This is a genomic window from Enterobacter sp. ENT03 (assembly GCF_019218745.1).
Lineage (GTDB): Bacteria > Pseudomonadota > Gammaproteobacteria > Enterobacterales > Enterobacteriaceae > Enterobacter_D.
Genome location: NZ_JAHUXA010000024.1, coordinates 1 through 51,364, shown reverse-complemented (window position 1 = coordinate 51,364; position 51,364 = coordinate 1). Strand labels below are relative to the sequence as shown.

General features: G+C 52.5%; 49 protein-coding genes and 1 pseudogene. 20 read left to right on the top strand and 30 right to left on the bottom strand.

What is annotated here, in order from left to right; all coding sequences use genetic code 11:
- From KW828_RS20055 to tssH, 23 genes and pseudogenes are all read right to left on the bottom strand, one after another.
- A partial coding sequence (locus tag KW828_RS20055) for a phage late control D family protein (RefSeq protein WP_218338014.1) occupies nucleotides 1-1,285 on the bottom strand: 1,285 nt, incomplete at its 3' end.
- Nucleotides 1,286-1,308: 23 nt separating this feature from the next.
- The gene (locus KW828_RS20050) at nucleotides 1,309-1,695 is read right to left on the bottom strand and encodes a hypothetical protein (RefSeq protein ID WP_218338013.1); all 387 of its coding nucleotides are present in this window, start codon (nucleotides 1,693-1,695) and stop codon (nucleotides 1,309-1,311) included.
- Nucleotides 1,692-2,393, bottom strand: a complete 702-nt coding sequence (locus KW828_RS20045; RefSeq protein WP_218338012.1) for a hypothetical protein — start codon at nucleotides 2,391-2,393, stop codon at nucleotides 1,692-1,694. The genes KW828_RS20050 and KW828_RS20045 overlap by 4 nt, the downstream gene beginning before the upstream one ends.
- Before the next feature lie 438 nt (nucleotides 2,394-2,831).
- The gene (locus tag KW828_RS20040) at nucleotides 2,832-3,680 is read right to left on the bottom strand and encodes a hypothetical protein (protein ID WP_371316140.1); all 849 of its coding nucleotides are present in this window, start codon (nucleotides 3,678-3,680) and stop codon (nucleotides 2,832-2,834) included.
- A gap of 186 nt (nucleotides 3,681-3,866) precedes the next feature.
- Nucleotides 3,867-4,187: a hypothetical protein gene (locus KW828_RS20035; protein WP_218338011.1), complete on the bottom strand. Its 321-nt coding sequence runs from the start codon at nucleotides 4,185-4,187 to the stop codon at nucleotides 3,867-3,869.
- Between the two features lie 366 nt (nucleotides 4,188-4,553).
- Nucleotides 4,554-5,018 carry a hypothetical protein gene (locus tag KW828_RS20030; RefSeq protein WP_371316139.1) on the bottom strand — a complete coding sequence of 155 codons (465 nt, stop codon included), beginning with the start codon at nucleotides 5,016-5,018 and terminating at the stop codon, nucleotides 4,554-4,556.
- A complete protein-coding gene (locus tag KW828_RS20025) occupies nucleotides 5,003-5,473 on the bottom strand; it encodes a glucosaminidase domain-containing protein (RefSeq protein WP_218338010.1) in 471 nt (156 codons plus the stop codon). Before KW828_RS20025 ends, KW828_RS20030 begins: the two co-directional genes overlap by 16 nt.
- 30 nt (nucleotides 5,474-5,503) lie before the next feature.
- Nucleotides 5,504-6,283 carry a TagF domain-containing protein gene (locus KW828_RS20020; protein WP_218338009.1) on the bottom strand — a complete coding sequence of 260 codons (780 nt, stop codon included), beginning with the start codon at nucleotides 6,281-6,283 and terminating at the stop codon, nucleotides 5,504-5,506.
- Nucleotides 6,283-10,158 carry a type VI secretion system membrane subunit TssM gene (gene tssM / locus KW828_RS20015; protein WP_218338008.1) on the bottom strand — a complete coding sequence of 1,292 codons (3,876 nt, stop codon included), beginning with the start codon at nucleotides 10,156-10,158 and terminating at the stop codon, nucleotides 6,283-6,285. The genes KW828_RS20020 and tssM overlap by 1 nt, the downstream gene beginning before the upstream one ends.
- A 168-nt stretch (nucleotides 10,159-10,326) precedes the next feature.
- Entirely contained in the window at nucleotides 10,327-10,821 is a 495-nt protein-coding gene (locus KW828_RS20010) for a T6SS effector amidase Tae4 family protein (protein WP_218338007.1), read from the bottom strand.
- Nucleotides 10,818-11,600 carry a Rap1a/Tai family immunity protein gene (locus KW828_RS20005; RefSeq protein WP_218338006.1) on the bottom strand — a complete coding sequence of 261 codons (783 nt, stop codon included), beginning with the start codon at nucleotides 11,598-11,600 and terminating at the stop codon, nucleotides 10,818-10,820. Before KW828_RS20005 ends, KW828_RS20010 begins: the two co-directional genes overlap by 4 nt.
- A 284-nt stretch (nucleotides 11,601-11,884) precedes the next feature.
- The gene (locus KW828_RS20000) at nucleotides 11,885-12,301 is read right to left on the bottom strand and encodes a hypothetical protein (RefSeq protein WP_256350299.1); all 417 of its coding nucleotides are present in this window, start codon (nucleotides 12,299-12,301) and stop codon (nucleotides 11,885-11,887) included.
- A 42-nt stretch (nucleotides 12,302-12,343) separates the two neighbouring features.
- The gene (locus KW828_RS19995) at nucleotides 12,344-12,802 is read right to left on the bottom strand and encodes a hypothetical protein (protein WP_218338016.1); all 459 of its coding nucleotides are present in this window, start codon (nucleotides 12,800-12,802) and stop codon (nucleotides 12,344-12,346) included.
- A gap of 206 nt (nucleotides 12,803-13,008) precedes the next feature.
- Nucleotides 13,009-14,316, bottom strand: coding sequence for a type VI secretion system protein TssL, long form (gene tssL, locus KW828_RS19990; RefSeq protein WP_218338004.1), 1,308 nt, complete (start codon nucleotides 14,314-14,316; stop codon nucleotides 13,009-13,011).
- Nucleotides 14,313-15,656, bottom strand: a complete 1,344-nt coding sequence (gene tssK / locus KW828_RS19985; protein ID WP_218338003.1) for a type VI secretion system baseplate subunit TssK — start codon at nucleotides 15,654-15,656, stop codon at nucleotides 14,313-14,315. Before tssK ends, tssL begins: the two co-directional genes overlap by 4 nt.
- 3 nt (nucleotides 15,657-15,659) lie before the next feature.
- Nucleotides 15,660-16,192, bottom strand: a pseudogene (gene tssJ / locus KW828_RS19980) (type VI secretion system lipoprotein TssJ).
- A 66-nt stretch (nucleotides 16,193-16,258) separates the two neighbouring features.
- Nucleotides 16,259-16,744, bottom strand: a complete 486-nt coding sequence (locus KW828_RS19975; protein ID WP_218338002.1) for an Hcp family type VI secretion system effector — start codon at nucleotides 16,742-16,744, stop codon at nucleotides 16,259-16,261.
- 461 nt (nucleotides 16,745-17,205) lie between these two features.
- A complete protein-coding gene (locus KW828_RS22175; RefSeq protein WP_218338001.1) occupies nucleotides 17,206-17,337 on the bottom strand; it encodes a BPSL0067 family protein in 132 nt (43 codons plus the stop codon).
- A complete protein-coding gene (locus KW828_RS19965; protein WP_218338000.1) occupies nucleotides 17,334-17,759 on the bottom strand; it encodes an STY0301 family protein in 426 nt (141 codons plus the stop codon). The genes KW828_RS22175 and KW828_RS19965 overlap by 4 nt, the downstream gene beginning before the upstream one ends.
- Nucleotides 17,731-18,132, bottom strand: coding sequence for a BPSL0067 family protein (locus tag KW828_RS19960; protein WP_218337999.1), 402 nt, complete (start codon nucleotides 18,130-18,132; stop codon nucleotides 17,731-17,733). The genes KW828_RS19965 and KW828_RS19960 overlap by 29 nt, the downstream gene beginning before the upstream one ends.
- Nucleotides 18,133-18,144: 12 nt before the next feature.
- Complete coding sequence (gene tssC, locus KW828_RS19955) at nucleotides 18,145-19,653, bottom strand: type VI secretion system contractile sheath large subunit (RefSeq protein ID WP_218337998.1); 1,509 nt, start codon at nucleotides 19,651-19,653, stop codon at nucleotides 18,145-18,147.
- A gap of 24 nt (nucleotides 19,654-19,677) precedes the next feature.
- Nucleotides 19,678-20,223 (bottom strand): type VI secretion system contractile sheath small subunit, encoded by a 546-nt coding sequence (gene tssB / locus KW828_RS19950; protein WP_218337997.1) that lies wholly within the window; start codon nucleotides 20,221-20,223, stop codon nucleotides 19,678-19,680.
- Between the two features lie 386 nt (nucleotides 20,224-20,609).
- A complete protein-coding gene (gene tssH, locus KW828_RS19945) occupies nucleotides 20,610-23,270 on the bottom strand; it encodes a type VI secretion system ATPase TssH (RefSeq protein WP_218337996.1) in 2,661 nt (886 codons plus the stop codon).
- A gap of 350 nt (nucleotides 23,271-23,620) precedes the next feature.
- Between tssH and tagK the strand changes: the two genes are divergently transcribed.
- The 8 genes from tagK to KW828_RS19905 all read left to right on the top strand — a co-directional run bounded on the left by tagK (nucleotide 23,621) and on the right by KW828_RS19905 (nucleotide 31,748).
- Nucleotides 23,621-24,547 carry a type VI secretion system-associated protein TagK gene (tagK, locus tag KW828_RS19940; protein ID WP_218337995.1) on the top strand — a complete coding sequence of 309 codons (927 nt, stop codon included), beginning with the start codon at nucleotides 23,621-23,623 and terminating at the stop codon, nucleotides 24,545-24,547.
- Nucleotides 24,534-25,364, top strand: a complete 831-nt coding sequence (locus KW828_RS19935; RefSeq protein WP_218337994.1) for a type VI secretion system accessory protein TagJ — start codon at nucleotides 24,534-24,536, stop codon at nucleotides 25,362-25,364. Before tagK ends, KW828_RS19935 begins: the two co-directional genes overlap by 14 nt.
- Nucleotides 25,361-25,855 (top strand): type VI secretion system baseplate subunit TssE, encoded by a 495-nt coding sequence (gene tssE, locus KW828_RS19930; protein ID WP_218337993.1) that lies wholly within the window; start codon nucleotides 25,361-25,363, stop codon nucleotides 25,853-25,855. The genes KW828_RS19935 and tssE overlap by 4 nt, the downstream gene beginning before the upstream one ends.
- A 15-nt stretch (nucleotides 25,856-25,870) precedes the next feature.
- On the top strand, nucleotides 25,871-27,754 hold the full coding sequence (gene tssF / locus KW828_RS19925) for a type VI secretion system baseplate subunit TssF (protein WP_218337992.1): 1,884 nt from the start codon (nucleotides 25,871-25,873) through the stop codon (nucleotides 27,752-27,754).
- A complete protein-coding gene (tssG, locus tag KW828_RS19920; protein WP_218337991.1) occupies nucleotides 27,751-28,758 on the top strand; it encodes a type VI secretion system baseplate subunit TssG in 1,008 nt (335 codons plus the stop codon). The genes tssF and tssG overlap by 4 nt, the downstream gene beginning before the upstream one ends.
- Before the next feature lie 10 nt (nucleotides 28,759-28,768).
- Nucleotides 28,769-29,809, top strand: coding sequence for an ImpA family type VI secretion system protein (locus tag KW828_RS19915; RefSeq protein ID WP_218337990.1), 1,041 nt, complete (start codon nucleotides 28,769-28,771; stop codon nucleotides 29,807-29,809).
- Nucleotides 29,810-30,644: 835 nt separating this feature from the next.
- Nucleotides 30,645-31,184, top strand: a complete 540-nt coding sequence (locus KW828_RS19910; protein WP_218337989.1) for a DUF2058 domain-containing protein — start codon at nucleotides 30,645-30,647, stop codon at nucleotides 31,182-31,184.
- Nucleotides 31,185-31,265: 81 nt separating this feature from the next.
- On the top strand, nucleotides 31,266-31,748 hold the full coding sequence (locus tag KW828_RS19905) for a cold-shock protein (RefSeq protein WP_218337988.1): 483 nt from the start codon (nucleotides 31,266-31,268) through the stop codon (nucleotides 31,746-31,748).
- Between the two features lie 85 nt (nucleotides 31,749-31,833).
- Here the strand turns inward: KW828_RS19905 and KW828_RS19900 are convergent, their stop codons facing one another.
- The gene (locus KW828_RS19900) at nucleotides 31,834-32,742 is read right to left on the bottom strand and encodes a chitinase (RefSeq protein WP_218337987.1); all 909 of its coding nucleotides are present in this window, start codon (nucleotides 32,740-32,742) and stop codon (nucleotides 31,834-31,836) included.
- 566 nt (nucleotides 32,743-33,308) lie between these two features.
- On the opposite strand from KW828_RS19900, the gene KW828_RS19895 reads away from it, so the two are divergent.
- The 5 genes from KW828_RS19895 (at nucleotide 33,309) to fucR (ending at nucleotide 37,026) form a co-directional block, all read left to right on the top strand.
- The gene (locus KW828_RS19895) at nucleotides 33,309-33,557 is read left to right on the top strand and encodes a hypothetical protein (protein ID WP_218337986.1); all 249 of its coding nucleotides are present in this window, start codon (nucleotides 33,309-33,311) and stop codon (nucleotides 33,555-33,557) included.
- Nucleotides 33,558-33,675: 118 nt separating this feature from the next.
- A complete protein-coding gene (locus KW828_RS19890; protein WP_218337985.1) occupies nucleotides 33,676-34,236 on the top strand; it encodes a thioredoxin in 561 nt (186 codons plus the stop codon).
- A gap of 94 nt (nucleotides 34,237-34,330) precedes the next feature.
- Nucleotides 34,331-35,197, top strand: coding sequence for a glutathione-dependent disulfide-bond oxidoreductase (yghU, locus tag KW828_RS19885; RefSeq protein WP_218337984.1), 867 nt, complete (start codon nucleotides 34,331-34,333; stop codon nucleotides 35,195-35,197).
- A 132-nt stretch (nucleotides 35,198-35,329) separates the two neighbouring features.
- Nucleotides 35,330-36,310, top strand: coding sequence for a sensor domain-containing diguanylate cyclase (locus KW828_RS19880; RefSeq protein ID WP_218337983.1), 981 nt, complete (start codon nucleotides 35,330-35,332; stop codon nucleotides 36,308-36,310).
- Between the two features lie 8 nt (nucleotides 36,311-36,318).
- A complete protein-coding gene (gene fucR, locus KW828_RS19875; RefSeq protein WP_218337982.1) occupies nucleotides 36,319-37,026 on the top strand; it encodes an L-fucose operon activator in 708 nt (235 codons plus the stop codon).
- A 66-nt stretch (nucleotides 37,027-37,092) separates the two neighbouring features.
- Here fucR and KW828_RS19870 read toward each other — a convergent pair whose 3' ends face one another.
- Complete coding sequence (locus KW828_RS19870; RefSeq protein WP_218337981.1) at nucleotides 37,093-38,733, bottom strand: methyl-accepting chemotaxis protein; 1,641 nt, start codon at nucleotides 38,731-38,733, stop codon at nucleotides 37,093-37,095.
- 762 nt (nucleotides 38,734-39,495) lie between these two features.
- Between KW828_RS19870 and KW828_RS19865 the strand changes: the two genes are divergently transcribed.
- The gene (locus KW828_RS19865; RefSeq protein WP_218337980.1) at nucleotides 39,496-40,536 is read left to right on the top strand and encodes an aldo/keto reductase; all 1,041 of its coding nucleotides are present in this window, start codon (nucleotides 39,496-39,498) and stop codon (nucleotides 40,534-40,536) included.
- A gap of 30 nt (nucleotides 40,537-40,566) precedes the next feature.
- On the opposite strand, the gene KW828_RS19860 is transcribed toward KW828_RS19865, so the two are convergent.
- Nucleotides 40,567-41,094: an ESA_00282 family adhesion-associated protein gene (locus KW828_RS19860; protein WP_218337979.1), complete on the bottom strand. Its 528-nt coding sequence runs from the start codon at nucleotides 41,092-41,094 to the stop codon at nucleotides 40,567-40,569.
- Between the two features lie 105 nt (nucleotides 41,095-41,199).
- Here KW828_RS19860 and KW828_RS19855 point away from each other — a divergent pair, with 105 nt between their 5' ends.
- Nucleotides 41,200-41,604 carry a hypothetical protein gene (locus tag KW828_RS19855; RefSeq protein ID WP_218337978.1) on the top strand — a complete coding sequence of 135 codons (405 nt, stop codon included), beginning with the start codon at nucleotides 41,200-41,202 and terminating at the stop codon, nucleotides 41,602-41,604.
- 1 nt (nucleotide 41,605) lies between these two features.
- Nucleotides 41,606-42,046 carry a cytoplasmic protein gene (locus KW828_RS19850; RefSeq protein WP_218337977.1) on the top strand — a complete coding sequence of 147 codons (441 nt, stop codon included), beginning with the start codon at nucleotides 41,606-41,608 and terminating at the stop codon, nucleotides 42,044-42,046.
- Nucleotides 42,047-42,238: 192 nt separating this feature from the next.
- On the opposite strand, the gene exbD is transcribed toward KW828_RS19850, so the two are convergent.
- The gene (gene exbD / locus KW828_RS19845; protein ID WP_218337976.1) at nucleotides 42,239-42,664 is read right to left on the bottom strand and encodes a TonB system transport protein ExbD; all 426 of its coding nucleotides are present in this window, start codon (nucleotides 42,662-42,664) and stop codon (nucleotides 42,239-42,241) included.
- Between the two features lie 6 nt (nucleotides 42,665-42,670).
- Complete coding sequence (gene exbB, locus KW828_RS19840) at nucleotides 42,671-43,405, bottom strand: tol-pal system-associated acyl-CoA thioesterase (RefSeq protein ID WP_218337975.1); 735 nt, start codon at nucleotides 43,403-43,405, stop codon at nucleotides 42,671-42,673.
- A gap of 249 nt (nucleotides 43,406-43,654) precedes the next feature.
- On the opposite strand from exbB, the gene metC reads away from it, so the two are divergent.
- A complete protein-coding gene (gene metC / locus KW828_RS19835) occupies nucleotides 43,655-44,842 on the top strand; it encodes a cystathionine beta-lyase (RefSeq protein ID WP_218338015.1) in 1,188 nt (395 codons plus the stop codon).
- A gap of 129 nt (nucleotides 44,843-44,971) precedes the next feature.
- Nucleotides 44,972-45,631 carry a DedA family general envelope maintenance protein YghB gene (yghB, locus tag KW828_RS19830; RefSeq protein WP_218337974.1) on the top strand — a complete coding sequence of 220 codons (660 nt, stop codon included), beginning with the start codon at nucleotides 44,972-44,974 and terminating at the stop codon, nucleotides 45,629-45,631.
- 30 nt (nucleotides 45,632-45,661) lie between these two features.
- Here yghB and KW828_RS19825 read toward each other — a convergent pair whose 3' ends face one another.
- Nucleotides 45,662-46,561 (bottom strand): AraC family transcriptional regulator, encoded by a 900-nt coding sequence (locus tag KW828_RS19825; RefSeq protein ID WP_218337973.1) that lies wholly within the window; start codon nucleotides 46,559-46,561, stop codon nucleotides 45,662-45,664.
- Between the two features lie 192 nt (nucleotides 46,562-46,753).
- Here KW828_RS19825 and yqhD point away from each other — a divergent pair, with 192 nt between their 5' ends.
- Together yqhD and dkgA are read left to right on the top strand one after the other, a co-directional pair.
- Nucleotides 46,754-47,917 (top strand): alcohol dehydrogenase, encoded by a 1,164-nt coding sequence (gene yqhD, locus KW828_RS19820; RefSeq protein WP_218337972.1) that lies wholly within the window; start codon nucleotides 46,754-46,756, stop codon nucleotides 47,915-47,917.
- A gap of 103 nt (nucleotides 47,918-48,020) precedes the next feature.
- A complete protein-coding gene (gene dkgA, locus KW828_RS19815; RefSeq protein ID WP_218337971.1) occupies nucleotides 48,021-48,848 on the top strand; it encodes a 2,5-didehydrogluconate reductase DkgA in 828 nt (275 codons plus the stop codon).
- A gap of 94 nt (nucleotides 48,849-48,942) precedes the next feature.
- On the opposite strand, the gene KW828_RS19810 is transcribed toward dkgA, so the two are convergent.
- Nucleotides 48,943-51,114, bottom strand: a complete 2,172-nt coding sequence (locus KW828_RS19810; protein WP_218337970.1) for a YgiQ family radical SAM protein — start codon at nucleotides 51,112-51,114, stop codon at nucleotides 48,943-48,945.
- Nucleotides 51,115-51,364 lie beyond the last annotated feature (250 nt).

Below are 51,364 nucleotides of genomic sequence, written 5' to 3'. Positions count from 1 at the left end.
CAAACAGCGTGGTCTGCGCCACCAGGTACTCCTGATTCAGTTCTGCCGTGGGATGGTTCATCAGAGTAAAGGTATAACCCGTCATCAGAGTACGAATATGGCCCCCACCGTGGACCCGGCTGCCCGGGCTGCGCTGCGCTTCCATCCGGATGCGCGTCATCATCTCCCCTTCACCTTTGTCGAAGTAGTCGCCCGGCCATTCGTAGTGCTCATAGTTCGCATGGCCCGTTTCGCGCGGGTCGGCCACGGTGTTTGACAGCAGCGAACGCGGCTTCGTGAAGTCAAAATCGTCCAGTACCCACTGCCCGGTACGCAGGCTCTCGTTTGCCGTAAGGGTATGGATAAATTCTTTGTCCAGCTTCAGCCCTTCCTGGTGCCACTCCACTACCGGCGAATCCGGGCACGCTTTGTGAATACTGATGGCGTCCGCCAGCACCAGCGTGTGGCTGTCCTCGCTGTGCTCGAACCACCAGTAAATCCCCCACTCCTGCATCAGCCGCTGGATAAAGTCAAAATCCGTCTCACCGTACTGTACCTGCCAGGTCCGGGTCGGATAGCTCTCCACCAGCCGTTTTTCCACCGGGAAGGGATAATCGGCCAGGACTTCGTCGAGAATGTCCACCACCGTTTTGTTCTGGAACGCTTTGTAATCGCTGGTATGAGTCAGCAACTTAAGCCACGGCTCAATGCGCAATTCATACGTTACCGACCGCCCCTGGTGGCCCAGTACCCGCGCTGCCGTCACCAGTCCGCTGATATGCCGCTTGCCGCCGCCGTCCAGTTCAATGTTGACGCACAGGTCTTTGCCTACCATCGGCTTGAGCGGCAGGTTGGCGGCGGGGGAAACGTAACCCAGATTCAGCATGTCCGGGGTTTTTAGCTGTACGGTATAAGTAAACAAACTCCCGAGCGCTTCCGAACCGCTCAGAGCGGAAAACAGCAGCATCTGCGGCGGCACTGCGCTACCGCTCACCGTCACGTTATGTGACCCCGGCCCGCCGGCTGCGGAGACAACGGACGATACCGTATCCTGTGTCATACCCGTCGCACCCGCTGCCGCTGCGGCGGCCTGTGCGGCTGCCACTGCCGCCTTTACCAGCCCTGATGCTTCCGGCAAATCCCCCATCAGCGATTCCACCGCCTGTCCCGCCGCCGTTTCAACAGCCCCCGTCACACCTGCGGCGGCTGACCCGGCTGCTATTCCACCATTTTCACTCATTATCGGCGGCGTGGTGATGGCTGGCCCTCCGCCAGCAGATTTATTGCCTGGAGATACAAAACTCATGGTAATACTCCTTTAATACCGGATTAAAATACAGCGCCTGGTGGCCAGAAAATATAAGAGATGACTTTCCATTGTCCGTCTTTATAATGAAACCAGCATGTCAGATTCAGGTCATCGCGAAGATGCCAGAACATCTCTTTAATAGGGATATCTTTGAAATCAGGATTTGTTATACGATAGGTCTGATTCAGTCCAACATAATACTCCCCAGTAAATTCATAGCGTGGCTTTATCATCTCATGAGTAGGCTCTCCATATTTTTCAATAAAAAAAATATCGCTCTCACCATTATGTATATCATTTTCCTCATAATAAGTAGTGGATTGAATAATCACAGATGGTTCAAAGATATTCATTATCATCGCGTAAACAATCGAAAGAGAGATTATGACAATAGAGGCCCATTTCATTTAATGACCTTTAAAAGAGTAAAGGTGGTATCAGGCATCATTACATTCAACATTATAGTTGAATAGTCAAGATATCGTTCCCGGAGTTCCATTCCCACATTCATCAACCCACTAACATCCCCAACATATGGCGACGAAGACTTATAATCATCATCAAAATAACCGAGTAAATGGCCAACTTCATGAGGTATATTTACCTGCAATGTGTTATTACAGTTGAAACATTTCGCTACGGCCTCCAGATCGGCTGAATCAATATGTAAAGTGCTACTCTGGAACTCAACATAAGTTCTTAGATCAGCACCAGGCAAGACTTTTGTTGCGATCACTTGCCAGTCTTCATTTTGATAAACAGGAATTACCCTCACATCGAAAGGTAAAGACTTCCCCTGGAATTTTTTAGCAAAATCTGAGGCACCTGAGACAGAGTAGGTTATTTTTTCATTCCATTCTTGTTGAACAGATAAATATACTGCTCGCATGAAAACAGCTTTCTCCCATACAGTCCAGTCATCTTTTACCGTTATGTCCTTATACCACTCATACTTCCATTTTAGCAGCACTGTAATAGAACCAGTATTTTGATTTAACAAATACGTCATCCTGTCATCAGGATAGGTAATAATATCGCCGTCAACATCTGTTTTTGCATAAAATTTTGCAAGCGGACTGTTTTTATCATATTTAATTTTAGTCATTCTTCCTACCTAAAAAATCAAATATATATTTCCCATTATCACTCATTCTGCAAATACGGCCATTAATAAAAGGGCGGGATACCCTAGCCACTTTTTCACCATTTCCAGGCATTGGTTTCGATGAAAATCAGGACTACATACATCATCAGGATAATACATGGAACCGTTAGGCTTTATCGCTATTCATATTATCTAATTTTCTTAAAAACCAACAATATAAGCGGAACACATACTAAAAACCCTACAGATGAAACCAGTGCTGTATTGTTATGATCTGCCAGCAACACCTGAGCAAACCAGACACACTGAGAGGAATTAAAATCTCCGCCCATACTCATATTTTCAGAATAATCAATTGCAAATATAAAATTAAAACAAAACAAAACAAAATAATAGATAATAAAGATAAATGAGATACTAAACCAACGAATCCAGAATTTACTTTTCATTATATAAAACACCTAACGAACCACCAAATGTGCCACCAGAATATGGCGATGGACTTCCTGATGAAGCAGCACCTCTTGCCCCTAACCCCATTATTTTAGTGCTGGAACCCTGCGCCGGTGGCGTTTTATTTGCGACATTATAATATTGACGCCTGAATTCACTGGTCATATCCACTACCAGCATTGATGAGAAATCTGAACTCTTCTCCACAAGGTATCTCTGTAATGAAAATGGGATAGTAAAGTCTATTTCAGAATCAACAAATGACTGTGATGAAGGCAAACTTCCAACAGGCAATGGTATAGATGGCAAAATGTATTTTGTTTCAAATATTTTCGAACCAGAATATTTAATCCCAGCAACAGAATGGGTCGTACAGTTATTTCCTGTCACATCATAAACATCAATTGTACGCCCGCGTGACTTTACCCGCTCCGTCATTGATTTTGTCGGGACAGGTGGTTTTGCCGCTTTCCATAAATCTTCAAAAAACTCACGCACTAATACTGAATTAGAATCGTTTATTTTAAATACTCGTGCGGCCATCTCATAAAGCTCATAATGATAATAAGACCTGGCATCATCACCTTCAAAAAAATTTAGAATCCCATCCCCGACAGTAGTACTGGATCCTGTTCTTCCGTATCGTCCATAAGTATATAAATAAACGGTGTTATTCATATGTACAGAGACAAAAGCATGGCCTGCGCCTGTTGTTTCCACCCATAAAAAAACACCGTTCAGTAATAAATTATCTTCTGGCTTACAAATACCAGAAAAATCAGCCTGCTTCTGTGTTGACAATGCAGTCTGCCATAAAATTTCCGCTTTTTTCACTCTTCCCTCCTCCATTCCCCTGTCAGACACTGCGCATCCACCGCCTGATAAACTGCCGACTTCGCCATAACCCGCGCAGTCATGCGGTGACGCCGCCACTTTCTTCAGTCACTGGCAACGGGATAGCGAATGATTTTATATCAACAGATGATATGAAACTCATGGTAATAGCGCCCTTAATCCTGATTAAAATTTAGCTTTCGGCGGCCAAAAAATATAAGAGATAACTTTCCACTGTCCGTCTTTATAATGAAACCAGCATGTCAGATTCAGGTTATCGCGAAGATGCCAAAACATTTGCTTTATTGGTATCTGGCTAAAATCAGGATTTGTTGAACGATAGGTATTTTCGAGGCCAACATTAAACTCACCGATGAATTTATAACGAGAAAGAATAAATTCACGCTCAGGAACCCCATATTTTTTGACAAAGAAAATATCATTATTTCCATCTTTTATATTATTCTCTTCATAATAAACCGGAGGCTGAACAAGGCACTTGCCCATGGGTGAAAATACTGTAAAAAAAAACAAAAAAAATATTAAAAACCTGTTCATTTTATTATTACACGATCAAGACAGAAGTCAGTACCAGGAATTATAAAATTCAGATGATTAGTGATATACACCAGATAGCGACTTCTAATTTGCATCCCTGCATTCATTAAGGCATTGACATCGCCACCATATATTTTCCCGGATTTATCAGAACCATCATTTTCAAGATATTCATCATCCAGAAGAAACAAATGTCCTACTTCATGGGCTACTGCCTTCTGGAAACTACAAATTGATCCTCCGGGATTAATGCACTTCTCTATGTACTATAGTCAACCACCCTATCACTATTGCCTGTGGCGACACACGTAACTTTTATTCATCCGTGCAGCCAAGCACTCTTCTTTTCGCCACTTCATCTGCAAATGTCACGCCTGTTTTTTTCATAATTGTCTGTTGAGTTTTTTGCAATTCGGGATAGACGATCCTCTTGCATTCATTTATTTCCCATATATCCCCGGTTTGAGGGCTGACAGAGAAAAGCCCCCAGTACTCTATCGCACCAGCAGTCGGATCGTCATAACCCACACTGAAGTCATAATAACCCGGGTGAGGTGTACTCCCCTTCTCATCCTGTAAATCACCATCCACAAAAGTCCCTTCCCCGGATAAGTTATATTTATTATGTTTCAGTGCAATGATCAGTAATTCTTCCGTCTGTTTTTTTGTCATCCCCTTATGATTTATATCTGACAGATTTAACTCAGTTCCCCTTACCTGAGCATGGATCATCACCGATATAAGAGATAAAAAAAGGATAATAATTATTTCACGGAGCACGCCATTCTCCTTTTCACCATCATGATAATATCCGAGGTTTTCTTTACGTAACCATCCGTCCCGCCTGTCGCATGATTTCCGGTATTAAAATTTACACTAACCAAAGCGTTAACAAATGCAACCGCGTCTTTTTTCCCTCTGACTGCGTTACCGAATCGGACAGCAAATGACCGTCCGCAGGTCAAAAAAGAAGGATACGTCGCCACCCAGGTTTTGGCACTTCCCTGTGGATGAACCTGATCAGACTGTAACGGAGCGGGACCGTGCATAGAAAAATAGTTATTATATTCCCTGGCAATACGACCTGTACCATACTGGCTTTCGGCGGCGGCCAGCCCCAGTATATTCTCCACTGGCACATCAAGTTGCTTAGCGATAATCTCACTGTCTCGGATATGCTCCTGTACAAATCTTACCGCAGCCGTGTTATTGCATGCTTTATCAAAAGTAGTCATGTCCATATCCCTTATCTTTTTTCATAATTGCTATGCCTCTTTTCCGTCTTCCGCAATCAGACGCAGCGCATCCACATACCGCCCCTCGCTGTTCTGCTGCCAAAACCAGCCCTGTCCCGGTTGCGCATGCGCCAGCACTTTCCCCGGCCAGCCCGGCCACGGCAGGTGACGAACGCCCGGGAGTTCCACCACCGGTATGTCATCCGGCAGCCCGGTCAGTATCCGACTGCGCTGCGGCGCGCGTCTTAACCCCCGCAGCCACTGCCGCCACCACGGGGCTGGCTGCCACATTGCCCATAACCGGTCTGTCTGTTCCGTCAGCCGTCCGCGACGTGCCGTCTGCGGCAAAATATGTTGCGCCGCCAGTCGCGCCAGCCAGTACTGCCAGCCCTGTGTTTCCGGGAGCGACGCTTCCAGCCACTCCCGCCCGGCACGCTGGTAAATCACCAGTGGCCACGGGCGTCCTACGCTATCGCGTGAGGCTATCAGCACCCCGGTCAGCCAGTCGTTCGCTCCGCCCACCGGTAAAAAACCCGGTGACAGCACAAAGCTCCACGGCAGCGGATGGTGGTCCGGCACCACCGTTTCACGCGGCGACAGTCGCAGCCAGCCGTCACGCTCTTCATTATTTAATTCCGTCTTTCCCTCCGGTAGCACGATATGTTTCCCGCTACCCACCCACGTCTGCCGGTTCAGCCACGCCTGCCAGACCTGCCCCTCATCCGCACTCACTCGCCAGCGCACATAGTCCCGCTGGTCTGGCAGTCTGCCAAACATCGCCGGGGACGAGACTATTGCTGCCCGGCGCATCACAGCGTCCTCGTCGGGCAACTGAAATCCTGTAACAGCGCCCGGTTCACCGGGTCAAAGTCTCGTCCGGCGGTGATTTCCAGCACCACCCGCCGCCCGTCAAAATCGTACTCCACCTGCTGCGTTCCCCGTACCGCCGTCTCCTGCACCCTGCCTGCATCCAGCAGATGAAACAGCGCCCACGGCCCGCCAGTCAACAGCGTCGAGGTATTCTGCCGGATACGCGGGCTGGCGGTGATTTCTGCCATTGAACCATTACGCGGCCCCGGCCATGTCACCTTCAGCGGCCTGTCCGGCCCGTGGGCGTAACGCAGCACCTGGCCGTCAATATCAATCACCAGTTCTGTGATTGCCGGATCCATCTCCACTACCCGGACTTGCATTGCCCAAGTGAATTTCTTCCCGCCCTCGCCGTTAAAGAACACGCTGCGGATCTGCTTCGCCTGCTGAAACGGCGTCAGATCCGGCCCCAGCGGCGTCATATTGCCTTCAGTCGGTTTGTAGCGCCACGGGTTGCTGGCGGTGTCCACCAGCGGGGCCAGTTGTTTACTCCAGAAGGCATCCAGCACGCCACCGGTGGCGAAGATACGGTTAAAATCCTCCGCACCGACCTCCTGCGGGCTGTCGGCAAACGGATAACGCCCGTCAATGGCGTCACGACAGTCGTCACCTATCATCGCCTCCATCTGGGCATTCAGCACCTCGCCGGTACCGGCATTGATTTTGCGCGTTCCCTGCTGTGTCAGATCCAACAGGATATTTTTCAGCGGCGCAGGCAGCTTCGCCGCCTCCAGTTGCAGCTTGTCAGCAGCAGCAATGCGCCCCGGCAGCGTGCTGGTCGCCAGCGCGCTGTCGGCTATGGTAAGTTGAGTGTAGTATTCACTGAGCATCGTCAGCAGCGAATTCAGCTGTGGCGCACCATTGCCCTGTCCACTGCCCGTCCGCCCGGAAACCACTTCCCGCAATGCGGCAAAATGGTCGTCCACCAGCGTTTTCTCCAGTTTCTCTTCCGGATGAACATCAAACAACCTGGCCGTCTGCGCGGCTTTCGCCGCATTGCCGGAAAGCTGATTCTGGGCACGCTGCGCCAGTTGCTTCTGTCTCGCCTGTGCGTCCAGCGGCGGCACCAGCGTGGTCTGTTCCACCACCGCACGCCCCAGTCGCATCAGCGGCGAATCCGGCGACGCCAGCGTGCGCAGTACCTGAAGGTCATACGCCAGTCCAGGCCCCCCCTCTTCACCGGCACTGTTGATGCTGTGGATACTGTTCAGAAAGTCCTGCCAGCGGCGGGTGTACTCCGACAGATACAGGCGTCGCACTTCGCGGGTGACCGGCAACTCCTGGCCCGGTAACTGACTCATCACCGCATCAGCCGTTTTTTTTTGCGCACTCTCCCGGTCCATCACCCAGGCATCATCTTCCACCGCCGCTGCCACAAACTCCGGCAACCGCTTGTCGAACAGATTGCGGTAGCCCTCGCGGGTGAAGATCCCCGGGACGCCCCGATCCAGCGGCGCACCGTCCGTGCGGACAAAAACGGTTCCGGCATCCGCCCCCACGGCGCGCACCAGCGTAAACTCTTGCGGCACTTCACTGTCCATTGAGGCCAGCGCCCGCGCATAGATACGCTCCGTACTGGTATGCCCGTCCAGAAACGCCCGCGCCTGGCGGATCAGCGGTTCGTTCTTCTCATACGGCGAATGAACCACCCGGCTGCCGTCAAACAGGGCTTCGATATGCTCCAGCACCGCTGCCCGTCCACCGAATGCCGCCACACTGTCGTTATTTTCCAGATCGTTCAGTACCCACATCTGGATATCCACCGCGTTGTATTTCTCCTCATGATCCTTATCCAGGTTCAGCAGCAGATACACGCGCAGAACATCATACGCCGTTTTGCTGTCCTGACGCGCAATGGCGTCCGCCAGCACATACTCCATACGTTTTATCAGCGGTGGTAACAGTAACTGATCCAGCAATCGGTCATACAGTGACGCCACGCTGCCCGTCACCGGCGGCACACTGTATAACCCGTAACGCCAGGCCAGCGGCGGTACATCAGGGTCCAGCCCCGGCCAGGCAGCCAGCTCTCTGGAGAGATTCAGTAGTCCAGCCACCCGCTCCATAGCCGGTTTTTCACTATAGGATTTCACGTCACTGCCCAACTGGGCCGTCCGGGTGGTAACTTCTTTCAGATACTCGCCGTTCGCCATCTGGCTGCCCTGCATCCCCTGCCACAGCCAGAAAGCCAGCGCCAGCACCAGAAAATGTCCGCCAGTACGCAACAGGCGGTAACGCCAGGCCCACTGGAGATTCGGCTCCACCAGGTGCGCTTCACGGAAAATCATTTTCGTCAGCAGATCGTGCAGGAAGTAGCTGCGGTTGCCGTCTGGCAGGATATGAGCAGGGGGAACTGTCTGTCCGCCACGGGCGTTTTTTATCGCCCTGGCAAAGCGCTGCCAGATACTTAACTGATCGGCCACCGCATCAGCCTGCGCCTGGGCGGCACTGGTGAAGAACACGCCGCGCAGCGTGTTGTGTAACTGCGTGGCGTCAAATTTTGAGTCAAGAAAGATCTGCTCAATAGCTTCCAGCAACGGCGCGCCCAGCGCCGCGAATTCACGCGGGAAACGGTACAGCCGCTGGCGGCTGTGCAGGTCATACTCCTCCAACAGTCGGATATCCAGCCCTTGATCCAGTCGCAACGTCAGACTTGCCAGCTCCTGTTCACAGGTTGCGTGTAACGCCAGGCTGTCGCTCGCCTTCCGCCGGCGGCTGTACGGCAGCGTAAAACCCCATACCTGAGCACGCAGGTGGCTGGTCAGCGCCCGGAAATACTCGGTAAAGCCCGGCAACAGATCCATTTTGGTGATGACCAGATACACCGGGAAGCGGATCCCTAGCGTCTCGCGCAATTCCGCCAGCCGCGCACGCAACGCGGCGCAGGCTGCCAGACGCTCTGTGGGGGACTGCGCAGTCAGATCCGCCACGTTCAGCGTCAGGATCACGCCGTTGAGTGGCGCACCGGGACGGTGTTTACGCAGCAGACCGAGAAAACCCAGCCATTCTCCGGCGTTGCGTTGTGCGGTACTCTGTTCACTGCCGTCATCGTGGCGGGCGTAGCGTCCGGCAGTATCAATCAGCACCGCTTCGTTGGTAAACCACCAGTCACAGTGCAACGTGCCGCCGCCTGGCACGGTCAGAATACGCGAAGTCTGTTCCATCTGTTCAGCCAGCGGGAACTGTAAGCCAGTATTAAGCAGCGCCGTAGTTTTACCGTCACCGGGGCTACCGACCACCATGAACCACGGCAGTTCATACAGAAAGCGTTTTCCTTCAAAGATTTTGCGCCAGCCGGGAATGTCCACCCGTAGCTGTTTCAGTTGCCGGACAGCCTGCGCGACGATGTGGCTGACGGTACGCAGATCGGATTTGATTTCGCCGGATACCGGGACGTCTTCTCCACGTGGATGCAGAAAACGGCGTAACAGGTGCTCATCCACCCGCAGCGCCCGCCACAGCCGGAACAGGCCGTACAGCGCATACGCCAGCAGGGTAATACCGATCAGCGTTAAGCGTATCCACAGCGGCGCAAACGGATGCACCTCGCCAAACGCCAGCAGCGGCGAAACAAAACCGATGACCAGACACAAGATGCTGACGCCAATGATGCTCATCGACCAGTTGACCAGCCACAATACCAGCAGCATCACCAGCAGGATAATGGTTACCACCCGGCTACCGGTAGAAACTAATGGTTGCAGAGAATCAAACGACACCAGCGGTCCGATAAACCAGATCAACAGCGCCAGAATGATAACGCTCACAATAGCCAGCGCACGTCGGGAAAAGAGAAGACTGAGAAATTTTTGCATTATATTTCGACTCGCCACCCTATAATCATTAACAGCAGAATGCTGAGACTAGAAAACAGTTTTCTACCACGGGTTTTTGACATAAAAAAAAGAGCAACCAGGGTAACGCTCAGAGGAATAACAATAAGACCTGTGGCCGTAGTTCCATTCCCATTATTCTGTGGCAATTTAGTGTAACTCCCAGAACCAGATCTGTTTACAATTAAAGTAACAGTGCGAATGACATACTGCCCCGGCACTGGCTGGCTCAATTAGATCAATATGACTGCCGCTTCCACCATTGTATCCATCAATTTTCCAGAAGAAGACCACACCTTTTTTGTTACCCAGTTCCGCCTGAAACTTAGCCGGATCATGCCAGATAACCGGCTTACCAAAAACCGTTGACCGGGAAAGTTCATCAGCAAGATTTTTAGCACCCGTTTCAAGACTCCGCCCTTCCCACTTCCCCTCCTTTATAGGGAGAAGGCGGCCCTTAAATTTAATGCCTGATTTAATTAATGCCACACTCATACGTGCTGCACAGGTATTCTCAAATTGAGCACCGAGTTTCCCTTTATCATAACCAATGCTTGCATAAAAATCTTTCGCTTCAACAAAATCAGGGCTATTGTAATCCGCTGAATTATGATTTGTTTTCAACGTTAAAAATGAAGGTTTCATTTGTTTTTTCCTGCATTACACGGATATTCCATTAATTTTCCCACAATCAAATCAGCTGCGCGGAAATTAAGCTCTTTATGTGTTTTATTTTTAAAAAAAATATAGATAAATTCATTTAATGTTAATGTCTTAAATAAATCATATCCACACCATATTTTTTTCTCTGTTATATCCTCCACACCAAGAAGATATACCCCTGCCCTGAGTTTATCCTGTTGATTACCTGATACCCAAAACCGCAAAAAATCATTACCCGAGAGATTAAGTGCTCCGGGATTCAGGGATAAAACTGGAGATAACCGGGAAGAAATTTTTACTGATGATTCAGTTCCCGTGCAGGGAAAATGTTTAACTAATGCTTCTTCAATCAGCGTTGAAGCTCTTATATCCGGCTTTACCGTAGCCCGTTGCTCAAGCCAGGATAAAATAGTCTGGTTTATTATTGTACTGTCAACGCGACTATATCCACACCAGGTTTTTCCCTCCGTAGCATCTGCTACCCCAAGCACATACATCAGGGTATTTTCTTTTTCCTGGGTATTATTATTGGCATAAAACGTCAAAAAATCCTGTGTGCTGAGGTTGACATTATCGGGGGAAATGAATCCTGCAATATTCCGGGACTCAGCAAAAGAACCACCGGAGAACAAGCAGCATAAAATTGTCAAAAAAATATAAATATACTTTTTTATATTACATCGCCCTGATAGCCATAAATAAAAACCCCTACCACCGGATATCAGCGGCGCCGAATAAAAAAGACTCATAAAACCTTTCATTATATTTCCACTCTCAATCCTATAATTAACAAAAGTAGAATGCTAAGGCCAAAAAAAGTTTCCCCCCACAGGTTTTTAACATTAAAAAAAGAGCAACTTGGGTAACACTCAAAAGAATAACAATAAGTCCTGTGACTGTAGTTCCATTCCCGTTATCCTGTGGCAACGTTGTCATTCCTGCATCTATATCCGTCATGCTTCAAGTTGCATGTGCGTTGGCTACGCTCGCTATCGTGTCATGTACAGGAATACCGTGCTCAAAGTCTCCAGACACCATCAATGTGCTAATCACAGCTTTTCTTTTCAAGCTGAACTATCTGTTCTGCATAATTAACTGAAAGGTAAAGTGATGCTGGTTGATTTAATGTGCAGCGACTCTCCCACACAAACTCATTTTTATCATAAATACGTTTGTGAAATTTATACCCCTTCCCGGCAAAGTATTTTCTCAGAGACTCTGCATTAGTGGTATTAGTGAACGTTATGGAATTAGAAAGTGGATAGCCATCTCCCGGATGATATTCAAAATAATAATACTCAGAAATTCTTGGGGCGTTTAAAATTTCAGAATCAGTAAGCATGTGGTATTTAAAAAATTCACTTTTATTATAAACCCCGCCATCATTCATTTCTGACAAGGAAATATAAATATTTAACACCACGAAAAACATCAAGGAGATTACGGCAGCAATTAAAAACAAAGTAATCCTTTTCAACTTAACACGTCGCATATTAACATTACTTTATAAAAATAAAGTAAACGATGTCCCATTATCTGTCATTACCCTGACCTTACCTGATGTAAAATCGCTCCACGGATGAATCCATGTCATAAAATGCGGCAGATTCACTTTATAGGGTTCATGTTTCACGTATGGATCTTTTGGGTCAGGAAATAGCACTGGACGAAACCCATTATTTTTAAACCCACCAATCGCACCATAATAATCCCATCGGGTAAATTTTCCTGTCCCGCCTTCCCACCCCAGAGTTTTACTTCTTACTCGCATATTCTGTGTATATATTACTGAATAGCGTTTATTACCGGAATTTTCACCTGCCTCAAACTGCTGCTTCAATAATGCCATATCATCGCCACCAGCATGTCCCATATCAAGCCAACCTAAAACTTCTGTATAAACTAAGCCAAATTTGAGCTTATCAAAATTCAGGTTACCTTTGATTTCGACCCGTTTACTCATATCCAATTCTCCTCCTCGTCCTTCAGCACCAGCCACAGCGCATCCACATACCGCCCTTCGCTGTTCTGCTACCAGAACCAGTTGCCCCGGCTGCTCCCGTTAAATTTTGCTCCTGATTTAATCAGTACCACGCTCATACGGGCAGCGCACGTATGAGCAAACTTAGAGCCTATCCCATTAGGCTCTATGGTCGGGATCTTCATTATTTATTCCACCACCAGAATTTCCACCCGGCGGTTCTGCGCCCGTCCGGTTTTACTGCGGTTATCGGCCACCGGCACGCTATCCCCCTTGCCGACGATGCGGATCCTCCCGGCAGGGACGCCGCCGGATGTCAGCAGCGCGGCGACTTCCGTTGCCCGTTTTTCCGACAGCACCTGGTTGGACGGGAATTCGGCAGAATGAATAGGCTGGCTATCAGTGTGTCCGGTCACGGTAACCGCGCCGCCCACGCGGGCGATTTCACGCGCCGCCTTGTCGATAACAGGGCGGAGCGTCTCATTCACCACCGTTTTCCCTGGCACAAACATCGCGTCCCCACGGAAAACGACCCGACTGTGATGGTCATCTTCTTCCACCGTGAGCAATTTGCGGGCAATTTCGTCCGCCAGCAGGATTTTTAGCCGCAATTTATGCACCGGCACCGGCGGAGGCGGCAGGTTTTTGCCTATGGCGTCAATGCGCTCTGTCACCGTATCGGTTTGTACCATCATCCGGTGACTGTAAAGCCCAAAGATCGTCAGCATCACCAGTACTGCAAGGCTGGCGCTTAACCAGACGGGCACCCGGTGCATCCGGCGCAACCGCCCAGCAATGGCCCCCTGAAAGCCCGGCGAGAGCACCGGCGTCACTGGATCGCGACGCTGCGACAGTTGCGTCAGTAGTTGCTGGCGGATGTCGTCCAGTTGTTTACGCCCGTCAGGCCGCATGCTGTAACGGCCTTCAAAACCCAGCCCCAGAATATGGTAAATCACCTCCAGCACATCGCCGTGTTCCTGGAAATTCGCCGCCAGCCGCCCGATGATTTGAAACAGCTTGATACCACCTTCACTTTCGCCATGGAAAGTGACCAGCAGGCTTTTTCCGGCCCAGACGCCGCGCCGTCCCCATACCGTGTTATTGGCGGCTTCGTCCAGCGCTGTACACAGGCAGTAGCGCACTGCCAGAACGTGCTCGCGCCGCAGGTTCGCCTGGTCGCACAGCGTCTGGTACAGATGCACTTCGCGTACCAGCAGGGTACGGTAGTGCTCCACAAATCCAGCCTCCAGTTCACCAGGCATCTGCGCCAACGCACACAGCAACGATCGGGCAGCAGCCAGCAGCGGATTCGCCGCCGTACTGATTTCCGCCAGCCGTAGCCGGATATCCGGGCCATCTTCAATGATGACCTTCATTTCTGCCGGGCGGCTATCCGGCAGGGCATTTTCATATTCACCCCCATTATGTTGTGACGGTGTGGCGGACTGGAAAGAGAGGGTATTCGCCGCAGGCGGTGTAATGATGCTGTCTGTCATTTATCGCGTACTCCCCACAACTCCATATCCAGCCCCGGAAATTCCCCGGCGGTGTGCATTGCCATTCCACCGTGGCGGGCAATATGCTCCCAAAGCACGCCATCGCGGCGGATATCGTAATAAATGTAGCCAGACTGGAACGGGATCTGGCGCGGTGGCACCGGCAGCACCTGTAAGACCAGCCCCGGCAGGTGGGAACGGATCAGTTCCGGCAGGCGATCTGATGGTCCAATTTTGGTCTGGGCAGAAAAATGTTGCCGCAGGATGTCGCCAGGCATCTGCGCTTTCACCGCCAGCACCAGCGCGCTGAAACCAGACAGTTCGGAAGGATCCACTACCGCATTCAAGATGCCGTAAGTCCCTTCTTCCAGCGTGATGCGCTGCGCACCGCGAATAAGCACCGCGTTCAGCAGGTACTGCACCTCATCCACCACTGATTTCAGCCCGGCATAGGGCGTCAGGTGTTTATATTCTTTATATTCTGCCGGGCGGCGAGTCTGTGGCCGCACGTAGGTGGAGAGTTCCCCTGCCAGTTCGGACAAATAGCGGTAAAGCACCTCTGGCGATAGCGGTGTTTTTGCCAGGTGGATCAGCAGGGGTTCGAAGCGGTTGAGGATTTGCAGCAGCAGGTAATCTGATACCTCCGCCGCTTCGTGGCCGTGGTTGTCGCTGCCGGTCAACCGTTCGGCCAGCGAGTCTGCCCGCATCCGGATAAGATCGTTAATTAATGACAACCAGGTGCGCATCAGTGGGCTGGCCTGGTAGTCCACAACTGGTGGGATCAGATCATGATCGATATCCACTCGACCATCGGGATACAACCCGGTAATACGGGTCAGCGGCAGGCCGATCCACGCATCAGTGACCGCTTTTTCCGGTAACAGGCGCAGACGCAGGTGGCTGAGTTGCACCAGTTGCGCACCACGTCCCAGCGAGTTGGCATCGCGGATTTCATGCTCATGAACCGAGAAACGCGCCAGCGATTCCGGGTTGTTGTCAAAACTGGTTTCCTCACTGTTCGGTGTACGTACCGGTACGGCAAGGCAAATCTGCTGGTTGAGATGTTCCGGCAGAATGGTGAGTGGCGGCGGCAACGGCGTGTGGCCCGGCGAGTTAAACGGCGTGCCGTCGGCAAAAATCCCGGACGCCTCTTTTATCACCAGCTTGCCGATGTTCAGCGCCTCATCGTCAATACTGTATTCACTGAATCCCCAGAAAAAGGGCGACAGTGGCAGGCTGCGATAGTGAATAACGTGTTCCAGATAGCGCTCCTGCTGCTGAAACATCTGTGGCAACAGAAACTGCCCTTCACTCCAGACCACCCGGTTATTCCAGCTCATAAATTATTTATCCCGTTCAGTAATCACAATGGCACTCTGTTCCATTACGACGTCCAGTTGTATTTTTTTCCCGGCATGACGTGGCTGTACCAGGTCTTTTCCTGTGCATCCGGAATTTTATAGGTTGCACGCCAGACCGATTTCCCCAGGTCCCGATACCCGGCAAGAACACCCAGTACCGTCGTCTGCGCATTTAACGGGCGACGCAGTTTTTTTACTTCCCCCGGACGCAGAATAAAGCTGTCGCGGTGTACCAAATCGTCGGCGAGGACAGCTTTGTCATTGTCATGAAGAGACCAGTAATCAGCAGCCGTGAATGCAGCATCATTTTTTAGTTCATAAATGCGTACCTCTACAGGCGCAGCCTTTTTCTGATTGTCGGGATTCACCTTATCAGACGCCTTTACAGCCAGGTCGAGACGTTGCAATTCAAGGTCGGGGTGCATGTCATTGCTGCTGCCACACCCGGAGAGTAAGGGTAATAAAGACAAAGCTACCGCACATAACCACCCGGTGGGGTTACGCCATTGATTCAGCATATTTTCCTTAAAAATCAGACAATAAAAACCGGCCAGATGTCTATCCGGCCGGAAAAAAGCAGATTAGATTTCTTTGTTGGCTTTGAAATCGTACCCGGCGGTAATGGTGCCACCGCTGCCACCCTGCTGGTTCTGCACCACGTATTCCTGTTTCACGGTGCTGAAAGAAAGCTCTACCAATTCGCGGGAAGCGATTTCACCACTCTTGCTGCCACTAGGTGAAACGACGGCAACAATCAGATCGGTAAAGGTATATTTGAGGTACTCCAGCGGGTTGCCGCCTGCTTTACGCATTACGAGGATCGCTTGCGGAATGTGCTTACCGGAAGCGCAATATTTGAACAGGTTCGGACTGGCACGATCAATATAGTGTTCAAAATCCAGGTTGGTGACAGAGACTTTACCGGAACCCAGACCGCTACCCGCATGCATGGTGGATTCCTGGTGGATATTCCAACGCCAGCTCAGCACCTCGATTTCATTTTTGTGTTTGTCATCCATTGACTCGCCGTCAATGCCGTCAATTTTCAGAAAAATATCGTAAGCCATTTTTATTTCCTTATTAAGATATTACTCAAAATAACTCTGATTCATCCGCACAGGCTATGTATAGATAAATCATTACCATACAAAATCCCTTCCCCCATTATTTATGGAAGAACAGGAAACTGTCTTTTCATTGTCAATTAATTACCTGAAAGATATTTATTTACATAAATACATACATTAATGATTCACAAGTATTATGTTTCACAATCTCCGGAAATAAACATTACACCCCTGCAAAAACGCCCTAATCATGACTTTCAGTTACAGATAAAAGGTACTGACTGGTCTTCCGACGTTCCCTCAAAGTCACGCGTTTTACAATGGGTGTAGGAAGTCGGTATCAGCCGAGCTAAGCAGATCTGTTTGAGACCATAAATACAGGAAACCCAATATCGATCGCCTTCCTTATCGCTAAGAACTTCTGTTTCCTAAACTGAGCGCATGGTCATCGTATCCATATCCTATTCAATGACATAAAAGGCTTCGGCATTATTACTGATATCAGGATATGTGCCATCGTTGCGAACTCCAACTTTGCAACGGAGACGACTGTTTCGTAACCAGCCACAGCGAGCCTGTTCGGGCCGTTTCACTTACAGATTAATTTCGCTGGTAAGTTATTCGGCATCCAGCAATGGGTTACTGATTTCTGTATTTTCCGGGAAAGCAGTAAATGCCACTTACCATAACTACAAGAAAACCAGATACCCTGAGAATTGTCATTCGCGTCGAAATTCCACCGAGTAGTTTTTTTCGCACTGATAACAACTTCTTCACCTTTAAGATCCGCAAGTTCTTTCGGATGCCCAGACGAAATAAATCCGCCATCATTCCACAGACGGTCAGAACGCGATGACTCTTCCCATCCCTCCACTGAGGAAATATCCGGCGGCTGAGAAACATGAATCGCTTCAGGGCAAACGATTTCATCAGCATGAACAACCCCAACTGGAAGCAACCATAACGCGTTACCAATAACCCACAGGTTACTCAACGATAAAATAAGCTTCTGCATTGTTGCTCATCCTTATGTAGGTTCCGTCGCTGCGAACACCTCCATTTTTCAATTTCCTGATATAACGTTTAGATACCCTGGGTTTCGTAATATCATCTTTCCATTGATCCATCACCCATATCCCTCCTGCATCCTGCCCCAGGTAAAATGCGGCATGATTCCCGCTGTTATGGTTAGGGTAACGCCCATTTACAAAAGTGGCGATGACAGTCCCAACCTCAATGCCACTGTTTCCCAGAACCTTAGCGCCCTGTTGCCATGTCCCCGCCTGACCCACACGGACATAATGTTGAATAAGTTCAACACATTGATGATGCTCACCTACCTTCGCTGTATCCTGCAAAGCCCTTGCATTCGCATAAACAGAAGCCATCAATTATTCTCCTTAAACGCCGCCCTCTTTCACTGAAGGTAATTTTGTTACCAGACGCAATGACCCTGTCAGCCCTTCAAGCTGAAAATGTGGACGTAAATAAAATTTAGCATCGTAATATCCCGGATTGCCTTCCACCTCTTCCACCACCACTTCAGCAGCAGCCAGTGGGCGACGGGCTTTGGTTTCCTGTGAGGAGTTCACTGGATCGGCATCAACGTAGTGCATGATCCATTCGTTCAGCCAGCGCTGCATATCCTCACGCTCTTTAAACGAACCAATCTTGTCGCGCACAATGCACTTGAGAAAATGCGCAAAACGCGAGCAGGCAAACAGGTACGGCAGACGTGCTGAAAGGTTGGCGTTGGCCGTGGCATCCGGATCGTAGTATTCCTGCGGCTTCTGTAATGACTGCGCACCAATAAAGGCGGCGTAATCTGAATTTTTACGGTGGATCAGCGGAATAAAACCGTTTTTCGACAATTCAGCTTCACGGCGGTCAGAGATAGCGATTTCGGTCGGACATTTCATGTCCACGCCGCCGTCGTCGGTCGGGAAGGTGTGACAGGGCAGGTTTTCCACCGCGCCGCCGGACTCCACGCCACGGATCAGCGTACACCAGCCATAGTATTTGAAGGAGCGGTTGATGTTCACGCCCATCGCATAGGCGGCATTACTCCAGACGTATTTGCTGTGGTCAGAACCGTCCGCATCTTCTTCAAAATCAAACTCGTCCACCGGGTTGGTTTTCGCGCCATAGGGCAGACGGGAGAGGAAACGCGGCATCGTCAGGCCGATATAGCGTGAATCTTCACTGGCCCGCAACGAATTCCACGGCGCATATTCCAGGTTCTGAGTGACGATTTTGGTCAGATCGCGCGGGTTCGCCAGTTCCTGCCAGGAGTCCATCTGCAGAACAGACGGCGACGCGCCAGCAATAAACGGCGCATGAGCCGAAGCCGCGACTTTCGCAATGGAGCCCAGCAGATCCACATCCGGCGGCGTGTGGTCAAAGTAGTAATCCGCAATAATACAGCCGTAGGGTTCGCCCCCCAGTTGTCCGTATTCTGCTTCATACAGCTTTTTAAACAGCGGGCTTTGATCCCAGGCAATGCCCTTGTAACGCTTCATGTTGCGACGCAACTCGTCTTTCGACAGATTCATAAAGCGGATTTTCAGTTTCTCGTCGGTTTCGGTGTTGTAAACCAGGTGCTCCATTCCGCGCCAGGACGATTCCAGCTTCTGTGTATCCGGGTGGCTCAGAATGAGTTTAAGCTGCTCCGTCAGTTTGTAATCGATCTGTGCAATGATGGCGCTGATACTTTTGTAAGCGTCATCGCTGACGGTGACAGAATTCGCCAGCGCCTGCTGCGCCAGGGTCTGTACCGCCGCTTCTACCGCTTTTGCCGCCTGAGTGGTTTTAGGCCGGAACGCCTTGTTCAGCAACGCATCAAATTCACCGGATGCAAAGGCTGTCTCCTGTGCAACCGCGTCGGTTGCCTGCATATTACTGTTTGCCATGAAAACTCCTTAATAAATTCGCCACTATTCTGCTGATTCGTTGTCGCCTGCGGTCACATCTTCCTGTTCAGCGACAGGCTTTGGCGCGCTCGCCAGCGTTTTCAGTAGTGCCGGATCCTGCAACAGTTTATTGACCAGGTTTTCCGCACCGGCTTTACCATCCATATAGGTTTGCAGGTTAGCAAGCTGGGTACGAGCCTCCAGCAACTGGTTCAGGGCATCCACCTTGCGGGCAATCTGCGCAGGGGAGAAGTCGTCCATACTTTCCAGGGTGATATCGACCATCAACTGACCTTCGCCCGTGAGCGTATTCGGCACCGCAAAGGCCAACCGTGGCGCAATGGCCTTCATGCGCTCATTGAAATTATCAATATCAATGTCGAGAAATTTACGTTCGGTGACAGGCGGCAGTTCTTCACGGGGCTTACCGGCCAGATCGGCCAGCACCGCCATGACAAACGGCAGTTCGATTTTTTTCTCGGAGCCATAAATCTCCACGTCATACTCAATCTGCACGCGCGGTGCGCGGTTGCGCGCAATAAACTTCTGCGCACTGTTATTGATAGCCATAGTCCTTCATTTCCTTGTCAGTCATCAGCCATCGGACGATGGCTGTCATCGGCACAGTTTAAAAATCATACTCAGCGAGGGATTTTATGATCTCACTGTTTTTCCTATATTTTTCCCATAATTCGGGAAATGTTTTCTTTGCCGGTGGGTAATAGGTATTCACATCTTTTTATGTCCTTTCGGTCCTGTTCCGGTAAAGCACTGTCCCATTTACCTGCTAAATGCTGACAAATTTCAGCATCATTCAGAAAATGCTGACCATCCTGTGGAAAAGGTTGAGCCCCAGGACACTGAGAGTGAACGCCGTCAATACCAACGCCAATAAAACCCGACTACGAAACATCATGATTAGCGTCTGTCAGACCAACGCCCCCATTGTGAGCCACTTAACTCTTTTGCCATGTATCCCCCTCATCCGATGTTTCAAATACAATCTGGTCATCACTGTTCACACCAATATCAATTCGTGTAACCGCCATTTTCTCTGTCATGGCCTTTAACCAGTAACGCGATAACTGCGGCAGAATGTGCTGTTCGATGTAGCCGATCAGCAGACGAGCGCCGGTTTCATGCATCGGGCAGTGCACCACAATGTGCGTGATCAGTTCATCGCCATACGCAAGCGTCACGCCGTGTTGCTCAGCCATCCGCGCAACCAACCGGTCAAGATGCAGCCGGGCAATGACGCCGCGTGCGGCTTCATCCAGCGGCAGGTAGGGGATCACCGTCACACGGCCAAGGAATGCCGCCGGAAAGTATTTACGCAGTACCGGCATTAACGCGTCTTTCAGACCTGCAGGATCGGGTATCAGTGCGGGATCTTCACACAACTGACTGATGAGATCGGATCCCACGTTGGTGGTCAGTAACAGCGTGGTGTTCTTGAAGTCGATATGCACGCCTTCGCCATCTTCCATCGCGCCTTTGTCAAACACCTGATAAAACAGTTCATGCACGTCATGGTGCGCTTTTTCGATTTCGTCGAGCAGCACCACGCTCCAGGGATGGCGGCGGACGGCCTCCGTAAGTACGCCGCCCTCGCCGTAACCCACATAGCCAGGAGGCGCTCCCTTCAGGGTGGAGACGGTATGGGATTCCTGAAACTCGCTCATGTTGATGGTGATCAGATTCTGCTCACCACCATAAATGGCTTCCGCCAGCGCCAGCGCGGTTTCGGTCTTACCGACGCCGGACGGCCCGGCCAGCAGAAAGACACCCACCGGCTTACGCGGATCGCCTAACCCCGCCCGCGCGGTCTGGATACGCTCACCAATCTGCGCCAGTGCGCCGTCCTGACCGGTAACACGCTGCGCCAGGCGGGAAGGTAACTCCAGTACCTGACTGGCTTCGTCCTTCACCATGCGTCCGGCTGGAATGCCGGTCCAGTCGGCGACAATTGCCGCCACGACCGCCGCATTCACTTCCGGGAACACTACTGGCGCGTCGCCCTGCCACCCTCTCAGTACAGCTTCTGCCTGTTGCAGGGCACTTTCATTCTCTTCATCTGGTTCAGCGACACGCTGCTTCTGCAACGTATGCACCATGTCCAGTTCCTGTTGCCAGCGGGATTCGGCCTCCGACAATTCCACCGTCAGTGAAGAAATCCTCACCGGAAGTTTGTCGCTCCGCTCAGTACGAATTCCCATTTTTTTCTGCTTTTGTAGCAGCGTCTGCTCCATCTCAGCAGCGTCCAGTTGCTGGCGCAGATACTGTACGTTCGCGGGTGGCGTATGCAGCGACAGCGCCACGCGGGCGCAGGCGGTATCAAGGAGACTGATGGCTTTGTCCGGCAACTGGCGGGCCGGGATATAGCGGTGAGAGAGTTGTACTGCGGCCCGCACGGCTTCATCCAGAATCAGGACGTTATGGTGTTTTTCGAGAATCTCCACCAGCCCCCGAACCATCTCCACGGCGGGTAACTCCTCCGGTTCAGCGACCTGTAACACCTGAAAACGGCGGGTCAGCGCCGGATCTTTCTCAATATGACGTTTGTACTCACTCCAGGTGGTGGCACCGATAGTGCGCAGGGTGCCGCGCGCCAGCGCGGGTTTCAGCAGGTTGGCGGCATCGCCCGTCCCGGACGTGCCGCCTGCGCCGACAAGGGTGTGAACTTCGTCAACAAACAAAATCACTGGCTGCGGTGATTGGCTGGCTTCCTCCAGCAGGGATTTCAGGCGCGACTCAAACTCACCCTTCATGCTCGCACCGGCCAGCAGCGCCCCGACATCCAGCGCCAGCAGGCGTACCTCGCGTAACGCAGGCGGCACTTCCCCCTGCGCAATCGCCAGCGCGAAACCTTCCACCACTGCCGTTTTTCCCACACCGGCTTCACCGGTCAGTAGCGGGTTGTTCTGGCGGCGACGCAGCAGAATATCGGTCATGGTGCGGATTTCATGTTCGCGGCCTGTGACCGGATCGATTTTTCCTTCACGGGCCTGCGCGGTCATATCCTGGCAGTATTTTGCCAGAGCAGACTGGCCGCTCTGCGCTTCACCGGGAAGCGCCTGGCTGTTTTCACCAGGGATCACTGGCGACAGCGTGGAGCCATCGCAAGGAAGCTCCAGCGTCTCGGGTGATCTCTGGATCAGGGAAGGGAGGAGATCTGACAGTTCATCTGCAGGAAGTCCGACCAGCGGTGCGCAGAGGCTTTCCAGTACCCGCCGCAGCTCCGGTGTGGTCAGCCATGCCTGCAACAGCCAGCCGCTACGAATTTTATTATCTCCGTAGCGGATACTCGCCAGCATCCAGGCTTTTTCAACCGAAAGATCGATATGGTGGGAAAAATCACTGATGGCGCTGGCCCCGGAAGGCAGAGAATCCAGTTGCCGGAGCAACGCTTTCTCCACATCAGAAACAGGGATCTGGTAATGCCGGAGGACATGAAGAATATCGTTATCCGGCTGCTGTATAAGCTGATGCAGCCAGTGAGTCAGTTCGACCCAAGGATTGGAGCGTAATTTACAAAATACAGTCGCAGATTCCAGTGACCGGAATAATGGTCTGGCCAGTTTTCCATACAGGGCACTACGTGAAACAGGAATGTCCATCTGTTACACCTGATGACGTAAAAGTCCATTTAAAAAGCACATAATTAAATATGCAATAGTAAAAAATATTTCACAAACATGATCGTTAAAACCTCCGAATGAAACAATGATAACGATCACAGATTTCATCACAATATAGCAGCTAATATCCCCCAACCAGAAATCATTGGTGTAAAAAACTATGTTTGTGTTTTATTGGATATAATATTCATTAAGAGACTTGTTTTGCATTTGTGTAACGAATGAATGAAAGAAACATTTCTACAGCATATTTAATTAGTTTTAATAATGATTCAGTCAATAGCGCACCTTATATCTAAAAGATGTAACACCCTTATTTGAAAAATATAATGAAACACAAAAAAACATGGGCACTGCAAAAAATTCAGGTTCAGGGCATCAGAGACGACACACTCTGTCCTGTCAGAACTGAGGTTGTTTTCACGGACACTGCCCCTTGGGTTCCAGTTTTTGGACCGTCCGGAAAAGAAACTGAAAGCGAGATCGTGGCCCTCAGACTTATTCGTTATGAGGAAGCCTGGTGGATTATTAATTACTCCGATGAATGGTGCTGTGCCGTGAACGAGCAGATTGTGGAGCCGCAACGTCGTATGCGGCTGAATGACGGAGATATCATTGAATGGGGTTTATCTTCCTGGCGTCTTGTACGTCATTACGAGATCAATCCTCAGCCCCGCCCCGAATCTCCCCGGTCTCCGTCATCGGTATTCCCTGAGCCGATCACCGAATTTCTGGACCTGGACTGGTTCAGGCAGCAACACATCAATCCGCAGGATCCCTTCGATATCATTCCCGTCTGCGGGACGACCGTCGGCAACGCCTCCCCGGAAACAGACAATACGCTGGTTCAGCTTTACCAGGAATATCAGCAGGCGCTGCTCTCCCCGGAACAGGAAACCCGAAGCCAGAAAGATCCCTTCCCGTTGAACGGAGAGGCCACCACGCAGGATCTGACCTCACTGTACAACAGAAAATCTCAGGCTGATACCTTACAGGATATGGTGGCGGGGACGCTCAGTATCGACGACATTCTGGATTCACTGGATACCACGGGCGATGGCGAAACTGCCTGGCCCGCCGCAGACGTCTTTCCCGATATCCTGCTGTTGCTTTCCCCGCTGCGGGCATCCCAAAACACACACCACGACATACTGCCCGATCTGACGCAACGTGAGCACCGGATTATCGGCATTGATAGTCATTACCGGATCAATGCCGCACAGAACAACGGAGACACCCCTCATGAAAAAAAATGACACTTTTCCCGTCACTCTGTCAGCATTACTACAGGATTACTCCGTTGCAGACGGCATTCGCCTGGCAGAGCAACAGATCCGGGAAAACCCGGCGCAGGCCGCCTGCCGCCACAGCCTTTTTCAGTTGTTATGTATCACCGGTGACTGGTCACGGGCGTTGCAGCAGCTTCAACAGTGCGCCCGGATGGATGCCTGTTATACCCAGCAAGCCAGCCTGTTTCGGGAGTTAGTCCGCTGCGAGATGTTCCGCCACTCTGTCTTTCAGGGCGAACAGCGACCCGGTTTCATTCTGCCGCAACCTGTCTGGACCGAATTGCTGCTTGCAGCCCTCACCTGTAACGCCAATGGTAAGCATCGTGAAGCCGATGAACACCGCACTACCGCGCTGGAGGCCATAATAGAAACCAGCGGTGCGTGGAACGACGGCTCATTTGACTGGGTCTGCGACAGCGACTCCCGTATCGGCCCGGTACTCGAACTGGTCACCGGCGGCGTGTATCTTTGGCTGCCGTTTTCACAGATCCGTTCGCTGAAATCACAGCTTCCGGAACATCTGACCGATCTGCTCTGGAAACCCGTTAATATCACGCTGGTGAACGGCGACACCCATGACGCATGGCTGTTTACCCGCTACTGTGGTTCAGAGAAGGCCTCCGATACGTTGCGTCTGGGCCGGGAAACCACCTGGCAGGATGGTCCCGGCGAAACCGCAGTACGGGCACAGGGACAGAAAGTATGGCTTTCCAGCCACAGCGATATCAGCCTGCTGGATCTGACGGAATGTACTTTTCATGGGCCAGAAGAGCGTGAGGCATGAGTGCTTCCCGTTTTATTCCTGATAATCATCTGCTGCCCACGCTGTTTGATCGGCTGTGCGACAATGCCCCACATCAGAAACACGACAGGGATGTCAGCGTCACGCCGGTACAACTGAAGGAGATTCTCCGCCGGGATCTCTCCTTTCTGCTCAACACCATCAGCCATGACGATGATATTGATGCCCGTCGCTATCCCCACGCCGCCTCATCGGTCCTGAACTACGGTCTGCCGCCGCTGGCGGGCAGTTTTATGTACGGGCACAAATGGGATGAGATTCGCCGTGCGATCCTGCAGGCCATTATCCGTTTTGAACCCCGGCTGAAAGCCTCCACGCTACAGATCGCACCGTTACAGGATGAAACCCAGCAGGGCTGCCATAACACCCTGCAATTTGAAATTCGCGGGCAAATCCTGACACAGCCCTGGCCCACGGAATTTCTGGTACGCAGCGCGCTGGATATGGAACAGAACCGCATTACGTTTTTTTAACACAGGGTATTATTCATGGATCCACGGCTACTGGACTATTACAACCGCGAACTGAGCTACCTGCGGGAAATGGGAGCGGAGTTCGCTACCCGCCATCCTAAGATCGCTGCCAGGCTGGGCATGCAGGGGACAGATATTGCCGATCCGTATGTGGAGCGCATGATTGAAGCATTCAGTTTTCTGACGGCGCGCACACAACTGAAAATTGACGCCGAGTTTCCCCGCTTTACCCAGCGACTGCTGGAGGTGGTAAGCCCCAATTATGTCGCCCCCACGCCGTCGATGGCCGTGGCGCGACTCTATCCCGATGAACAGGAAGGGGACCTGGCGAAGGGCTTCACTGTCCCCCGCAACACCGCATTCTTTTCCGCCATCCCGGAGGGCGAAAAAACCGCCTGCCAGTTTCGCAGCAGCCAGAATGTCACGCTGTGGCCGCTGTCCATCGACAACGTGCGTCTGACCGCCGCGCCGCCGGATATGCCGGCCCTGCACCGCTACCTACCATCAAATATTCATGTCACAGGTGCCTTGCGCATCACCCTGCGGACCTTCGGAGAACTGACGTTCAGCCAGCTTGCGGGGCTGGAAAGTCTGCCGTTTTACCTCTGCGGCGAGGAGCGTATCGCGTCACACCTGTTTGAACTGCTGCACACCAGCGCCGTCGCCACGCTGGCAGGTGTTCCCGGTCATTTTGACGGCGCGCTGGACATCAACCTGAAACAGCCAGTGATGCACGAAGGGCTGGAGCCGGGACAGGGGCTGTTGCCGCTGACCTGGAATGTGTTCCACGGCCACAATCTGTTGCATGAATATTTTGCCTGTCCGGAACGGTTTTATTTCTTCACCCCGACCGGATTATCCGCCGGGCTGCAAAAAGTGAATGGTGGCGTGGCGGAAATCGTCGTGTTGCTTAACCGGTTACCGCCGGACTGGCTCATTCACCAGACGGACGCCGCACAGTTCAGTCTGTTCTGTACACCTGTAATCAACCTGTTTCCCCGTACCACCACCCGGATTGAGGTCACACACAGCGTGACGGAGCAGCATCTGGTGGTAGATCGCACCCGTCCGCTGGATTACGAAGTCTTTTCCGTCCAGGAAGTGGAAGGGCTGGAAGCAGAAACCACACAAAAAATGACCTTCCGTCCGCTGTACCATACCCGCAATAACGACGAAGGCAATCATGGCCGCTATTTTTCGCTGCGTCGCGAACCCCGGCGCTTATCGGAGAACGCCCGCCGTTATGGCACCCGCACACCCTATACCGGATCGGAGGTCTTTCTGTCGCTGGTTGACCAGCATGAAGCGCCGTACCCGGAAAACCTGCGCCATATCACCGTCACTGCGATGGTGACCAACCGCGATCTCCCCTGCCTTATTCCACGCAATGGCCGGGATGATTTGACCGTTGACGCAGCAATCCCTGTGTCGGGCGTCGGACTGATAAAGCCCCCACGCCCGCCGCAGCCGCCGCTGGCGGAACGTGAACTGGCCTGGCGACTGATCCGCCAGTTGTCATTTAACTACCTGCCGCTGGCCGATCTGGATCACCGTACCGGCGGCCAGGCGTTGCGTGATTTGCTGAATCTGTTTATTCCGGCGCACGACAGCCCACAGTCTCGCCAGATTCGCAGTCTGATTGGCTGCCACTCTGCCCCGGTGACCCGCCGCCTGCCGGGAGCGGGACTGCTGGTCTACGGCAGAGGCGTCAGTTGCGAACTGACCGTGGATGAAGAGGGATTTTCCGGCATCAGCCCCTGGCTTTTCGGGCTGGTACTGGAGCACTATATCGCCCGCCATGTCTCCATCAATACCTTCTCACAGATGACACTGCATTCCATGCAGCGCGGACACATCATGACCTGGCCGGTAAGAAGCGGTCAGCGGGGAAGCGTATGAGTAAAACGGACACTGACATCTTCGGACCGGTACAGGAAACGCCGTGGCGCTACGGCTTCCTGAATCTGATGCGCCGCGTGGATGCCCGGCTTTGCGATGCCCCGGCGGGAAGTACCTGGCAGCCGCGCATGGAGAAATTCCGTCTCGGACAGACACCGGCACTGACTTTTGCACCACGGGAAATCGCGCAGGTCAACTGGCAGGAAGGCCGCTTGCACCTGAGCCTGTACAGCCTCGGCCTCTGGGGACCAAACGGACCGCTGCCGCTGCATTACACGGAACTGGCGCTGAACCGGGCGGAAAGCCGCCACGATCCCACACTGGTCAGTTTCTCTGACCTCTTTCATCACCGCTGGTTGACGCAGTTTTACCGGGCATGGCTCAGCGCCCAGTCGGCAGGAGGCGCGCTGGACAAACCAGAACATGACCGTTTCGCGTTCTATGTCGCCAGCCTCAGTGGACAGGATCTGCGGGAGAGCAAGAACAGTGTGCTGCCGGATCATGTCCGTCTTGCCGCCTCCGCCCATCTGGTGCGCGGATCCCGTAATCCTGATGGGCTGGCCGCCACACTGGCGCATTATTTCAGCGTCCCCTTTGACGTGAACGAATTCATTCTCCACTGGATAGTTGTGGCGGATGATGAGGTGACCCGTCTGGGCATGGCAGCGCCTTCTTCCGTGATTGGCAATGGCGCACTGATTGGCCGGGAGGTGCCCGACATGCAGTATAAATTCCGGCTGGTTATCGGCCCCCTGACGCTGACCGACTATCTGCGCTTTCTGCCTGGAGGCAATAATCTGCCTGTGCTGGCAGAACTGGTGCGCGCTTTTATCGGTTTTGAATACTGCTGGGAAATTGAGCTACAGCTTAAACCCCACGCCGCACCGCCTGCGGTTATCGGCGGTCCGCAACAGCTTGGCTGGACATCGTGGGCAGGCAAAGCCATGAATGATCGCCCGGTGACGGGCATGATTTTTGAACCTGAACACTATTTAAATCACTGAGAGTAACCATATGTCCCTGACCGATCCTGTGAGTACTGAACAACCCTGTGGCCCGGATCTGGAGTACGATCCGGAATATCTGCTGTTGTTCAGTCGCGCCGCCCCCCAGGCAGAGGCCCAGTACGGCGACTTTATCAGCACGCCGGAAACTATTAACTGGCCAGAAATCGAACGGGATGCACGTCGGTTGCTGGTCCGCAGTAAAGATATTCGTATCCTGATCCTGCTGTTACGTTGTCGCACGCAACTGGCAGGCGCACAGGGGCTTGCGGAGATATTCGCACTGCTGGAAAGCCTGTGTATGGCGTATTCTGATACGCTTCACCCGCAACTTCTTCCTGATAAAGACACCTCCGCAGAAGATGCAGTCCTGTCGCGCAGCAATGCGCTGTCGGCCTTGCTGGATCACGAAGGCGTGATGGCGGATATCCGTAATATCACGCTGTCAAACAACGCCGCTATGCGCCTCCAGATGCGGGATGTGGAGCGGGCGCTGTCAGCCTCACGTCCGGCAGACGCGCTAGCACCGGAGTCGGTTCGCCAGCAACTCGCCGATCTGGAGGCCCGCGGCGCACTGCCGCTGGCTGCATTTCGCCAGGCCGCAGAGTGTATCGGACGGCTACAACAATGGGCAGACGATACGCTAAAAGAACTGGCTCCGGATTTTTCCCGCCTGCGGCAGTTATTGGCGTTACTGCCAGGCACAGTACAGACCACCACACCAGAGCCCCCGCCGCCACAAATACAGGCACGCCCTCCGGAAACTGTGGTAGCGAATAACATTGTCCCCCCGGAAGAGGATATTCCCGCAGTAAAAAATACACCAGTCACTCTGTTGGCACCGGTCAGTACAATGCCGGAGAGTATTCGTGACCGTAATGATGCACTGGAGCGCCTACGGGTCATTCGTCGCTGGTTTGAAGCGAACGAACCCAGCAGCCCTACCATACCGTTATTGCGTCAGGCTGAACGCCTGGTGGGAAAACGATTTTCAGAGGTAATTAATGAGATCCCGGTGGAACTGCTGGAAAAGTGGGATCCACCAGAGTGACCCCTGTATGATGCCATCAAAGACGATAAAGCATTTTTAGCAAGTCTGAAAGATGACAACAAGCCGTTCATGATAACCACGGATAAAGCGACATTAGAGCGAATGAGACGAGCTATCTGTCAGTGAAAGGAACTATCTACTCTTTTCAAAGCCCAGCGGCTTATCAAATACGCGGTACTATCTTCTGTTCCTGAATATTCACCATTCTAAGAACATAGCCAGCCCAGCGTTATAGCTGGCTATGTTCCCCTGATTCTGGACAACTAAAGCCATAAAATGGAAAAAACCATCCCCTTGCCACTCCCTGACCGCGTATCTCTCGCCAATGCTCACCGCTATGCCCTTTCTCGCAGTTAAAGTGATAGTTCCGACGACGGCCAGGCTCATGCTATAAACATCCAGTTGATGAAAACATTCGGCATCACGTAGAAGTGAGATTGACAGTCATTAGCTAAACCCTTATCAGGCTAAAAAACCGTAACAAAAGCACAGGAAATAAAGGCGCATTATGCTGGGCTAATATACTGTTTTGCAAACGAAACAGTTCGAGTGAAATGCTCATTTCAAAACTCCTGGCTTCTGGTGGTCCTGGCAAATCACAAAAAATGGCTTTATCGTAGAAAACAGTTTATTAACCTAACGGACTACAATGAGTCCAGGCACCACTTTTTAGAAAAACCCGCCTCTGCCGTTTTTTATCGCTTTTAGGCATCCAGCCCTGTTTCCGGCCGCTGCGCCTGCCTTTCCCCTGCCCTGATCGGGACCTGTCACCTGGTACAGCCCCGCCAAATACGGGTATAATTACAAAAATTATCCAACGGGTTCAGAAACGACAATGACCAAACTCACCTTACAAGAGCAGATGCTGAAAGCGGGCTTAGTAACCAGCAAAAAAATGGCCAAAGTGCAGCGCACGGCAAAGAAATCCCGAGTGCAGACGCGTGAAGCGAGAGCGGCAGTAGAAGAGAATAAAAAAGCGCAGCTGGAGCGCGACAAACAGCTGAGCGAGCAGCAAAAACAGGCGGCGTTATCGAAAGAGTACAAAGCCCAGGTGAAGCAGCTGATTGAAATGAACCGCATCACCATTCCACGCGGCAATATTGATTTCAACTTTACCGACAATAACTTTATCAAAAAAATCGTCGTCGATAAGGTAACCCAGGCGCAGCTAATCGGCGGTCGTCTGGCTATCGCGCGTCTGACGACGGACAGCAACGGCGAGAGTGAATATGCGATTATCCCGGCCGTGGTGGCCGATAAAATTGCGCAGCGGGATGCCAGCAGCATTGTCCTTAACAGCGCATTAAGTCAGGAAGCGCAGGACGAAGACGATCCCTATGCTGATTTTAAAGTTCCTGACGATTTGATGTGGTAAGCAAAACGTAGTGTGTGAAGGCGTTGTGCTTTACACTGCGCGCGGTAAAAACTGAGCAGATAAACGAATAAACAGGCGGTAATGGCGATGAACGGAACAATCACAACCTGGTTCAAAGACAAAGGTTTTGGATTTCTCAAAGATGAAAACGGGGATAACCGTTATTTTCATGTGATTAAAGTCGCCAACCCAGAGCTTATCAAGAAAGATGCGGCGGTGACCTTTGAACCCACCACCAATAACAAGGGCCTCTCCGCCTATGCGGTAAAAGTGTTGCCGGAAAGCAAATACATCTTTATTGCCGGTGAGCGCATTAAGCTTACGGCCATCAAATCTTATCTGGTTTACAGCGAAGAAGTCCCTGTCGAGACGCATATCGATAAAGAGAACACCGTGCTGTCGGTTGGCCTGCTGATGGGCAACATCCGTCCGAAGACCGATGTTAAACCGGGTCAGATGCGTACGCTGAAAAAGCTGGCGATCACCACCTTCCAGGGGGAGACGTTAATCTTTACGGAAGATGAGATCGATGTGGATGCCACGGTGAAAATGCTTAAGGTCTGATGTTAAATAAAGAACCCGCCCAAAAGGCGGGTTCTGCTTTCAGATCTCAGCGCGTCTGCACTACACCAGCGCTTTTACTTCATTGTCACACCGCCACGCCACTGACGAATGTCCGGCTGTAATCACCAGACGTTTTCTGTTCTGGATTGCTGCTGGTGATCAAATCGACATAACTATAGGAAGAGGGGTTGTCGCGGTTAAAACTCCACATTCCAATAAAGTTTACGCGTTTGTCTTTAGCAAACGAGGCAACCGTACTGGCATCGTCAAGAGTAAACATACTTAAATCGTCATTAAGACCAATCATTGGGGTAACCGCGACACACTGATAACCGCCCGTTACGCCCAGTGATGCAAGTTGATTATTAATGCTGGTCGCCGCATCAGTCGCCGCTTTCCCCATTTGCGGGAAATAAGCAGGATCGTAATAGTCCATTGCCATGCCATTTACGACAAAATTCAGCCCGGCATTAACGATATTCTGAATAATGCTCAAACCGGTTCCGGTCAGCCCTGAAGGTAATGTCGGAAGCGTAAACGAGAGTTGCACACCGGGGTTATTTTGCTGAATTGTCTTCAGGGCTTCACAAATATTAGTCACATTATACAATCCATTTTCCAGATCAAAATCCAGGCCGACCGCGTGATAATGGTCGATAGTTTCCTGGTAAGTTGAGATGAGCTGATCAACGCTTAACGCGGTTGAAATATCATTGTTGGCTGCGCCACCGAAAGACACAATAACCTTCCGACCGGCAGCGTTGAGGTCGTTCGCCAGGGGGAGCGCCCAGTCAAGCGGCATGGCATCCTGTGCGGCCCAGCAGGGTTTACGGGATGTTGAGAGGGTAATAAATGCCAGGATTAAACCATCCACTTTCCAGTCGATTGCCTGCTGTGAATAAAGCGGATTAGGGCGGCCAGCAGGATAATTTTCCCAGTCAGACCACTCAGCGTTGATCGTTACGTCAATGTACGGGGTAATTAATGTTTTCATGGTAATACTCCAATTCATTAGAATATTTGAACAGAAATAAAAATCCCGGAACAGCAGACACGTCATGATGTCTGCACCATTAACAAAACCAGCATTATTGCCAGTCAGCTAACGGTAAACACACCATATCCGCGCAGATAATCTTTTTCACTTGCGTATTATTACCAGACATTTCATTAAAATAAATTTACCTGTTAGTTTATAACGAGTCATGAAAAAAACCGCGATTTAATTATTTCTCTTAGTTAACCAATTACAGAAATAAAAAAGTTAATATGTTAGAGAGTTTCCACTGGTAAAAAATCAGCATTTTTCGTCGAATATATAGAAAAGGCATCGATAGCTCATACCCTTTAAAATACAGGTATATTACTACGCGCTTTCACGTCCTTATTCACAGACACCCGGCGTGATGAATTCATGCGGCGCGAAAAAACCGGTGACAGCGCTGAATCAGGACGCCCCTCGAAAACCGCATTTATACCCCCAACCTCCTCCCCCGCTTTTCATACAATACCGGACCGGGCGCCTCGCCCCCTCTTTCCCTTTTTATAAACAGGTCACCTATGAAATCCTTACTTGCGGTTGTTACCGGTCTTGCGCTGCTTGCCGGTAGTATTAACGTGGCGCAGGCCACCGAACGGGCGCATGAGCGCCGCGAAGCGCGAGATACGCGTCAGGATGCCCGCCGGGATGCGCGTCAGGACAAGCGCCAGTGCGTGGTTAACGATAATAAAAGCAATCATGAATGCCGCCAGGACAAACGCCAGGCAAAACAGGACGGGCGTCAGGAAGCGCGCGACATCAAATACTGATCCCCTCTCTCCGGCAAAGGCACGCCAGCGTGCCTTTTCCTTTCTCTGTCCGTCGTGCTAAAAACATTCATCGCGCTTTTGATATAGTGATTAAAAACACACAACATCAGGAGTTAACATGAGTCAGCAACCTGCCCTTAATGCTCAGCCGCTGGAATGGGGCCACGGGCCACGCACCTTTGAAGTCTTCCTTGAACCTACCTGCCCGTTTTCAGTAAGAGCCTTTAATAAGCTGGATGCGCTGTTACAGCACGTCGGCGAAGACAAGGTCACCATTAAAATTCGTCTGCAATCCCAGCCGTGGCATCTCTATTCCGGTGTGATCGTGCGCTACATCCTTGCGGCCTCAACGCTGCCAGACGGGCGCGATGCTGCGCATAAGGTCATGCAGGCGGTTGCCGATCATCGTGAAGAGTTTGAATTTACCGACCATTGCAGCGGTCCGAATATGGATGCCACGCCGAACGATATTCTGGCGCGTTTGCAACGCTATAGCGGGGTCGATGCCTCAGTACCCTTTGGCCGGGCGGATCTGCAAACCGTCATTAAGTGGCACTGCAAATACGCGCGCCAGAACGGTATTCACGTCTCCCCGACCTTTATGGTTAACGGTCTGGTCCAGCCGGATCTGGGCAGCGGCGATGACGTCAACGTCTGGGCTGAACGCCTTTTTGCCTGAATCTGAACCCCTGGCGTTAAGCGCACTAACCGTCAGTTGACGCGCGTAGCGCCTGCTACACTGCATCAATACATCAATGAAAAGGCAGGTTAACATGTCAGACAATCAGTATCAGCCACCGAAAACCTGGACGTGGGACAAGTCCGCTGGCGGCGCGTTTGTCAACATCAATCGTCCGGTATCCGGCGCGACCCACGAGAAAACCCTGCCGGTCGGCAAACACCCGCTTCAGCTTTACTCGCTCGGCACACCGAACGGTCAGAAGGTGACGATCCTGCTGGAGGAGCTGCTGGAAAAAGGCGTGACCGGCGCAGAATACGACGCCTGGCTTATCCGCATTGGCGAGGGCGATCAGTTCTCCAGCGGCTTTGTTGAGGTGAACCCGAACTCCAAAATCCCGGCCCTTAGCGATCATTCCACTACGCCGCCGACCCGCGTGTTCGAATCCGGATCCATTCTGCTGTATCTGGCGGAAAAATACGGTCACTTCCTGCCGAAAGATCCGGCCGGTCGCACCGAAGCGCTGAACTGGCTGTTCTGGTTACAGGGCGCAGCCCCGTTCCTCGGCGGCGGATTCGGCCATTTTTATCACTATGCGCCGGTGAAAATCGAGTACGCGATCAACCGCTTTACCATGGAAGCCAAGCGTCAGCTCGACGTGCTGGACCAGCAACTGGCGAAGCATAAATTTGTTGCCGGCGATGAATACACTATCGCGGATATGGCGATCTGGCCGTGGTACGGCAATGTTGTGCTCGGCACTATTTATGACGCCGCTGAATTCCTTGATGCGGGCAGCTACAAAAATGTCCTGCGCTGGGCGAAAGAAGTGGCGGAGCGTCCGGGGGTGAAGCGTGGTCGCATCGTCAACCGCACCAACGGGCCGCTCAACGAACAGCTGCACGAGCGTCACGACGCCAGCGACTTCGATACCCACACCGAAGACAAGCGCAACGCCTGATCTCCCCGTCCGGGCGCACCCCGCCCGGATTTTTCTTTTCCTGCCGCCCGCCGCTCTCTTTTTCCTGCCACATATTTACAACAAAATAATAACTGGTAAGAATGATTTTTTATTTAATCATCACGGCCACCTATGTCTGAACGCGCGCTATCGCAGCAGATCCAGAATCTGAAAAAGCATAATGCCCGTCTGGTGAGGCTGGCGCGTGACGCCCGCAGTAAACTCAGCGCCGCCCTTGACGGCACCGGGCTGTGCCTGTGGCAACTGGATATTCCCAGCGGAAAACTGATCATCTTTAACCGCCGCTGGGGATCGATGCTCGGCTATCAGCCGAAAGAGCTCAACGCGCAGTTCGAGGTGTGGAAAGATCACCTGCATCCCGAGGATCGTCAGTGGGTGCTGAAAGCGTTCTACGATCATCTGGAGGGCAAAGCGCCCTGGTACGAAGCCCTCCATCGTATGCAGCATAAAAACGGCACCGTGACCTGGGTGCTGGATCGTGGCCGGATCAGCGAACGGGACGCCAACGGCCATCCGCTTAAGGTCACCGGAACGCATATCGACATGACCAAAGAGAAACAGTACGAAGAGCAACTGGCGCTATTGGCGAATCACGATCCGCTCACTGGCCTTGCCAACCGTCATGCGCTAATTAAGCAGTTCGACGAGCGTAAGCTGGCCGGGCCGCTGTGCGTGGCCTTTATCGATCTGGATAACTTTAAGCACGTTAACGATACGCTCGGCCATCGCAGCGGCGATGAACTGCTGATCCAGCTGAGCAGCCGGCTGCGGGAGACCTGCCCGCCGGGGACGACTATCGGACGCCTCGGCGGTGATGAGTTTGTGCTGTTGCTCCCTTTTGCGCTGGCCGATGCCGTGATCCACCACGCGGCGCAGGATCTGCTGCACGCCGTGCTGACGCCCTTTGATCTGGATAACGGCGTCGGATCGGTTGGCGCGTCCATTGGTATAGATGAAGTGCAGCCGCAGGACAATTTTGTCGGGGCGTTAACCCGCGCCGATGAGGCGATGTATCACATCAAGCACTCCGGTAAAAATGGCGTGGCGATGGGCGCGACGCTGATCTCTATTTTCCCGCGCCTGATCGCCTGAGGCTGGCGATGAAATCCGCGCGACAGCAAACCATTCTGGCGCTTCTTGCCCGCCACGACACCCTGACTACCGCCAGCCTGGCGGCACAGCTCGGCATCAGCAAAGAGACGTTGCGCCGGGATCTCACGGCGTTACAGGCGCAGGGAAAAATCGTGCGTCATCACGGGCGCGCGCGCGTGATCCACACGCAAAATCACGATGGCGGCGAGCCTTTTGTCGCCCGGCTGAAAAGCCATTACGCGGATAAAGCAGATATTGCCCGCCATGCGCTGGCGTGGATCGAAGAAGGAATGTGCCTGGCGCTGGATGCCAGCTCCACCTGTTTTCTGCTGGCGCGGCAGTTGCCGGATATGCCGCTGACGGTGTTTACCAACAGCCAGCCCGTGTGTCAGGAGATGGCACGTCGCCAGCACGTCACGCTGATTTGCACCGGCGGTGAGCTGGATCGTAAATATCGCTGCTATATGAATCCGACGCTCGCGCCCTTGTTGAAAACGCTTGAGATCGACCTGTTTATCTTTTCCTGTGAAGGCGTTGATGCCCAGGGCGATATGTGGGATCCGACGGAGCACAATGCGGGATTTAAAACGCAGCTGTTAAGTCGTGCGCAGCAATCGCTGTTGCTGATCGATAAGAGTAAATTTCAGCGCGCCAGCGATGTCAAAATCGGCAATCTGAGCGCGGTGACGCAGATGATCACCGACGCCCGCCGCTAACTTTCCAGCGGCGATCAAAAAAGCCACGACGATAACGTCGTGGCTCCGGTTACAGAAAGCGAACTATCAGAAAGCAACCCACTCATCGGCGGCAGATTTCGTTGCTGCCACGTGGCGTGGCGCAGCAGCGATCGTCGGTGCGGCGGCGACTTTCTGCTCATCGGCTGATAAACGGAACTGTTGCACCGCACGTTGCAGTTCTTCAGTCTGCCGCTCAAGGGCAGCGGCAGCCGCCGAAACCTGCTCAACCAGCGCAGCGTTCTGCTGGGTAACGCTGTCCATCTGCGTGATCGCAATTCCCACCTGCGAAATGCCTTTGCTCTGTTCCGCAGAGGCCCCGGCGATCTGTTTCATTATGGTGGTAACTTCGGTGACGGCGCGCAGGATCCCTTCCATCGTGGTACCGGTATCGTTCACCAGTTTTGCGCCCCGCTCAACACGGTTTACCGAATCGGCAATCAGGGTTTCGATCTCTTTAGCAGCCCCGGCGCTACGGCTCGCCAGGTTACGCACTTCACCGGCCACTACCGCAAAACCACGCCCCTGTTCACCGGCACGCGCGGCTTCAACGGCAGCGTTCAGCGCCAGGATATTGGTCTGGAAGGCAATGCTGTTGATCACCGTGGTGATCTCAGCAATTTTCTTCGAGCTGTCAGAAATTCCGGTCATCGTCGTAACCACTTCACTGACCAGCGCGCCGCCTTTACTGGCAGTAGTGGAAGCCACATCTGCCAGTTCGCTGGCCTGACGCGCGCTTTCAGCGTTCAGCTTCACGGTCGCGGTCAACTGTTCCATGCTCGCCGCCGTCTCTTCCAGCGCGGCGGCCTGCTCCTCGGTACGGGAAGAGAGGTCGTTATTACCGCTGGAAATTTCCGTCGCTCCGCGCCAGATATTGTCGCTGCCAGCCCGAATAGCGCTGACGGATTCCCGCAGACTGTCCTGCATTGCCTGTAACAGCGGCACCATCTGACCCACACAGTTGCGGCCCATTGCTTCGACCGGCTGGCTGAGGTCACCCTGCGCGATCAAACGGAAGTGCTGACGGATTTTCGCCAGCGGTTTTACCAGCATTGTTACCAGATAGCGGTCCGAGAACAGCAGTAACAGGATACCGAGCACCACGGCGACAATAATGAGTGTACGGGTCATACTGGTCTGCTCATCAACCATGATGCGGGTATCATCCAGCTTCTGGCTCGCCGCCTTATTAAATGCTTCGGCGCTGGCGCCAAACGCACGGCTCAGACCCGGCGTTACGCTGTTTGCCTGATTGCGATAAGCCTCGACATTCCCCTGCTGCGCAAACTGGACCTGCGGCGTCACGCCCTGATCCAGCAGCGCCTGCCAGCTGCTGAGCACCTGGGCTGAGACGTTGGCATCAATCGGACCTGGCGAAATCGCCTTCAGCGCGTCGAGTTTGGTTTTCATATTGTCCAGCGCCTGCTGGACCGGCCCAAAATCGGCAGTACCGCCTGACGCTTTCACGTCCATTGCCCGCGTCAGGCGGGTGACCACGCGGAAATACTGATCGTTGCCCTGGCTGAGCAACGTCATCTGCGTGACCAGTTGACGATCCACTTCATTACCGTCGGCCACTTTCGACAGCGATAAAACGCTGTATAACCCGACGCCTGACCATAGCAGGCAGAAAACGCCCAGGATGGCGAGCATCACAAAGCGAATTGTAAAATTTTGGAGCATACGCATAGTTAATTCCTTGCTTGAGGTGCATTCCCATCCAGAAGGTGGGACTTATTATGGTTATCGGCAAAATATGCGTAATATGTATGCCCTGGCGGAGATTTTTTAATCAAAAAATATTCCGCCAGGAATCCTTTTAAAAACAAGGCTCCAGGCATTTTAATAATATCGCCATTCACTTTTGCTCACACTTTTACATAACAAAACGCCAGATAGCGACAACGGGTACTATCTGTAAGCTACTTATCTTTAAGAGAAAATCTTTTGCTTACTTATTTAGTCTGCTAAGATTTTTTAACAAATGGAGAATAAGAATCTTCCCAAAAAAAATAGCGTTTTAGTGCTCATTTAAACAACGTTGACGATCAAAAAAAGCCCTTACTTAAATAATATTATTCCTGGCATGCTGGTGCAGCATCTCAATATAGACGGTAATTCAAGGAGCGCGAATTAATTTAAATTAAGTGATCCTTTAATTCGACACGTATAATTAATTAGCGTTTTTGACATATTATGCAGATGTTACCCGTAATAAATGCTTTCTCTTTTCCGCATCAATACCTCACGAATGCTTACGCTGCCTGACCTTCCGCTTTCTTGCTGACCCATGCCCTTAGCCGGGGCTGAAACGATAAGTAAGATGCATGAATAGTTAAGCATCGCTACATCATCCTAAAAGATTTGTGACGGTAGCGGCTTGTGAGGAGCGGTCATAACGCTAAAATAGAAACACTGTTTCGAATTTTTATAATCAAGAAAGGAGACATCATGCCCTGGTTAGCTAACCCTGCCCGCTACGAGGAGATGCAGTATCGCTACTGCGGGAAGAGCGGGCTGCGCCTGCCCGCCCTGTCGCTGGGTCTGTGGCACAGTTTTGGTCATGTACAACCGCTGGAAACACAGCGCGCCCTGCTGCGCACCGCTTTTGATGCAGGTATAACCCATTTCGATTTAGCCAATAACTATGGCCCGCCGCCGGGCAGCGCCGAGGAAAACTTTGGCCGTCTGCTCCGGGAAGACTTTGCCGCGTACCGCGATGAGCTGATCATCTCGACTAAAGCGGGCTATGATATGTGGCCTGGTCCGTATGGTTCCGGCGGTTCGCGTAAGTATCTGCTCGCCAGTCTCGATCAGAGCCTCAGTCGTATGGGGCTGGAGTACGTCGATATTTTCTATTCCCACCGCGTGGATGAGAACACGCCAATGGAAGAGACAGCCTCGGCGCTGGCGCAGGCCGTGCAGAGTGGAAAAGCGCTGTATGTCGGTATTTCGTCCTATTCATCTGAACGCACGCAGACGATGGTCGATTTGCTGCGTGAATGGAAAATACCGCTGCTCATCCACCAGCCGTCTTACAACCTGCTTAACCGCTGGGTTGACAAAAGCGGCCTGCTGGACACGCTTGAAGCCAACGGCGTGGGCTGTATCGCCTTTACGCCGCTGGCGCAGGGTCTGCTGACCGGCAAATACCTCAACGGCATTCCTGACGGTTCGCGTATGCAGCGGGAAGGCAAAAAGGTGCGCGGGTTAACCGAGAAGATGCTGACCGAGAGCAACCTCAACAGTTTGCGTCTGCTCAACGAGATGGCGCAGCAGCGCGGGCAGTCCATGGCGCAGATGGCGTTAAGCTGGCTGCTGAAAGACGCGCGCGTCACCTCGGTACTGATTGGCGCAAGCCGTCCGGAGCAAATCGAGGAGAACGTGCGGGCGCTCAGTCATCTCACCTTCAGCGCGGAAGAACTGGTGCAGATCGATAAACATGTGGCAGACGGCGAGCTAAATCTCTGGCAGGCGTCATCAGACAAATAATGTCTTCATGCCGGGATACCTTCCCGGCATTTACCCTTCTGCGATCTTCGCGGTGCTCACGTCTCGCGGATCCACATCCGGACGGGCATACTCTGGCCATACCAGCGCCACCAGTTCCGGATAGGCGTCGAGACTGAATTCGTGGAAGCACTGACTTAAGTTCAGTAAATCCAGATCGGAATGCGGTACTCTTTCGCCATTAAAACAACGTTTTTTTATATTATCGTAATACTTATACACCGCGGAATTCAGATCGCTACAACGACGTTGTGCTTCAAATAAGCCCGGCACGCTATTTATTTGCGATATGTTCATTCTTTTAATTGTCGCGTGCAAAAAATCAATATATTCATGATTGACGCGCCAATACCATACCGGCGTAATGGCATTCATTAACATTGAAAAGTGATCTTCTCCCTCCTCCTTCGACAACGGCGTTGCCTCGGGATGTGGGTTGCTGTCTGCGGCTGGCGTGCCTTTATTCAGCTCGCGCATCATAACAAGTACACCCGCTGTAAGTAACAGCAAAGCAATAACAGAATAAAAAATACTGTTCATGGGCTGGCTCCATTTTTTTTGATTTTAAAAGTCTGCCATGATATTGTCAACGCACCTCACGCCCGGACCCCTTCCCCACTCGTTTGAAATCAAAGGATATTAGAGATGCTGCCCGAGAACCTTGTCCCGGCTCGTTTTCACATTTCCGCGAAGGAAACCGAATCGGGGGAAGCAGAAAAAGACGTTAATTTAACTCAGGGAAAAAGAACGCTCTCTGATTTAGAAAGCGATATATTAACGAATGTCAGCCATACCAGGCAATCAAGAAATATGTTGCTGGAAGAACGCGATCGCCATATAAAAGATCGATTATTTCGCGTAGTGAAAATTGAAACCTTTACCCGACTGCTTAACGATTTACAAGCTGAAGGGGACATCGATGCGCAGACTTTAAGTCAAATAATTGCCGAAAAAACCGAAGAAATAAATGAAGCCGGCAATGATATTTGGCTTAACCTGATTACCCGCGAAAAAGATGGGCCTTTGTTTTATAAACTCGAGGAAGAATAACGTGAAGGATGTTGAGGACAACAACGTTTATTTGACTTTAGATAATCATAAAAGCGATGAATTTATCTTAAAGCAAAATCTCGATGCCCTGATACAAAGTAAAAATGATCATATTACCCGGCTGGCGCGCGATTTAGTCTCCATTCCAGCCGCGCTGGTACGCTTAAAATGGCAGAATCGCCGCGAAATCTATGCGTTGCAGGTCAAAGAAGAGATTTACGGTGCCGTGATTAACGAGGTGGCGACGCGACACCCGGCACTGTACGACAAAATCATGTCCCGCCTGGAAAGCAACTACCAGCACCTGCTGGCGCGTGAGACAGCTACGCTGCGTATTACGCGTAAGCTGGCTGACGGCGGTTACCGCACCCCGAACGTCACCAGCGTGGCGCTGAAAGAGAAAACACCGCCCGTCCCGGAAGAACACGCAAAAAAAAGCTGACCTGCGTCAGCGTTCTGATTTGCTCTTCGCCGGGTGGCGGCTTCGCCTTACCCGGCCTACGGGATCCCAATGTACTCTTCGCCGGGTGGCGGCTTCGCCTTACCCGGCCTACGGGATTTCGATGTACTCTGCACACACCTACCAAATCTGGTAGGCCCGGCAAGCGCAGCGCCGCCGGGCGCGATAAGGCGATTACTTCGCTTTCGCGACCTCTTCACCCACCAGGCCTATCTTCAGATAGCCCGCCTGATGCAGCGTATCCATCACCTTCATCATCGTTTCGTAATCCACGGTTTTATCCGCGCGGAAGAAAACCGTGGTGTCTTTTTTGCCCGCAGTCAGCGCGTTCAGCGCCGCGATCATGGTTTCATCCGTTACCTGATCGTTACCGATAAACATGGTGTTATCTGCTTTTACTGACAAATAGACCGGTTTTTCCGGACGCGGTTGCGGCTGGCTGGACGATGCAGGCAAATTGACCTTCACATCGACCGTTGCCAGCGGTGCGGCAACCATAAAGATAATCAGCAGCACCAGCATGACGTCGATAAACGGCGTCACGTTGATTTCATGCATTTCGCCGTTATCGTCCAGGTTTTCATTAAGACGCATTGCCATAGGACATTAACCTAAACGTAATTTCTGTGCAGCGTGCACCGGTTGAGCCGTCGAGCTGGCGGCCAGATCAAGATCGCGGCTTTGCAGTAACAGCACCTGTGCGGCAACGTCGCCCAGCGAGGCTTTGTAGCTGCCAATCATGCGGGCAAAGATGTTGTAGATCACCACCGCCGGGATCGCCGCAACCAGACCAATCGCCGTGGCTAACAGCGCTTCTGCGATACCTGGCGCGACAACCGCAAGGTTAGTGGTCTGCGTCTGCGCGATACCGATAAAGCTGTTCATGATGCCCCACACCGTACCGAACAGACCGATAAACGGAGAGATGGCACCGATGGTTGCCAGATAGCCATTACCACGGCCCATATGACGACCCACCGCCGCCACACGACGCTCCAGGCGGAAACCGGTACGTTCTTTAATACCTTCGTTATCTTCTGAACCCGCAGACAGCTCCAGCTCGTTCTGCGCTTCGTTGATCAACAGCGTGCTGAGACTTTTCGATTTGAAGGAGGCAGCGATTTCACGGGCCTGGTTCAACGAGCGGGCTTCACCGAGCAGCTGCTGTTCGCGCTTTAAACGACGCTTTTGCGAAATCAGTTCAACACTTTTGCTGAAGAAGATTGCCCAGGTGACTACTGACGCCAGGATCAGGCCAATCATCACGATTTTTACAACAATATCGGCATGATGGTACATACCCCAGACGGAAAGGTCCGTCTGCATCAAATTATTACCCACTCTGTATCTCCGGACATAATTCACAAAATCTGAGCGTAATAATATCAAAACGACGTCGAATTGATAGTAGTTCTCATTAGTATTTGAATGGTGCCTGTATTCTTTCTGCTTTTCTTTGCGCTTACTCAGTAAAAGGTTTCATCGCCGGGTTTTAAGAAAATATTGTTCTTGATGAATAACCCTCAGGATGCAGAATGGGGCATTCATGGTAGTCTGGACATCCAGACGTATAAAAAACAGGTTTCGATTATGGCAGCGAAGCACATTGATACCGCGCTGGTAAATGCCGGGCGCAGCAAGAAATATACTCAGGGCGCGGTGAACAGCGTTATCCAGCGCGCCTCTTCTCTGGTGTTCGACACGGTAGAAGCGAAAAAACAGGCCACGCGCGGACGCGCCAGCGGTGAACTGTTTTATGGCCGTCGCGGCACGCTGACGCATTTCTCCCTGCAGGAGGCGATGTGCGAACTGGAAGGCGGCGCGGGCTGCGCGCTGTTTCCGTGCGGGGCGGCGGCAGTAGCCAATACCATTCTGGCGTTTGTCGAACAGGGCGATCATATTCTGGTCACCCATACTGCTTACGAACCCACGCAGGATTTCTGCTCGAAAATTCTCTCGAAGATGGGCGTGACCACGGAGTGGTTCGATCCCTTGATCGGTGCCGACATTGCTAAGCTGGTCAAACCAAATACCCGCATCGTGTTTCTCGAATCGCCCGGTTCGATCACCATGGAAGTGCACGACGTCCCCGCGATTGTTGCCGCCGTGCGGCGCGTGGCCCCCGAAGCGATCATCATGATCGACAACACCTGGGCGGCAGGCATTCTGTTTAAAGCCCTGGATTTTGGCATCGATATTTCCATACAGGCGGCCACCAAATACCTGATCGGCCACTCTGACGGCATGATCGGCACCGCCGTGGCCAATGCCCGCTGCTGGGAGCAATTGCGCGAGAATGCCTACCTGATGGGGCAAATGGTGGATGCCGATACCGCTTACATGACCAGCCGCGGCTTGCGTACCCTCAGCGTGCGTCTGCGCCAGCATCAGGAAAGCAGTGTGCAGCTCGCCGAGTGGCTGGCGACGCATCCGCAGGTGGCGGCGGTTAATCACCCTGCACTGCCGGGCAGCAAGGGGCATGAATTCTGGAAGCGCGACTTTACCGGCAGCAGCGGTTTGTTTTCGTTTGTGCTGCGTAAGCGCCTGAACAATCAGGAGCTGGCGGCATATCTGGATCACTTCACGCTGTTCAGCATGGCCTACTCGTGGGGCGGTTTTGAATCGCTCATTTTAGCGAACCAGCCAGAGCACATTGCGGCCATCCGTCCGGGCGCTGACGTCGACTTTAGCGGCACACTTATCCGCCTGCATATAGGTTTGGAAAACGTTGAGGATTTACGTGCTGATTTAGCAGCGGGATTTGAGCGCATCGTGTAAAGTTAGCAGCCTGACAAGAAATCTTTCCAGACCAGCAGACTCGTCTGCATTTCTTGCGTGGGGGATCAAGGTGTCCTTAACATTTCAGGCGTACAATAGCGCTCAATATGCGGTTCCACAGGAAAGTCCATGGTAGTTATTCAAGATATTATCGCCGCGCTCTGGCATCATGATTTCGCGGCGTTAGCTGATCCACATGTTGTCGGTGTCGTTTACTTTGTGATGTTTGCGACGCTGTTTCTGGAAAACGGATTACTTCCGGCCTCTTTCTTACCCGGTGACAGCCTGCTTCTTCTGACGGGCGCCCTGATCGCTCGCGGCGTCATGGACTTTGTGCCGGCGCTGGTGATCCTCACCACCGCTGCCAGTCTGGGCTGCTGGCTGAGCTATATTCAGGGCCGCTGGCTGGGCAACACGCGGGTGGTGAAAAGCTGGCTGGCGCAGTTGCCGGTCAAATACCACGAGCGGGCTACCTGCATGTTCGAACGGCATGGCCTTTTGGCGCTGCTGGCAGGACGTTTTCTGGCTTTTATCCGCACGTTGTTGCCCACGATGGCGGGGATCTCCGGCCTCTCAAACCGCCGCTTCCAGTTCTTCAACTGGCTGAGCGCGCTGCTGTGGGTGGGCGCGGTAACCTCGCTGGGCTATGCGCTGAGCATGATCCCCATCGTAAAACGCCATGAAGATCAGGTGATGACCTTCCTGATGATCCTGCCGATTTTCCTGCTGGTCGCCGGATTACTGGGTACGCTGATCGTGGTGATCAAAAAGAAATACTGCAACGCCTGATTCTATCCCCTCACCCTGCGGTGAGGGGTTTTACGTCCCCTGCATCATTCTGATCCGTGCAGCATCCTCTCCCGGCGTTACGCCAAAAAAGCGTTTAAACTCGCGGCTGAACTGCGAGGCGCTTTCATAGCCTACCCGCATCGCCGCCGCGCTGGCTTTCATGCCATCGTGGATCATCAACATCCGCGCCCGGTGCAGCCGGTAGCTTTTCAGATACTGCAACGGCGAGGTGCTGGTCACTGACTTGAAATTATGGTGGAACGCCGAGACGCTCATATTGGCTTCGGCGGCCAGCTGGTCAACGCTCAGGTTTTCCGTGTACTGACTTTCGATGCGTTTTAACACGCGGCTGATCAGGCTGAAATGCGTCTGACGGCTCACCAGCGCCAGCAACGCGCCGCCGCGCGGCCCCGTCAGCACGTGATAGAGAATTTCGCGCACGATTTGCCTGCCGAGGATACGCGCATCCAGCGGGCGCTCCATTACGTCGAGCAGGCGCTCCACCGCGCAGAGAATTTCATCTGACAGCGTGGCGGAATTAATGCCGCTGGCCGCCATTGCCGGCTGGAAATGCTCGTCCTCGCCAATATCCATCAGCAATTCCTGAAGCTGGAGAATATCCACGTTGACGCGGATCCCCGCCAGCGGCACTTCCGGCGTGGCAAAGGTTTCGCATTCAAACGGCAGTGGCACGGTGAGCAGCAGATATTCATTGGCGTCGTAGCGGAATACGCGGTCATTGATATAACCCGTTTTATGCCCGGAAAAGAGGATCACGATGCCCGGCTGGTACATGACCGGCGTGCGCGTACCCGGCTGCGTGCCGTACAGCAAGCGGATGTCCGGCAGCAACGCGCTCAGTTTGTTCTCATGAATTTTCAGTCGCTTAACCTGATCGGTCAGGTGCAGGCAGATTGCTTCGCGGTTCATTTATCGCCACTCCGGGTGCGGTTTTTGACCGTTACAGTGTGCGCATTTCTGTGCATATTCTCCAGTAGCATGGAGAAATGGGCAAGACATCGGCAGAAATGTGCATTGAGAGGAGCGGCCCCGATGGCCACAATGGTTCGCATCAGGCCATTCGTGGTCAGCCGTTTTTTAACCCACATAAGGGCACGAGCAATGAATAACTTTAATCTGCATACCCCTACCCGCATCCTGTTTGGTAAAAACGCCATTGCCGATCTGCGCGACCAGATCCCGGCAGGCGCTCGCGTACTGATCACCTACGGCGGCGGCAGCGTCAAAAAAACCGGCGTGCTGGATCAGGTTTACAGCGCCCTCGACGGCCTCGACGTGCTGGAGTTCGGCGGCATTGAGCCGAATCCGTCTTATGAAACTCTGATGAAAGCGGTGGAGATTGCCCGCAACGAAAACGTCACCTTCCTGCTGGCGGTTGGCGGCGGTTCGGTGCTGGACGGCACCAAATTTATCGCCGCCGCAGCGCACTACCCTGAAGGTATCGATCCATGGCAGATCCTGCAAAATTCCGGCAGCGAGATCAAAAGCGCGATCCCGATGGGTTCGGTGCTGACATTGCCCGCCACCGGCTCTGAGTCCAACAAAGGTGCCGTGATCTCCCGTAAAACCACCGGCGATAAACAGGCATTCCACTCGCCGTTCGTCCAGCCGGTGTTCGCCGTGCTGGATCCGGTTTACACCTACACCCTGCCGCCGCGCCAGGTGGCGAATGGCGTGGTGGATGCCTTTGTGCACACCGTTGAACAGTACGTCACTTACCCGGTAGATGCCAAAATTCAGGACCGTTTTGCGGAAGGTATTCTGCTGACGCTGATTGAAGACGGCCCGAAAGCGCTGACCGATCCGGAAAACTACAACGTGCGCGCTAATGTGATGTGGGCGGCAACCCAGGCGCTGAACGGCCTGATTGGCGCTGGTGTGCCGCAGGACTGGGCGACCCATATGCTGGGCCACGAACTGACGGCGATGCACGGCCTGGATCATGCCCAGACGCTGGCGGTTGTACTGCCTGCGCTGTGGAATGAGAAACGCGACGTCAAACGCGGCAAACTGTTGCAGTACGCCGAGCGCGTATGGAACATCACGGAAGGCTCTGACGACGAGCGTATCGATGCCGCTATCGCCGCCACCCGCCATTTCTTCGAGCAGATGGGTGTGCCGACGCGCCTGTCCGGCTACGGTCTGGACGGCAGCTCCATCCCTGCCCTGCTGGCGAAACTGGAAGAGCACGGTATGACGCAATTAGGCGAACATCAGGACATAACCCTCGATGTCAGCCGTCGCATCTACGAAGCGGCTCGCTAAAGGTTTTTTCTTCTGCGGCTTTCGTTTTCGGGCTTTTCGTCCAGACTTAAGTCACACCCTTTCACCAGGCGTATGCCTGGTGAACTTCAAAAAGGAGGAATGCATGGCAAATCCAACCGTTATCAAGCTTCAGGACGGCAACATCATGCCGCAACTGGGTCTCGGCGTGTGGAAAGCGGGCAATGAGGAAGTGATCTCCGCCATTCATAAAGCGCTGGAAGTGGGTTATCGCTCCATCGATACCGCTGCCGCGTACAAGAACGAAGAAGGCGTCGGCAAAGCGTTGCAGAGTGCTGGCGTCGCGCGTGAGGATCTGTTCATCACCACCAAACTGTGGAATGACGATCAGAAACGGCCACAGGAAGCGTTACAGGAAAGCCTCGATAAACTGCAACTCGATCATGTTGATCTCTACCTGATGCACTGGCCGGTGCCGGCTATCGATCACTATGTCGACGCCTGGAAAGGAATGATCGATCTACAGAAACAGGGGCTGGTGAAAAGCATCGGCGTGTGTAACTTCCAGATCCACCATCTGCAACGGCTGATCGATGAAACAGGCGTCACGCCGGTGATCAACCAGATCGAACTGCACCCGCTGCTGCAACAACGTCAGCTGCATGCCTGGAACGCTACGCATAAGATCCAGACTGAATCCTGGAGCCCGCTGGCACAGGGCGGTGAAGGGGTGTTCGATCAGAAAGTGATCCGCACGCTTGCAGATAAATACGGCAAAACCCCGGCGCAAATCGTCATCCGCTGGCACCTGGATCAGGGCCTGGTCGTGATCCCGAAATCCGTTACGCCTGCGCGCATCGTGGAAAACTTCGATGTATGGGATTTCCGTCTCGATAAAGACGAACTGAGCGAAATCGCCAAACTGGATCAGGGCAAACGTCTCGGCCCGGATCCGGACCAGTTCGGCGGGTAATCCGCTGCCGGATGGCGACGCTCGCGTCTTATCCGGCTGTGGCAGGTCTGCGCTCCTGTAGGCCCGGTAAGCGAAGCGCCACCGGGCAACAGGCTTACCCCCCGGCAACCTTACTGCGTTTTTTGGCGCTGGCCGGCGTCTGACGCTGATGCGCCACCGGCGTATGTTTGGTCAATGCCGGGCGGGTATGGCGATTCTGCCGCTTGGCTTCACGCATCTCTTCAATGGTCGGCGACGGCACCAGGCAGTCGCGGCGTCCGCCAATCAGATGTTTTTTCCCCATCTCTTCCAGCGCCTGACGGATCAGCGGCCAGTTTTTCGGGTCGTGATAACGCAGCAAGGCTTTATGCAAACGACGCTGTTTATCCCCTTTCGGGATCACCACGTCTTCACTCTTATAGCCAATTTTACCCAGCGGATTTTTGCCGGTGTAATACATGGTGGTGGAGTTGGCGAGCGGCGACGGATAGAAATTCTGCACCTGATCCAGACGGAAACGTCGCTGCTTCAGCCACAGCGCCAGATTCACCATGTCCTCATCGCGCGTACCAGGGTGCGCGGAGATAAAGTACGGGATCAGATACTGCTCTTTGCCCGCCTGTTTCGAGTAGGTGTCGAACAGCTCTTTAAAGCGGTCATAGCTGCCCATGCCCGGCTTCATCATCTTCGACAACGGCCCCTCTTCGGTATGCTCCGGGGCAATTTTCAGGTAACCGCCAACGTGATGCGTCGCCAGCTCTTTGATATAGCGCGGATCTTCCACGGCGATGTCATAACGCACACCGGAGGCAATCAGGATCTTCTTGATGCCCTTCAGATCGCGGGCGCGACGATAGAGATTGATGGTCGGCTCATGGTTGGTGTCCATGTGCTGACAAATATCCGGATAGACGCACGACAGACGACGGCAGGTTTGCTCGGCGCGCGGCGACTTACAGCGCAGCATATACATGTTAGCGGTCGGGCCGCCAAGATCCGAAATCACGCCGGTAAAGCCCGGCACCGTGTCGCGAATCGCTTCGATCTCGTTGACGATGGAATCTTCAGAACGGCTCTGAATAATGCGCCCTTCGTGCTCGGTAATGGAGCAGAACGAACAGCCGCCAAAGCAGCCACGCATAATGTTGATGGAGAAGCGGATCATCTCATACGCCGGGATACGGGCAGTGCCATAGGCCGGATGCGGAACACGCTTGTACGGCAGCGCAAATACGCTGTCCATCTCTTCGGTGGAGAGCGGAATGGCGGGCGGGTTGATCCAGATATAACGCTCACCGTGTTTTTGCATCAACGCGCGGGCGCAGCCTGGGTTAGTTTCATGGTGCAGAATACGCGAGGCGTGGGCGTACAGCACTTTATCGGCTTTAACCTTCTCAAAGGATGGCAGCAGCACGTAGGTTTTTTCCCAGGGTTTCGGGCGCGGCGGCTGCACGACGACGGCTTTTGCTTCAGCTTTCTTCGGTTCCACAGGTTTGTTATCGGCGCACGGCAGATCCTCGCCATAGGGATGCGGGATCGGATCGATTTTGCCCGGCATATCAATAATACGTGAATCCACGCCGCTCCACCCCGGCAGCGCTTCTTTCACCATGATGGCGGTGTTACGCACATCGCGAATTGTGCTAACCGGTTCGCCCTGCGAGAGGCGATGCGCGACTTCCACCAACGGGCGCTCGCCGTTGCCGAAGATCAGCATGTCGGCTTTGGAGTCCACCAGCACCGAACGGCGCACGGTGTCAGACCAGTAATCATAGTGCGCGGTACGGCGCAGGCTGGCTTCGATACCCCCCAGGATCACCGGCACGTCTTTCCAGGCTTCTTTACAGCGCTGGGTGTAGACGAGCGTCGCGCGATCGGGACGTTTACCCGCCACGTTATCCGGCGTATAGGCGTCGTCGTGGCGCAGTTTACGATCAGCGGTGTAACGGTTGATCATCGAGTCCATGTTGCCCGCGGTCACGCCGAAGAACAGATTCGGTTTACCGAGACGCATAAAGTCGTCTTTGCTGTTCCAGTCCGGCTGGGCGATGATCCCCACGCGGAAACCCTGCGCTTCCAGCATACGTCCACAGATCGCCATGCCGAAACTCGGGTGATCGACATAGGCATCCCCGGTAACCAGAATGATGTCGCAGCTGTCCCAGCCAAGTTGATCCATTTCCTCACGTGACATGGGCAAAAAGGGTGCGGGGCCAAAGCAGGCCGCCCAGTATTGCGGCCATGAAAAGAGGTCGCGATCCGGCTGGATCAGGGAAATAGCGCTCATAATGCTTCCGGGGGGTAGTTATCGAATTCGAAGGGCGGGGATTATACGCTGTAATAGCGGATTAAATGAAGGTTTATTGTTTAAAAATCACCCTCATTTATCCCCTCACCCCGGCCCTCTCCCTTGTACAGTCCGGGGACATCATGAACACTTGTTCGGGGACATGGTAGACACTTACAACTAAGGCATAAGAACCCGTTTATGGAGTCGCTTATGCCCTGGGATGCGAGAGATACCATGTCATTACGTA

Excerpts from the sequence above, each read along its gene's own strand:
- tssC (WP_218337998.1), bottom strand. The coding sequence starts at position 19,653 with ATGGCAAACAGTAATATGCAGGCAACCGACGCGGTTGCACAGGAGACA.
- tssF (WP_218337992.1), top strand. The coding sequence starts at position 25,871 with ATGGATCCACGGCTACTGGACTATTACAACCGCGAACTGAGCTACCTG.
- tssL (WP_218338004.1), bottom strand. The coding sequence starts at position 14,316 with ATGACAGACAGCATCATTACACCGCCTGCGGCGAATACCCTCTCTTTC.
- KW828_RS19905 (WP_218337988.1), top strand. The coding sequence starts at position 31,266 with ATGGCGATGAACGGAACAATCACAACCTGGTTCAAAGACAAAGGTTTT.
- KW828_RS19975 (WP_218338002.1), bottom strand. The coding sequence starts at position 16,744 with ATGGCTTACGATATTTTTCTGAAAATTGACGGCATTGACGGCGAGTCA.
- KW828_RS19860 (WP_218337979.1), bottom strand. The coding sequence starts at position 41,094 with ATGAACAGTATTTTTTATTCTGTTATTGCTTTGCTGTTACTTACAGCG.
- KW828_RS20035 (WP_218338011.1), bottom strand. The coding sequence starts at position 4,187 with ATGGGCAAGTGCCTTGTTCAGCCTCCGGTTTATTATGAAGAGAATAAT.
- tssG (WP_218337991.1), top strand. The coding sequence starts at position 27,751 with ATGAGTAAAACGGACACTGACATCTTCGGACCGGTACAGGAAACGCCG.
- dkgA (WP_218337971.1), top strand. The coding sequence starts at position 48,021 with ATGGCAAATCCAACCGTTATCAAGCTTCAGGACGGCAACATCATGCCG.
- KW828_RS19880 (WP_218337983.1), top strand. The coding sequence starts at position 35,330 with ATGTCTGAACGCGCGCTATCGCAGCAGATCCAGAATCTGAAAAAGCAT.
- KW828_RS19915 (WP_218337990.1), top strand. The coding sequence starts at position 28,769 with ATGTCCCTGACCGATCCTGTGAGTACTGAACAACCCTGTGGCCCGGAT.
- KW828_RS19855 (WP_218337978.1), top strand. The coding sequence starts at position 41,200 with ATGCTGCCCGAGAACCTTGTCCCGGCTCGTTTTCACATTTCCGCGAAG.
- KW828_RS20025 (WP_218338010.1), bottom strand. The coding sequence starts at position 5,473 with ATGACTACTTTTGATAAAGCATGCAATAACACGGCTGCGGTAAGATTT.
- KW828_RS19965 (WP_218338000.1), bottom strand. The coding sequence starts at position 17,759 with ATGCAGAAGCTTATTTTATCGTTGAGTAACCTGTGGGTTATTGGTAAC.
- KW828_RS20045 (WP_218338012.1), bottom strand. The coding sequence starts at position 2,393 with ATGACTAAAATTAAATATGATAAAAACAGTCCGCTTGCAAAATTTTAT.
- KW828_RS20050 (WP_218338013.1), bottom strand. The coding sequence starts at position 1,695 with ATGAAATGGGCCTCTATTGTCATAATCTCTCTTTCGATTGTTTACGCG.
- KW828_RS19995 (WP_218338016.1), bottom strand. The coding sequence starts at position 12,802 with ATGAGTAAACGGGTCGAAATCAAAGGTAACCTGAATTTTGATAAGCTC.
- KW828_RS19900 (WP_218337987.1), bottom strand. The coding sequence starts at position 32,742 with ATGAAAACATTAATTACCCCGTACATTGACGTAACGATCAACGCTGAG.
- KW828_RS19825 (WP_218337973.1), bottom strand. The coding sequence starts at position 46,561 with ATGAACCGCGAAGCAATCTGCCTGCACCTGACCGATCAGGTTAAGCGA.
- yghU (WP_218337984.1), top strand. The coding sequence starts at position 34,331 with ATGTCAGACAATCAGTATCAGCCACCGAAAACCTGGACGTGGGACAAG.
- KW828_RS20020 (WP_218338009.1), bottom strand. The coding sequence starts at position 6,283 with ATGCGCCGGGCAGCAATAGTCTCGTCCCCGGCGATGTTTGGCAGACTG.
- KW828_RS19910 (WP_218337989.1), top strand. The coding sequence starts at position 30,645 with ATGACCAAACTCACCTTACAAGAGCAGATGCTGAAAGCGGGCTTAGTA.
- yqhD (WP_218337972.1), top strand. The coding sequence starts at position 46,754 with ATGAATAACTTTAATCTGCATACCCCTACCCGCATCCTGTTTGGTAAA.
- tssM (WP_218338008.1), bottom strand. The coding sequence starts at position 10,158 with ATGCAAAAATTTCTCAGTCTTCTCTTTTCCCGACGTGCGCTGGCTATT.
- metC (WP_218338015.1), top strand. The coding sequence starts at position 43,655 with ATGGCAGCGAAGCACATTGATACCGCGCTGGTAAATGCCGGGCGCAGC.
- tssE (WP_218337993.1), top strand. The coding sequence starts at position 25,361 with ATGAGTGCTTCCCGTTTTATTCCTGATAATCATCTGCTGCCCACGCTG.
- KW828_RS19895 (WP_218337986.1), top strand. The coding sequence starts at position 33,309 with ATGAAATCCTTACTTGCGGTTGTTACCGGTCTTGCGCTGCTTGCCGGT.
- KW828_RS19870 (WP_218337981.1), bottom strand. The coding sequence starts at position 38,733 with ATGCGTATGCTCCAAAATTTTACAATTCGCTTTGTGATGCTCGCCATC.
- KW828_RS19960 (WP_218337999.1), bottom strand. The coding sequence starts at position 18,132 with ATGGCTTCTGTTTATGCGAATGCAAGGGCTTTGCAGGATACAGCGAAG.
- KW828_RS19810 (WP_218337970.1), bottom strand. The coding sequence starts at position 51,114 with ATGAGCGCTATTTCCCTGATCCAGCCGGATCGCGACCTCTTTTCATGG.
- yghB (WP_218337974.1), top strand. The coding sequence starts at position 44,972 with ATGGTAGTTATTCAAGATATTATCGCCGCGCTCTGGCATCATGATTTC.
- tssH (WP_218337996.1), bottom strand. The coding sequence starts at position 23,270 with ATGGACATTCCTGTTTCACGTAGTGCCCTGTATGGAAAACTGGCCAGA.
- KW828_RS20005 (WP_218338006.1), bottom strand. The coding sequence starts at position 11,600 with ATGAAAGGTTTTATGAGTCTTTTTTATTCGGCGCCGCTGATATCCGGT.
- fucR (WP_218337982.1), top strand. The coding sequence starts at position 36,319 with ATGAAATCCGCGCGACAGCAAACCATTCTGGCGCTTCTTGCCCGCCAC.
- KW828_RS19865 (WP_218337980.1), top strand. The coding sequence starts at position 39,496 with ATGCCCTGGTTAGCTAACCCTGCCCGCTACGAGGAGATGCAGTATCGC.
- tssK (WP_218338003.1), bottom strand. The coding sequence starts at position 15,656 with ATGAGCTGGAATAACCGGGTGGTCTGGAGTGAAGGGCAGTTTCTGTTG.
- tagK (WP_218337995.1), top strand. The coding sequence starts at position 23,621 with ATGAAACACAAAAAAACATGGGCACTGCAAAAAATTCAGGTTCAGGGC.
- tssB (WP_218337997.1), bottom strand. The coding sequence starts at position 20,223 with ATGGCTATCAATAACAGTGCGCAGAAGTTTATTGCGCGCAACCGCGCA.
- exbD (WP_218337976.1), bottom strand. The coding sequence starts at position 42,664 with ATGGCAATGCGTCTTAATGAAAACCTGGACGATAACGGCGAAATGCAT.
- KW828_RS20010 (WP_218338007.1), bottom strand. The coding sequence starts at position 10,821 with ATGAAACCTTCATTTTTAACGTTGAAAACAAATCATAATTCAGCGGAT.
- KW828_RS19890 (WP_218337985.1), top strand. The coding sequence starts at position 33,676 with ATGAGTCAGCAACCTGCCCTTAATGCTCAGCCGCTGGAATGGGGCCAC.
- KW828_RS19935 (WP_218337994.1), top strand. The coding sequence starts at position 24,534 with ATGAAAAAAAATGACACTTTTCCCGTCACTCTGTCAGCATTACTACAG.